Source organism: Nonomuraea sp. NPDC003709 (genome assembly GCF_040610775.1).
Taxonomy (GTDB): Bacteria; Actinomycetota; Actinomycetes; order Streptosporangiales; family Streptosporangiaceae; genus Nonomuraea; species Nonomuraea angiospora_A.
Genome location: NZ_JBEXMW010000018.1, coordinates 167192 through 222782, shown reverse-complemented (window position 1 = coordinate 222782; position 55591 = coordinate 167192). Strand labels below are relative to the sequence as shown.

Annotated in this window: 56 protein-coding genes and 2 tRNA genes (1 of these 58 only partly in view); 27 read left to right on the top strand and 31 right to left on the bottom strand. The window is 68.4% G+C overall.

Features of this window, described 5'->3' with window-relative positions:
• A protein-coding gene (locus tag ABZX61_RS43305; protein ID WP_355203123.1) for a hypothetical protein crosses the window boundary here: on the bottom strand, positions 1 to 2379 show its 5' portion. 429 nt of this gene lie to the left of the window's left edge; 2379 of the gene's 2808 nt are visible here — the first part of the coding sequence; it begins with the start codon at positions 2377 to 2379; its stop codon lies off the left edge, out of view.
• Positions 2380 to 2436: 57 nt separating this feature from the next.
• Here ABZX61_RS43305 and ABZX61_RS43300 point away from each other — a divergent pair, with 57 nt between their 5' ends.
• The 4 genes from ABZX61_RS43300 to serS all read left to right on the top strand — a co-directional run bounded on the left by ABZX61_RS43300 (position 2437) and on the right by serS (position 6492).
• Complete coding sequence (locus tag ABZX61_RS43300; protein ID WP_355203120.1) at positions 2437 to 3627, top strand: glycosyltransferase 87 family protein; 1191 nt, start codon at positions 2437 to 2439, stop codon at positions 3625 to 3627.
• Between the two features lie 22 nt (positions 3628 to 3649).
• A complete protein-coding gene (locus ABZX61_RS43295) occupies positions 3650 to 4069 on the top strand; it encodes a DUF4446 family protein (RefSeq protein WP_350732427.1) in 420 nt (139 codons plus the stop codon).
• A gap of 117 nt (positions 4070 to 4186) precedes the next feature.
• Positions 4187 to 5107, top strand: coding sequence for a prephenate dehydratase (pheA, locus tag ABZX61_RS43290; protein ID WP_355203117.1), 921 nt, complete (start codon positions 4187 to 4189; stop codon positions 5105 to 5107).
• A gap of 122 nt (positions 5108 to 5229) precedes the next feature.
• A complete protein-coding gene (gene serS, locus ABZX61_RS43285) occupies positions 5230 to 6492 on the top strand; it encodes a serine--tRNA ligase (protein WP_350732431.1) in 1263 nt (420 codons plus the stop codon).
• Here serS and ABZX61_RS43280 read toward each other — a convergent pair.
• Positions 6456 to 7808, bottom strand: coding sequence for a hypothetical protein (locus ABZX61_RS43280; RefSeq protein WP_355203114.1), 1353 nt, complete (start codon positions 7806 to 7808; stop codon positions 6456 to 6458). The genes serS and ABZX61_RS43280 overlap by 37 nt on opposite strands.
• A gap of 140 nt (positions 7809 to 7948) precedes the next feature.
• Complete coding sequence (locus ABZX61_RS43275) at positions 7949 to 8152, bottom strand: cold-shock protein (protein ID WP_093173019.1); 204 nt, start codon at positions 8150 to 8152, stop codon at positions 7949 to 7951.
• Positions 8153 to 8375: 223 nt separating this feature from the next.
• Between ABZX61_RS43275 and ABZX61_RS43270 the strand changes: the two genes are divergently transcribed.
• Complete coding sequence (locus tag ABZX61_RS43270) at positions 8376 to 9173, top strand: HAD family hydrolase (protein WP_350732433.1); 798 nt, start codon at positions 8376 to 8378, stop codon at positions 9171 to 9173.
• 33 nt (positions 9174 to 9206) lie between these two features.
• On the opposite strand, the gene ABZX61_RS43265 is transcribed toward ABZX61_RS43270, so the two are convergent.
• Positions 9207 to 9722, bottom strand: coding sequence for a bacterial proteasome activator family protein (locus ABZX61_RS43265; RefSeq protein WP_192789222.1), 516 nt, complete (start codon positions 9720 to 9722; stop codon positions 9207 to 9209).
• A 5-nt stretch (positions 9723 to 9727) separates the two neighbouring features.
• On the bottom strand, positions 9728 to 10684 hold the full coding sequence (locus tag ABZX61_RS43260) for an NAD(P)H-quinone oxidoreductase (RefSeq protein ID WP_355203109.1): 957 nt from the start codon (positions 10682 to 10684) through the stop codon (positions 9728 to 9730).
• 114 nt (positions 10685 to 10798) lie between these two features.
• Here ABZX61_RS43260 and ABZX61_RS43255 point away from each other — a divergent pair, with 114 nt between their 5' ends.
• The gene (locus tag ABZX61_RS43255; protein ID WP_355203106.1) at positions 10799 to 13000 is read left to right on the top strand and encodes an AAA family ATPase; all 2202 of its coding nucleotides are present in this window, start codon (positions 10799 to 10801) and stop codon (positions 12998 to 13000) included.
• 10 nt (positions 13001 to 13010) lie between these two features.
• Here the strand turns inward: ABZX61_RS43255 and ABZX61_RS43250 are convergent.
• A tRNA-Ser gene (locus tag ABZX61_RS43250) sits at positions 13011 to 13097 on the bottom strand.
• Between the two features lie 51 nt (positions 13098 to 13148).
• On the opposite strand from ABZX61_RS43250, the gene ABZX61_RS43245 reads away from it, so the two are divergent.
• Positions 13149 to 13475: an STAS domain-containing protein gene (locus ABZX61_RS43245; protein WP_350732439.1), complete on the top strand. Its 327-nt coding sequence runs from the start codon at positions 13149 to 13151 to the stop codon at positions 13473 to 13475.
• Between the two features lie 75 nt (positions 13476 to 13550).
• Here ABZX61_RS43245 and ABZX61_RS43240 read toward each other — a convergent pair whose 3' ends face one another.
• The 6 genes from ABZX61_RS43240 to ABZX61_RS43215 are packed head-to-tail and all read right to left on the bottom strand — an operon-like array spanning position 13551 to position 18114.
• Positions 13551 to 14396: an NUDIX domain-containing protein gene (locus ABZX61_RS43240; RefSeq protein ID WP_355203103.1), complete on the bottom strand. Its 846-nt coding sequence runs from the start codon at positions 14394 to 14396 to the stop codon at positions 13551 to 13553.
• A gap of 11 nt (positions 14397 to 14407) precedes the next feature.
• The gene (locus tag ABZX61_RS43235; RefSeq protein ID WP_355203101.1) at positions 14408 to 15148 is read right to left on the bottom strand and encodes a M15 family metallopeptidase; all 741 of its coding nucleotides are present in this window, start codon (positions 15146 to 15148) and stop codon (positions 14408 to 14410) included.
• 29 nt (positions 15149 to 15177) lie between these two features.
• Entirely contained in the window at positions 15178 to 15654 is a 477-nt protein-coding gene (locus tag ABZX61_RS43230; RefSeq protein WP_355203098.1) for a universal stress protein, read from the bottom strand.
• Between the two features lie 11 nt (positions 15655 to 15665).
• Complete coding sequence (locus ABZX61_RS43225) at positions 15666 to 15902, bottom strand: hypothetical protein (protein ID WP_355203095.1); 237 nt, start codon at positions 15900 to 15902, stop codon at positions 15666 to 15668.
• Positions 15899 to 16312 (bottom strand): hypothetical protein, encoded by a 414-nt coding sequence (locus ABZX61_RS43220; RefSeq protein ID WP_355203092.1) that lies wholly within the window; start codon positions 16310 to 16312, stop codon positions 15899 to 15901. Before ABZX61_RS43220 ends, ABZX61_RS43225 begins: the two co-directional genes overlap by 4 nt.
• Positions 16309 to 18114 carry an MDR family MFS transporter gene (locus ABZX61_RS43215; protein ID WP_355203090.1) on the bottom strand — a complete coding sequence of 602 codons (1806 nt, stop codon included), beginning with the start codon at positions 18112 to 18114 and terminating at the stop codon, positions 16309 to 16311. Before ABZX61_RS43215 ends, ABZX61_RS43220 begins: the two co-directional genes overlap by 4 nt.
• A gap of 101 nt (positions 18115 to 18215) precedes the next feature.
• Here ABZX61_RS43215 and ABZX61_RS43210 point away from each other — a divergent pair, with 101 nt between their 5' ends.
• The 3 genes from ABZX61_RS43210 (at position 18216) to ABZX61_RS43200 (ending at position 21341) form a co-directional block, all read left to right on the top strand.
• A complete protein-coding gene (locus ABZX61_RS43210) occupies positions 18216 to 18773 on the top strand; it encodes a TetR family transcriptional regulator (RefSeq protein ID WP_350732453.1) in 558 nt (185 codons plus the stop codon).
• A gap of 139 nt (positions 18774 to 18912) precedes the next feature.
• Positions 18913 to 20253, top strand: coding sequence for a glycoside hydrolase family 6 protein (locus ABZX61_RS43205; RefSeq protein WP_355203087.1), 1341 nt, complete (start codon positions 18913 to 18915; stop codon positions 20251 to 20253).
• Between the two features lie 107 nt (positions 20254 to 20360).
• Positions 20361 to 21341, top strand: coding sequence for an LLM class flavin-dependent oxidoreductase (locus tag ABZX61_RS43200; protein ID WP_355203084.1), 981 nt, complete (start codon positions 20361 to 20363; stop codon positions 21339 to 21341).
• Between the two features lie 110 nt (positions 21342 to 21451).
• Here ABZX61_RS43200 and ABZX61_RS43195 read toward each other — a convergent pair whose 3' ends face one another.
• Together ABZX61_RS43195 and ABZX61_RS43190 are read right to left on the bottom strand one after the other, a co-directional pair.
• Positions 21452 to 21853 carry a hypothetical protein gene (locus ABZX61_RS43195; RefSeq protein WP_350732458.1) on the bottom strand — a complete coding sequence of 134 codons (402 nt, stop codon included), beginning with the start codon at positions 21851 to 21853 and terminating at the stop codon, positions 21452 to 21454.
• 40 nt (positions 21854 to 21893) lie between these two features.
• Complete coding sequence (locus ABZX61_RS43190; protein ID WP_355203081.1) at positions 21894 to 22637, bottom strand: PAS domain S-box protein; 744 nt, start codon at positions 22635 to 22637, stop codon at positions 21894 to 21896.
• Positions 22638 to 22714: 77 nt separating this feature from the next.
• Between ABZX61_RS43190 and ABZX61_RS43185 the strand changes: the two genes are divergently transcribed.
• Positions 22715 to 22993 (top strand): hypothetical protein, encoded by a 279-nt coding sequence (locus ABZX61_RS43185; protein WP_350732462.1) that lies wholly within the window; start codon positions 22715 to 22717, stop codon positions 22991 to 22993.
• A 3-nt stretch (positions 22994 to 22996) separates the two neighbouring features.
• Here ABZX61_RS43185 and ABZX61_RS43180 read toward each other — a convergent pair whose 3' ends face one another.
• A complete protein-coding gene (locus tag ABZX61_RS43180) occupies positions 22997 to 25225 on the bottom strand; it encodes an alpha/beta fold hydrolase (RefSeq protein ID WP_355203078.1) in 2229 nt (742 codons plus the stop codon).
• Positions 25222 to 26127 (bottom strand): ATP-binding cassette domain-containing protein, encoded by a 906-nt coding sequence (locus ABZX61_RS43175; protein ID WP_350732466.1) that lies wholly within the window; start codon positions 26125 to 26127, stop codon positions 25222 to 25224. The genes ABZX61_RS43180 and ABZX61_RS43175 overlap by 4 nt, the downstream gene beginning before the upstream one ends.
• A gap of 134 nt (positions 26128 to 26261) precedes the next feature.
• Here ABZX61_RS43175 and ABZX61_RS43170 point away from each other — a divergent pair, with 134 nt between their 5' ends.
• From ABZX61_RS43170 to ABZX61_RS43155, 4 genes are all read left to right on the top strand, one after another.
• Complete coding sequence (locus ABZX61_RS43170) at positions 26262 to 27395, top strand: histidine kinase (protein WP_355203074.1); 1134 nt, start codon at positions 26262 to 26264, stop codon at positions 27393 to 27395.
• Positions 27380 to 28030 carry a response regulator transcription factor gene (locus ABZX61_RS43165; RefSeq protein WP_350732470.1) on the top strand — a complete coding sequence of 217 codons (651 nt, stop codon included), beginning with the start codon at positions 27380 to 27382 and terminating at the stop codon, positions 28028 to 28030. The genes ABZX61_RS43170 and ABZX61_RS43165 overlap by 16 nt, the downstream gene beginning before the upstream one ends.
• Positions 28031 to 28122: 92 nt before the next feature.
• Complete coding sequence (locus ABZX61_RS43160) at positions 28123 to 29154, top strand: aldo/keto reductase (protein ID WP_355203071.1); 1032 nt, start codon at positions 28123 to 28125, stop codon at positions 29152 to 29154.
• 51 nt (positions 29155 to 29205) lie between these two features.
• Positions 29206 to 29991 (top strand): MerR family transcriptional regulator, encoded by a 786-nt coding sequence (locus ABZX61_RS43155; protein WP_350732473.1) that lies wholly within the window; start codon positions 29206 to 29208, stop codon positions 29989 to 29991.
• A gap of 13 nt (positions 29992 to 30004) precedes the next feature.
• On the opposite strand, the gene ABZX61_RS43150 is transcribed toward ABZX61_RS43155, so the two are convergent.
• Entirely contained in the window at positions 30005 to 30676 is a 672-nt protein-coding gene (locus tag ABZX61_RS43150; RefSeq protein WP_355203068.1) for a macro domain-containing protein, read from the bottom strand.
• 206 nt (positions 30677 to 30882) lie between these two features.
• On the opposite strand from ABZX61_RS43150, the gene ABZX61_RS43145 reads away from it, so the two are divergent.
• On the top strand, positions 30883 to 32547 hold the full coding sequence (locus ABZX61_RS43145; RefSeq protein ID WP_355203065.1) for an ADP-ribosyltransferase domain-containing protein: 1665 nt from the start codon (positions 30883 to 30885) through the stop codon (positions 32545 to 32547).
• 113 nt (positions 32548 to 32660) lie between these two features.
• On the opposite strand, the gene ABZX61_RS43140 is transcribed toward ABZX61_RS43145, so the two are convergent.
• The 3 genes from ABZX61_RS43140 to ABZX61_RS43130 all read right to left on the bottom strand — a co-directional run bounded on the left by ABZX61_RS43140 (position 32661) and on the right by ABZX61_RS43130 (position 35572).
• On the bottom strand, positions 32661 to 33053 hold the full coding sequence (locus ABZX61_RS43140; RefSeq protein ID WP_355203063.1) for a hypothetical protein: 393 nt from the start codon (positions 33051 to 33053) through the stop codon (positions 32661 to 32663).
• Positions 33054 to 33204: 151 nt separating this feature from the next.
• Positions 33205 to 34389: a helix-turn-helix domain-containing protein gene (locus ABZX61_RS43135; protein WP_355203060.1), complete on the bottom strand. Its 1185-nt coding sequence runs from the start codon at positions 34387 to 34389 to the stop codon at positions 33205 to 33207.
• A 193-nt stretch (positions 34390 to 34582) separates the two neighbouring features.
• Entirely contained in the window at positions 34583 to 35572 is a 990-nt protein-coding gene (locus tag ABZX61_RS43130) for an aminoglycoside phosphotransferase family protein (RefSeq protein ID WP_355203057.1), read from the bottom strand.
• A 105-nt stretch (positions 35573 to 35677) separates the two neighbouring features.
• On the opposite strand from ABZX61_RS43130, the gene ABZX61_RS43125 reads away from it, so the two are divergent.
• Positions 35678 to 36097 (top strand): DUF6461 domain-containing protein, encoded by a 420-nt coding sequence (locus tag ABZX61_RS43125; RefSeq protein WP_355203054.1) that lies wholly within the window; start codon positions 35678 to 35680, stop codon positions 36095 to 36097.
• Positions 36098 to 36211: 114 nt separating this feature from the next.
• Here ABZX61_RS43125 and ABZX61_RS43120 read toward each other — a convergent pair whose 3' ends face one another.
• Both ABZX61_RS43120 and ABZX61_RS43115 read right to left on the bottom strand, forming a co-directional pair.
• Positions 36212 to 39352, bottom strand: a complete 3141-nt coding sequence (locus ABZX61_RS43120) for a BTAD domain-containing putative transcriptional regulator (protein ID WP_355203051.1) — start codon at positions 39350 to 39352, stop codon at positions 36212 to 36214.
• A gap of 238 nt (positions 39353 to 39590) precedes the next feature.
• Positions 39591 to 39755 carry a hypothetical protein gene (locus ABZX61_RS43115; protein ID WP_355203048.1) on the bottom strand — a complete coding sequence of 55 codons (165 nt, stop codon included), beginning with the start codon at positions 39753 to 39755 and terminating at the stop codon, positions 39591 to 39593.
• An 84-nt stretch (positions 39756 to 39839) separates the two neighbouring features.
• On the opposite strand from ABZX61_RS43115, the gene ABZX61_RS43110 reads away from it, so the two are divergent.
• Positions 39840 to 40856: a LysR family transcriptional regulator gene (locus tag ABZX61_RS43110; RefSeq protein ID WP_355203046.1), complete on the top strand. Its 1017-nt coding sequence runs from the start codon at positions 39840 to 39842 to the stop codon at positions 40854 to 40856.
• 376 nt (positions 40857 to 41232) lie between these two features.
• Here ABZX61_RS43110 and ABZX61_RS43105 read toward each other — a convergent pair whose 3' ends face one another.
• Together ABZX61_RS43105 and ABZX61_RS43100 are read right to left on the bottom strand one after the other, a co-directional pair.
• Positions 41233 to 41412 (bottom strand): Imm21 family immunity protein, encoded by a 180-nt coding sequence (locus ABZX61_RS43105; protein WP_355203289.1) that lies wholly within the window; start codon positions 41410 to 41412, stop codon positions 41233 to 41235.
• A 13-nt stretch (positions 41413 to 41425) separates the two neighbouring features.
• Positions 41426 to 41707: an Imm21 family immunity protein gene (locus ABZX61_RS43100; RefSeq protein ID WP_355203043.1), complete on the bottom strand. Its 282-nt coding sequence runs from the start codon at positions 41705 to 41707 to the stop codon at positions 41426 to 41428.
• Between the two features lie 39 nt (positions 41708 to 41746).
• Between ABZX61_RS43100 and ABZX61_RS43095 the strand changes: the two genes are divergently transcribed.
• Both ABZX61_RS43095 and ABZX61_RS43090 read left to right on the top strand, forming a co-directional pair.
• The gene (locus ABZX61_RS43095; protein WP_355203040.1) at positions 41747 to 42823 is read left to right on the top strand and encodes a hypothetical protein; all 1077 of its coding nucleotides are present in this window, start codon (positions 41747 to 41749) and stop codon (positions 42821 to 42823) included.
• A gap of 290 nt (positions 42824 to 43113) precedes the next feature.
• Entirely contained in the window at positions 43114 to 43359 is a 246-nt protein-coding gene (locus ABZX61_RS43090; protein WP_355203037.1) for a hypothetical protein, read from the top strand.
• 546 nt (positions 43360 to 43905) lie between these two features.
• Here ABZX61_RS43090 and ABZX61_RS43085 read toward each other — a convergent pair.
• On the bottom strand, positions 43906 to 44355 hold the full coding sequence (locus ABZX61_RS43085) for a hypothetical protein (protein ID WP_355203034.1): 450 nt from the start codon (positions 44353 to 44355) through the stop codon (positions 43906 to 43908).
• A gap of 775 nt (positions 44356 to 45130) precedes the next feature.
• Between ABZX61_RS43085 and ABZX61_RS43080 the strand changes: the two genes are divergently transcribed.
• From ABZX61_RS43080 to ABZX61_RS43070, 3 genes are all read left to right on the top strand, one after another.
• On the top strand, positions 45131 to 45670 hold the full coding sequence (locus ABZX61_RS43080) for an SMI1/KNR4 family protein (protein ID WP_355203031.1): 540 nt from the start codon (positions 45131 to 45133) through the stop codon (positions 45668 to 45670).
• A gap of 558 nt (positions 45671 to 46228) precedes the next feature.
• Positions 46229 to 46426, top strand: a complete 198-nt coding sequence (locus ABZX61_RS43075; RefSeq protein WP_355203028.1) for a hypothetical protein — start codon at positions 46229 to 46231, stop codon at positions 46424 to 46426.
• A gap of 155 nt (positions 46427 to 46581) precedes the next feature.
• Positions 46582 to 47103: a hypothetical protein gene (locus ABZX61_RS43070; protein ID WP_355203025.1), complete on the top strand. Its 522-nt coding sequence runs from the start codon at positions 46582 to 46584 to the stop codon at positions 47101 to 47103.
• A 435-nt stretch (positions 47104 to 47538) separates the two neighbouring features.
• On the opposite strand, the gene ABZX61_RS43065 is transcribed toward ABZX61_RS43070, so the two are convergent.
• The 5 genes from ABZX61_RS43065 to ABZX61_RS43045 all read right to left on the bottom strand — a co-directional run bounded on the left by ABZX61_RS43065 (position 47539) and on the right by ABZX61_RS43045 (position 51433).
• Positions 47539 to 48123, bottom strand: coding sequence for a hypothetical protein (locus ABZX61_RS43065; RefSeq protein ID WP_355203022.1), 585 nt, complete (start codon positions 48121 to 48123; stop codon positions 47539 to 47541).
• Positions 48124 to 48452: 329 nt separating this feature from the next.
• Positions 48453 to 48779: a hypothetical protein gene (locus tag ABZX61_RS43060; protein ID WP_355203019.1), complete on the bottom strand. Its 327-nt coding sequence runs from the start codon at positions 48777 to 48779 to the stop codon at positions 48453 to 48455.
• Positions 48772 to 50256 (bottom strand): ADP-ribosyltransferase, encoded by a 1485-nt coding sequence (locus ABZX61_RS43055; RefSeq protein ID WP_355203286.1) that lies wholly within the window; start codon positions 50254 to 50256, stop codon positions 48772 to 48774. The genes ABZX61_RS43060 and ABZX61_RS43055 overlap by 8 nt, the downstream gene beginning before the upstream one ends.
• Before the next feature lie 21 nt (positions 50257 to 50277).
• Entirely contained in the window at positions 50278 to 50517 is a 240-nt protein-coding gene (locus ABZX61_RS43050; protein WP_355203016.1) for a hypothetical protein, read from the bottom strand.
• A 382-nt stretch (positions 50518 to 50899) separates the two neighbouring features.
• A complete protein-coding gene (locus ABZX61_RS43045) occupies positions 50900 to 51433 on the bottom strand; it encodes a Shedu immune nuclease family protein (RefSeq protein ID WP_355203014.1) in 534 nt (177 codons plus the stop codon).
• Between the two features lie 417 nt (positions 51434 to 51850).
• Between ABZX61_RS43045 and ABZX61_RS43040 the strand changes: the two genes are divergently transcribed.
• Together ABZX61_RS43040 and ABZX61_RS43035 are read left to right on the top strand one after the other, a co-directional pair.
• Entirely contained in the window at positions 51851 to 52216 is a 366-nt protein-coding gene (locus ABZX61_RS43040; RefSeq protein ID WP_355203012.1) for a tyrosine-type recombinase/integrase, read from the top strand.
• Positions 52217 to 52510: 294 nt separating this feature from the next.
• Positions 52511 to 53200, top strand: a complete 690-nt coding sequence (locus ABZX61_RS43035; protein ID WP_355203009.1) for a hypothetical protein — start codon at positions 52511 to 52513, stop codon at positions 53198 to 53200.
• A gap of 136 nt (positions 53201 to 53336) precedes the next feature.
• Here the strand turns inward: ABZX61_RS43035 and ABZX61_RS43030 are convergent.
• Positions 53337 to 53409, bottom strand: a tRNA-Arg gene (locus ABZX61_RS43030).
• Positions 53410 to 53638: 229 nt separating this feature from the next.
• Between ABZX61_RS43030 and ABZX61_RS43025 the strand changes: the two genes are divergently transcribed.
• On the top strand, positions 53639 to 54802 hold the full coding sequence (locus ABZX61_RS43025; RefSeq protein ID WP_355203006.1) for a histidine kinase: 1164 nt from the start codon (positions 53639 to 53641) through the stop codon (positions 54800 to 54802).
• Positions 54799 to 55431: a response regulator transcription factor gene (locus tag ABZX61_RS43020; RefSeq protein WP_350732492.1), complete on the top strand. Its 633-nt coding sequence runs from the start codon at positions 54799 to 54801 to the stop codon at positions 55429 to 55431. Before ABZX61_RS43025 ends, ABZX61_RS43020 begins: the two co-directional genes overlap by 4 nt.
• Positions 55432 to 55591: the final 160 nt, after the last annotated feature.

Sequence of the window (55591 nt, the reverse complement as noted above, 5' to 3'; positions counted from 1 at the left end):
GGCCCCCACGAGGCCGACGAGCAGGAGTCTCAACAGCGATACGCGTTTGCCGGAAAGCAGAATGAGGAAGACCGCCAAGCCGATCACGAACGCCGGTACACCGCCGAAGTCAGCTCCCCACGAAGGCCATCCATCCGCGAAGACCGCAAGCCCCCCGTACAGGGCGCAAGCTGCCACGACCACGACCCTGGACACGCCTCTGCTGAGCAACCACTGCGCTACGCCTGCGAGTCCGAGGATGGTGCCTGTGGCGTAGACGGCGAAGGCGATGTTGCTGAAGCCGTAGAAGCGGCCTCCGGTCACGGGCTCGTAGCCGGTTACCGCGTTCACCTGGAGCTTGGAGCCGGTCATGACGTCGATGAGGAGCGCGAGGGAGGTGACGGCGGCGACCACGGTGAGCGGGCCCAGCACGTGCGCCCGCCACGGACCGGCGAAGGCCAGGGCGGTGATCAGTCCGGCGATGGCCACGATCGTCACGATCACCGACAGCATCGGTACGGGGAGGGTCCACCAGGGCACCAGTTGGGCCAGGAAGGTGGAGACGGGGATGGCTCCGCTGATCACCGCGACGATCTGGACGGATTTGAGGAGCTTGGAGCTGCTCGCGAAATCGCCGCCTGGGGTGCCGGGGGCTGAGGTGCCTTCCTGCGCAGTGGGCGAGGGCTCGCTGGATGGGTGTTCGGCGGACGAGGGCCCGGTGGGCGGGAGGTCGGTGGGCGGGAGGTTGGTGGCGGAGGGTGACGTGGATGGGTGTTCGGCGGCGGAGGGGGATTCCGCGGATGGAGGTTCGGTGGCTGAGGGGTCGGTGATTGAGGAGGCGCTGGGCGAGGGTTCGGTGGGTGGGGGGCTGGTGGATAGGGCTTCGGTGGGTGGGGGGCTGGTGGATAGGGCTTCGGTGGGTGGGGGGTTGGTGGAGGGGGGCCTGGTGCCGGGAGGGGTGGGGGAAGTGGTGTCTCGGCGGCGGCGGAGGGCCAGGGCGGCGAAGGCGTAGAAGAGGAGCTGGACCGTCACGAGGACGGCGAAGAACGGGCCGCGTACCTCCCGGAGCACCTGGCTCGCCAGGTCCCCGTCCGCCAGTTCCGCCACCGTTTCGGCCGGTGTGGCGGCGGTCGGGCCGTTGGGTTGCCAGGGGCGGCCGACCACTTGGCGTGGGGCGGGGAGGCCCAGGAGTTGGATGGCGGTGGCGGTGAGGTCGGTGATGGTGACCAGGGCGTCCTGGCGGGTGGAGGTGGCCGTGAGGTAGCCGTGGTCGTACGGTCGGCCGTTCGGCGACGGGCCCTTGGCGATCGCCACGTGGAGGTGGGCGATGGGGGACACGTCCGAGATGCCGGCCACGAGGGTGGTGGTGTTGGGGGGCAGTTTGGCGATCAGGGCGCCGATCTGCTGGTCCGCCTTGGTCGCGGCCGCCTGGCGGGCTGCGGACGGCAGCGGGGTGGGGACGCTGTACTCGTCCAATGGCTGCGCGGTCCAGGCGGTTGCCAGGTCGGCGGCTTCCATGATGATCAGGTTGTACGGGGTCAGGTCGCCGGCGGCGTCAAGGGTGGGGGCGTATTTGGCGATATTTCCGGACTTGTCGGCTCCGGCCAGTGCAGCGCCTGGGCCGATGGCGGCGACCTTGCCTCCGTTGTCCGTTACCAGCTGGCCCAGCGTGCCGAGTTGGGCGTCGAACCCGGTTTCGGACTGGTACGCGCTCAGGGCGGGCCAGTCCGGGATCTTGGCCGCTTCCCCGGTGAGCTGGGGGGTGGGGGGTTGGAGGCAGCCCTTGCCTGCCGTACCGGCTCGCTGGCCTGCTGAGATGGTCAGCCAGCCCGCTGTGGGGCAGGTGATGCCGCGGTCCGGGGGTGGTACGGCTCGCGTGGAGAGGGAGGCGGAGGCGCCCTGGCTGAGGAGGGACCACAGGTGGGGGGTCCGGGATGGGTTGAGGTCGCTCCATTCGAGGCCGGGCACGCCGATGAGGGCTACGTGGGCTTGATCGAGCCCTTGGGCGGACTGCTGGTGCTGCCGTGCAGCGGTGGTGGATGGGTTTGCGGACGTGCCGGGGGATGTCGCGGCGGAGGCCGGAAATGGGGCCAGCGAGAGGCAGGTTGCGGTGGCCAGGACGAGGGTGAGGACGAGGGTGCCGAGAGCGCGCCTGCTCGCACGGGTGCGCTTGGGTGCTCTTGCCTTGGAGGCGGGCTGGAGCACCGACCTGGCGGAGGCGTGCGCGGGCGTGGGCCTGGTAGCGGCGTGGGTGACCGGGGTTTGACGTGGTGCCGCGGTGGGGTGTTCTGATCTGGGCCGGGGGGCGGTGGCATCGGCTGTGCGCGTGGGCGTCAGTCCGGTGGTGCTTGGGGCGGGGGTGGGGTGGGCGCCGTCCCGGTTGGGCGTGGCGTGTGGCATGTACGGACCCCCATTGTTTGCCCTCGATCAACAACAGCCACGGTAACGTGCCACATCGTGACAAGTGGCGAGGTGCGAGTGGTACGGCGGCAGTGGTGGGCGTGGGCGGTCGTGGCGCTCGTGGTCGCGGCGGCCGTGGCGCCCCTGGTGGTCGTGTGGCTCACCAATCCGGATGACCAGCGGCTGGTCGACCTGGACGTTTACCGTACCGGGGGCCAGATGCTGCTCGAGGGCCGGCCGGTGTACGACTATGTCACACCCGCCCCGCAGCTGTTGCCGTTCACGTATCCGCCCGTCGCGGCGATGCTGGCGGTGGCGCTGGCCGAGATGTCGTGGGGGACGGCCCAGTGGGTCTGGACGGCCGGGATATTCGCGGCGCTGGCCGTGACCGTGTGGCTGTCGTTCAGGCAGGCGCTCAGGAAGTACGTGCCCTGGGTGTTCGCGCTGCTCATGGTGGCCTGCACGTACCTGATGCCGATCAGGGACCAGGTGCGGTTCGGGCAGGTGGACATTCTGCTGGTCGCGTTGTGCCTGGCCGACTGCGTGATCAAGCGGCCCTGGTGGCCGCGGGGGTTCCTGATCGGGCTGGCCACGGCCGTGAAGCTCACCCCGGGCGTCTTCCTGATCTACCTGCTGGTCACGCGGCAGTGGCGGACGTTCTTCATGGCGGCGTTCACGACGGCGGTGCTCACGCTGCTGCCGTTCGCGGTGATCCCGCGGGACGCGTCGCAGTTCTGGTTCTCGGCGCTGCTCGATCCCGGCCGCCTCGGCTCGAACGCGGGCACCACCAACCAGTCGATCCGCGGCATGCTGATCCGGCTCTACCTGCCCGAGACGGCGACGTACGCGATCTGGCTGGTGATCGTGGCCGTGGTCGGGTGGTACGGGTTCCGCGGCGCGCGGGCGGCGTACCGGGCGAATGACCAGCTCACCGCGGTCGCCCTCGTCGGGCTCATGGCCGTGCTGCTCTCGCCCGTCGCCTGGATCCACCACCTCGCGTGGGTGGTCGTGGTGCTCGGCGCGATCGTGGGCGACGGGCGCGATCCGGTCCGGCTGCGGGTGGCGGCGGGCGTGTGGCTCTATTACGTGCTGCCGATCCCCTGGTGGGGCGTCTCGTTGAAGGCGGCCGACATCCCGGGGGTCAGCCTGGTGCTGGGGAAGATCGTTCAGAACGGGTTCGGGCTGGGCGCGCTGGTCCTCGTGTGGTTGTTGGTGTCCTGGTTGCCGAAACGGCGCCAGATCGCATGACCGAGCCATTACCCTCTGTGCCGTGCTCGTTACCACATGGGTCATCGTGGGCGTCGTCGCCGGGGTCAGCGGCGTGTTCGTCGGTTATCTGTCGCTCCGGCAGGCCAGAGCGGCGGTGGAGGACTGCCAGCGGATGCTCGCCCGGCAGACCAGCGAGGGCATGGGCGATCTCAAGGCCATCAGGGATGTGGCCGTCTGCCGGTACGACGCGCTCTCCGAGATGACCGGGCGGTTGTCGTTCTCGGTGGCGATGATCAACGGGCTGGGCGACGGCATCGTGCTGACCTCGATCAACGGGCGCAGCGAGACCCGTACGTACGTGCGGCCCGTGGTCGGCGGGAAAGGGCGGGAGCCGCTGTCGCCCGAAGAGGAGGAGGCGGTGCGGGCGGCCAGGCTGGGGCTCGGGCCGATGATCCTGTCCCGGGCGTCGGGCCCGCTGTAGGCCGGTATGTCGCGGGCCGGGGGCATCGTGCTCGTTGAGCAGCCGGGCCGCTGTAGGCGGGCAGTTCCCTGGGCGAAAGAGGGGCGCGGCGCGTCCACCTGCGGATACTCTGGATGCATGCCCAGACTCGCCTATCTCGGACCGGAAGGCACCTTCACCGAAGAGGCCCTGCGGCTCCTCGACCCCACGGCCGAGCGCCTGCCCTGCGCCAACGTGCCCGCCGCGCTCAACGCCGCCCGCAGCGGCGAGGCCGACGGCGCCGTCGTGCCGCTGGAGAACTCCATCGAGGGCGCGATCACCACGACGCTCGACGAGTTCGCGTGGGGCGAGCCGTTGCTGATCACGGCCGAGCTGCTGCTGCCGGTGCAGTTCTCGCTGCTGGCCCGGCCCGGCACCGAGATTCCCCACATCAAGCGGGTCTACACGCATCCCGCGGCCATCACCCAGTGCCGCGCCTTCATCGCGCGCGAGCTGCCCGACGCCGTCGTGGTGGCCGCGCCGTCGACCGCGGCGGCGGCCCAGGAGGTCTCGCTGCCCGGCTCGCCGTACGACGCCGCCATCGCCGCCCGCATCGCCGGCGAGCACTACGGGCTGGTGGAGCTGGCCACGGACATCGGCGACAGGTCCGACACCGTGACCAGGTTCGTGCGGGTGGCCCGGCCCGGTCAGCTGACCGAGCCGACCGGCTCCGACCGCACCACGCTGGTCGTCTTCCTCGCCGACGACCACCCGGGCGCGCTGCTGGAGATGCTGACGGAGTTCTCCGTACGCGGGGTCAACCTGACGCGCATCGAGTCGCGGCCGACCGGTGACGGCATCGGACGCTACTTCTTCCACTTCGACTTCGAGGGACACGTGGCCGACGCCCGGGTCGGGGAGGCCCTCGCCGGGCTCCACCGCATCTGCGGCGAGGTGCGTTTCCTCGGCAGCTACCCGCGTGCCGACGGCATCGCGCCGCAGATCAAGCGCGGCACGTCGGATCCCGAGTTCGCCGAGGCGGGCGGCTGGCTCGCCCGGGTCCGCGCGGGTCAGGTCTGAGGCCACGGCGGGCCGAGTCGGCGTGTAGGCGCGGGTCAGGTCTGAGGCGACGACCGATCGAGTCCGCGTGTACGCGGTAATACTGGGGCGGGCTGCTGCCGCGCGCCGGTAGCCTTTGGCTTGTGATTGACCTGCGTACCCTTCGTGAGGATCCCGACCGGCTACGGGCGTCGCAGCGTGCCCGCGGTGAGGACGACTCCGTCGTCGACACGCTGCTCGACCTGGACGAGCGCCGCCGATCCGCGCTGACCTCGTTCGAGTCTCTGCGCGCCGAGCAGAAGAGCATGGGCAAGTCGGTCTCCAAGGCGCAGGGCGAGGAGAAGGCCGCGCTGCTCCAGCGGGCCAAGGACCTCGCGAGCCAGGTCAAGGCCGCCGAGGCCGAGGCGGAGAAGCTGACGGGCGAGCTCGACGAGCTCGTCCAGGCGGTGCCCAACATCGTCGAGGAGGGCGCGCCTGAGGGCGGCGAGGACGACTACGTGGTCCTCGAGACCCATGGCGAGCCGCGCCAGTTCGACTTCGAGCCCAAGGACCATCTGGAGCTCGGCGAGGCGCTCGGCGCCATCGACATGGAGCGGGGCGCCAAGGTGTCCGGCTCGCGGTTCTTCTTCCTCAAGGGCGTCGGCGCCCGCCTGCAGCTCGGCCTGCTCAACATGGCCATGCAGCAGGCCATCGAGGCCGGGTTCACCCCGATGATCACGCCGGTGCTCGTCAAGCCGGAGACCATGCAGGGCACCGGCTTCCACGTGGCCCACGACAAGGAGATCTACCGCCTCCCCGAGGACGACCTCTACCTGGTCGGCACCTCGGAGGTCGCGCTGGCCGGCTACCACGCCCAGGAGATCCTCGACGGCGGCGACCTGCCGCTGCGCTACGCGGGCTGGTCGTCGTGCTTCCGCCGCGAGGCCGGCTCGTACGGCAAGGACACCAGGGGCATCATCCGCGTCCACCAGTTCGACAAGGTCGAGATGTTCTCGTACGTGCGCCCTGAGGACGCCCACGAGGAGCACCTTCGCCTGCTCGCCTGGGAGAAGGAGATGATGGCCAAGATCGAGGTTCCGTACCGGATCATCGACACGGCGGCGGGGGACCTCGGCATGTCGGCGGCCCGCAAGTTCGACTGCGAGGCGTGGATCCCGACCCAGGGCCGCTACCGCGAGCTGACCTCGACCTCCAACTGCACGGAGTTCCAGGCCCGCCGGCTCGCCGTCCGCTACCGCGACAAGGACGGCAAGCCGCAGCACCTGGCCACGCTCAACGGCACGCTGGCCACGACCCGGTGGATCGTGGCCATCCTGGAGAACCACCAGCAGGCCGACGGCTCCGTGGTGGTTCCCGAGGCGCTGCGGCCCTACGTGGGCCTCGACGTGCTGGAGCCGTCCAAGTAAGCGCGGCGGGCGTCGTTCCTGATGAGGACGGCGCCCCCGAGCACGACCAGGCCGGTCAGCAGCACGGCCAGGGCGACGGCCACCCAGTACGGGCCCGGGGTGCCCTCCGACCAGCCGTAGAAGGGCGTGTAGACGGTCAGGTAGACGAGCGGGGCCGCCAGCACCCCTACGGCCGCGGGAGTGGGCCGGGCGCGGCCGGCGCCCGCCAGCACGAGGCACACCACCGGGCCCACCAGGATCGCGAGCACGCCGAACAGGGCCACAGCCGTGTCCATGCCCGTCTTGCCGACGGAGAGTGGTGCGGGGCCGCTGAGCACGGCGAAGAGACCGAGGCTGGCGGCCGCGGCGAATCCGATGTATGCGCGCTGGTAGCGCTGCAACCCCGCTGCGGCGCCGCCGAACAGCATGCACACCGCCAGGAAGATCGCCACGTTGCGCTCCGGCGACAGGTCGACCGCGGTGGGTTCCGGCGAGCCGGGCAAGCCGACGTGCCGCCACTCGCCGGACACGTCGCGGACCAGGATCCCGTCCAGGCCGTTCGCGACGACCACGACGTGCCCGCCCGGACGGGCCTGTACGGCCAGCGCCATCGAGTGCCGTTCGGCCCAGGACGGGTAGCGCCGGGCGAGCCGCTCGCGGTCGTCCGCGGTGAGCGCCCATGAGGGGCCCCAGGTCTTGCCGCCGTCGTCGGACTGCTCGACGGCCACCCGGTCGGGCACCACCCGGTAGCACCGGGTCGGCTGCCGGGGCACGCAGGCGGCGCTCTGCAGCGGCCTGCTCTCCCGCGCACCGCCGTACTCCTCCCAGGTGACCCCGCCGTCGTCGGAGACCTGGGTGAGGCCGTCCCGCACGTGGACGACGATCGAGTCCCCGTCCACATTGACAGAGCTGGCGCGGGGCAGGGGCGCGGCCGATGTGGCCGTCACCGCCAGTACGGCCAGCGGCATCGTGACGATCACGCGCCAGCGCGCGGAGTACGACTCCAGGCTGCGGCGGCGTACCCACCAGGCCAGGGCGAGCGCGGGCAGGGCGAGAAGGTCCGTGGGATCGGCCAGGACGCGCGATGGGCCCGCCACAAGGGTCCAGGCATGGGAAGCCAGCTCAGCGCCCGTCTCCGTGGTTTTCACGAGCGTGAAGAGCACCCCGGTCAGCACGGTGGCCGCCAGATCGGCCCGGCGCCAGAAGAGCAGGGCCACCAGCGCGGGGGCGACGACCAGCCCCGCCACGTCGCTGAGCTTGCCCGTGAGCGGCCCGGGCCAGGCTTGCTTGAGCAGGTGGTCGTTGATGAAGAGCACGAACACCCCGGCAACGGTCACGGGGTGACATAACCAGGCGTACCTCATGTAGGGGTGGATGGCCGCGAAGCCCAGAAGGTTCGCGGCCGTGACCAACCCGGAACAAGCAAAAGACCGAGGCCCGCTGGAAGCGAACCCCGGCCTGTCTCGCCGCTACAAGGTCAGATGGCGCGGACCTGGGAGGCCTGCGGCCCCTTCTGGCCCTGCGTGATCTCGAACTCGACCCGCTGACCGTCTTCAAGGCTGCGGTAGCCACTGCCTTGAATCTCGGAGAAGTGCACGAACACGTCCGGCGCACCGCCGTCCGGGGCGATGAAGCCGAAGCCCTTCTCGGCGTTGAACCACTTGACGGTTCCCTGAGCCATAAAAGCTCTCCCTCAGGATGTGAATCTATGGGACCCACACCTCGTGGGTCCCGGTGTGTCGTACAGCAAGCACCCGGGGTGGCTCAGACAAAGTCATGCTGGTTTTCACTACGGGATCAGCTAATACAACGCCATCACATCTAACACCATTCTGGCGCGTTGGTGTTCCCCTACCAACGAAGATTTCTGTCAGGCGGCATCACCCGGCAAACTGGAACCTGTTATGCAGAGCCTTCCCGCGCCCCGTCTTGTGGCCACCGACCTCGATGGCACCGCGTTGCGTACTGACGGAACCGTGTCTCCCCGCACAGTGGCAGCCTTCGGCAAAGTCGAGGAATCCGGTGCTGTGCTCGTGTTCGTGACGGGGCGTCCGCCCCGGTGGATGGGCGGGGTCGCGGGTGCCGTACGTCACCGTGGGCTCGCAATCTGTGCGAACGGGGCACTGATCTACGATCTCCATACCGAACAGATAGTGGAATCTCACCTGATCACGGTCGATGTACTCGAGGAAGTCGTGGATCAGCTAAGAGCGAACGTGTCCGATCTCGTATTTTCGGTCGAGTATGAAGCGGGTTTTGCGCATGAGTCAGAATTCCTCCTGGGTGGCCTGGACAGGGGGGCCCTAACGGCACGAGTCGACTCGGTAACGGCGCGTCCGTGCGCCAAGCTGCTGGCCCTGCACCCCGGAATGGACGCGGACGAGCTGCAGGCCACCGTGGAGGGGTTGGTGGGGCATCTGGTGACCGCGACCCACTCCAGCCGCAGGGGCCTGATCGAGATGAGCGCCCAGGGTGTGACGAAGGCCACGGCGCTGGCGGCGCTCGCCGGGCAGCACGAGATCAAGCCCTCGGAGGTGATCGCGTTCGGTGACATGCCGAACGACCTGCCCATGCTGGGCTGGGCAGGCACGTCGTACGCGGTCGCGAACGCACATCCGGACGTGCTCGCGGCCGTCGACCACGTGACCGCGGCCAACGACGACGACGGCGTCGCTCAGGTGATCGAGCGGCTCTACGGATAGCCGGCGGCGGCCCGGAGCAGGCGCTCGCGCCCGTTACAGGTAGGGGCCGGAGCCGCCGGGCGGGCGGTGCTGGTCGTCCCCCTGCGGCACGCCGGGCAGCGCCCTGCGCATCTGCTCCAGCTGGGCACGCGCGGCCATCTGCTGCGCGAACAGCGTGGTCTGGATGCCGTGGAACAACCCTTCGAGCCAGCCGACCAACTGGGCGTGCGCGATGCGCAGCTCCGCCTCGCTCGGCGGCGCGCCGTTCTCCTCCGTGAACGGAAGGGACAGCCGCTCCAACTCGTCGACCAGCTCAGGAGCCAGGCCGTCCTCGAGCTCCTTGATCGAGGACGCGTGGATGTCCTTCAGCCGCTTGCGGCTGGCCTCGTCGAGGGGCGCGGCCCGGACCTCGTCGAGGAGCTGCCGGATCATGCTGCCGATGCGCATCACCTTGGCGGGCTGCTCGACCAGGTTGGTGACCGATCGATCCTCTTCGCCACTATCGCCCTGACCTTGGAAGTCAGGGCCCACCACCACGATGTGAGGGGTGTTGTTGTCCTCAGCATTCATAACACTCACCGTACTAGCAGGATCTTGCCGACGTGCTCCCCCGAATCCAACAATCGGTGGGCTTCGGCGGCCTCGGACATCGGTAGTTTCGCGTGCACCACAGGACGCACGGCCCCGGCGCTGACCAGGGGCCAGACGTTGTCCACAACACTACGGACGATTGCCCCCTTCTCGTCCACCGGACGTGAGCGGAGCGCGGTCGCGTGCACGGAGGCGCGCTTGGCGAGCAGGGCCCCCAGGTCGATCTCACCCTTGAGGCCGCCTTGCAGCCCGATGATCACCAGTCGGCCGCCGGTGCGGAGCGCCCGGACGTTTCCGGCAAGGTATTTGGCGCCCATGATGTCGAGGATGACGTCCGCGCGTACTTTGTCGGCGAAGTCTTCCTCGCGGTAGTTGATGACCTCGTCCGCGCCCAGCTCCCTGACCCGCTCGCCCTTGGCCGCCGAGCCGACCGTCGCGACGACCTGCGAGCCGAGCGCCTTGGCGAGCTGCACGGCGAACGTGCCGATCCCGCTGGCCCCGCCGTGCACCAGCAGCGTCTCGCCCCTGCGCAGCCGCCCGACCATGAAGACGTTGGACCACACCGTGCACGCCACCTCCGGCAGCCCGGCGGCCTCCACCAGCGGCACGCCGTCCGGCACCGGCATGACCTGCTCCCACGGAACGGCTACGCGCTCAGCGTAACCGCCGCCCGCGAGCAGCGCGCACACCTGGTCACCAGGCTTGAACTGCTCGACGTCCGCGCCGACCTCGGCCACCACACCGGAGACCTCCAGCCCCGGGTACGGCGACGCGCCGGGCGGAGGTGCGTAGAACCCCTGCCGCTGCAGGACATCGGCCCGATTGACCGCCGAAGCGGTCACGTCGATGAGGACTTCTCCCCGCTCGACCCGGGGATCCGGCACCTCACGCCACTGAAGTACCTCTGGTCCGCCCGGCTCGGCGATCTCAATGGCTCGCATGCGAACTACGGTAGCCGGGCAAAGAAGTTGTGGGTTGCCGAGCTGTGTGGTTGCCCATGGCGTTAATCTGCAAGGTATTTGCTGCCCCTTTAGACCCACCCGAGGGGGAACACGGTGGCAAGACACGATCGAGAGGAATCGCTCGAGGAGCAGCTGGCGTGGCTCGACGCGATCAAGGAGACGGAGGAGGCCCCCGTCTCTGTGAGCGCCTCGACCGCGGCTGCCGACGAGTCGGTCGCCTCGCCGTACCCCCAGGACCCGTGGCGGATGGTCCCCACGCAGCCCGACACGCCGACGCCGCCGCTGTTCCGCGCGGCCGTCGACTCCGTGTACGGCGCCGCGGCGGCCGAGGACCTGCCCGACGGTGAGATGGAGGCCGCGGAGTGGCTCGGCACGGCCAGCGCGGCCACGAAGGAGCCCCCGGCCGCCCCACCGAGCGCCCCGCGCGAAGAGGATCCGTTCCACGCTCCGTTGAAGCCGCTGCCGCGGCCCGACGACACCGACACGTACGCGCTGTCGTTCACCCCGCCCGAGCCGTCGGGGCCGCCGGAGCCATCGGATCAGGAGACACAGGACACGTCCTGGTCGTCCGTGCCCGAGTGGGCCCGGGCGCCTGAGCCGCCCCGCGAGGAGCCGGAGAAGGAGAGCGCCCGAGCGGAAGCCGAGCCTGCCACGGAGAAGGACGACGAGTCCGTCTCCGAGGAAACCTCTCCGAAGACCGAGCGCCCGCAGTGGTCGGAGCCGTTCGACACCCTCCCGACGATCCAGCCGCCCAAGTGGGCGGAGCCGGCCGCCACGCAGGAAGCCGAGCCCCAGGAGCGGCCGGCGGACGAGCGCGCCGAGCCCGCGTGGCCGAAGGACGAGCCCGCGGAGCCGTCATGGCCCAAGGGCGAGCACACGGAGCCGCCGTGGGTGAAGAACGCGGAGCCGTCGTGGTCGACGGACGCCGAGCTGTCATGGCCGAAGGACGCGGAGCCGTCGTGGCCGAAGGCCGAGCCCGCGGAGCCTGAGGAGCGGCGTGAGGAGCGGCCTTCGTGGTCGGAGCCGACTCCGCAGGAGCGGTCCTCGTGGTCGGAGCCGGCCCAGCAGGAGCGGTCCTCGTGGTCCGAGCCGGCCCCGCAGGAACGGTCCTCGTGGTCGGAGCCGGCGTCGCAGGAGAGGTCCTCGTGGTCGGAGCCGGCCCAGCAGGAACGGTCCGAGCCGGCCCCGCAGGAGCGGCCCTCCTGGTCGGATCCGGCTCAGCAGGAGGAGCCCCCGCAGCGGACCGAGCAGCACGAGTGGCGTCCCGCGGAGCGCGAGATCCCTCCGCCCGCGGAGCGGCGGCGCCGCCCTGCCCCGATCCCCGTGTTCACCGCATCGCCCAGGCCGCCGATCACCGGCCGTCCGACCGCCGACAGCCTCGACCCGGAGTCCCTGCTACGCGGACGGCGTAACGCCCCCTCCAAGGGCTGGCGCCGCCTGGTCTACAAGGCGTCGGGAGGCTGGATCAAGCCGGGCGAACCCCCGGAGGTCCGCCGCCGCCGCCAGCTGGTGAGCAGGGCCCGCACCCCGGTCACCGCCGGCCACCACCGCGTGGCCGTGCTGAGCCTGAAGGGCGGCGTGGGCAAGACCACGACCACGGTCGGTCTCGGCGCCACCCTGGCCCAGGTCCGCGGCGACCGGGTCATCGCCGTGGACGCCAACCCCGACCGCGGCACCCTGTCCGACAAGCTCGTCCTGGAGACCTCGGCCACCGTGCGTGACCTGCTCAACGAGCGTGACCAGGTCAAGCGCTACGTGGACATCAGGGCGTTCACGTCGCAGGCGCCCTCACGGCTGGAGGTGCTCGCCTCCGACCGCGACCCGTCGGTGTCCGAGGCGTTCAGCGGCGCCGACTACCAGGCCGTCTCCCAGGTGCTGGAGAACTTCTACTCGATCTGCATCACCGACTGCGGCACCGGCCTGCTCCATTCCGCGATGGGCGGCGTGCTCGGGCTGGCCGACCAGATCGTGCTGGTCAGCTCCCCGTCCGTGGACGGCGCCAGGGCGGCCTCCGCGACGCTCGACTGGCTGGAGGCCCACCACTACGGCGACCTGGTGAAGAACGCGACCGTGGTGCTGTGCAGCGTGCGGCCACGCTCGAAGTCGGCGGTGGACATCAAGAAGCTGGAGGCCCACTTCGCCGCCAGGTGCCGCGCGGTGGTCCGGGTGCCGTACGACCCGCATCTGGAGGAGGGCGCGGAGATCGACCTCGACCGGCTGCAGGAGCCGACCAGGGACGCCTACCTGCAGCTCGCCGCCTGCGTGGGCGACGGGTTCGCGGGCATCCGCGAATGAGGGGAGTGAGCGGAGGGTGTGGGATTCGAACCCACGAGGCCATCGCTGACCTGGCCGCTTTCAAGGCGGCTGCACTCGTCCACTATGCGAACCCTCCTGTGCGGAAACCACGATAGCGGCTGCGGTGACAGGGGTGTACGTTCAGGAGGTGGCGGATCTCAACGTCGAGGTGGAGCGCGGCCGATCGGCAGCGCTCGTCCGCCTCGACGGAGATCTGGACAAGCTCACCGCGCCGCAGCTCAAGGAGTGTCTGGGCAAGCTCCTCGCCGAAGGGCTCGTGCGGGTCGACATCGACGCGAAGGCGCTGGAGTTCTGCGACTCCAGCGGCCTGTGGGTGCTCGTGGAGCACCAGCGCCGGGTTACCGCCCAAGCCGGTAGGTTACGCCTGGTCGGAGTCCACGGCGTGCTTCAGCGCGTGCTCGACGTGACGGGCCTGAAAGCGGCCTTCGACGCCGTGCTCGCCGCGGAACGCTGACGCCGTACTCGCCGTGGAACGCTGACGCCGTGCTCGCCGCGGAACGCTGTGAGCAGGTCAGCCGCTGAAGGCAGGTCAGTCGGCCAGCTGCGAGAGCAGCCACTTCGGGCCCACGGTCTCGGCGCCCAGCTCGTGCACGCGTTCCTTCAGCCCCCGGTCCGCGGTGACGACGAGCACTCGTTCCCACGGCTTGGCCAGGCGTACCACGTCGACGATCGCGTCGTCGCCGCTCCCGGTGGCCGCCACCACCTGAACCCCCGGCGGCTCCGGCGCGCTCCTGGCGGCGCCCTCCACGACCGCCACGACGCGCGGATACCACTGCGCCAGCACCGGATGCGTCAGTCTGAGCCGCGACACGGCCTCCAGCAGCCGGGTCGCCGCGCCGAGCCGGTCGCGCCACCAGCCGTGCTCGGCCCGCGCGCCCACGATGTTGGCCACGTCGAGCACGAGGGTCTCCGGCCTGATCTCCCCCTGGATCTCGTCCCAGGTGGCGGCGAAGCCGGGATGCAGCTTCCGGTCGGTCACCTTCGGCAGCGGGAGCCAGCGCATCTCGCTGCTCTCCGCGTTGGCGGGTGCGGCGACCAGCAGCTCGGACGACGCGGCGATCACCGTCTCGAACGCCCACCCGCCGTGATCGTCGCGGTAGACGCCCTGCACCCGCAGCCCGTCGCCGGCCAGCGCCGCCTCCTCGCGGGCCTCCCGCAGCGCGGAGGCGACGGCGTCCTCGTGGCTGTCGCGGGCCCCGCCCGGCAGCCCCCAGGTGCCGCCGTGGTGGCTCCACCAGGAGCGTTTCTGCATGAGCACGTACGGCGTGCCGAGCTCGTCATGGTGGACGACGAGCAGCCCCGAGGCGCCGTGCAGCCCCCAGTGCCTGTGGCCTTGCAAGCATTCGATCCAGCCGTCGCCGTCCTTAGCCGCCATGGGGGATTCTCTCAGCCTCCGCCCTTGCTGAAATGCTGCAGGTCCTTGGCTCCTGACCAGTAGCCGCCCCACTCCCAACCGACCTGGTCAAAGGCCTTAACTACCTTGTCGCCGGGATTTATTACGCCCTTTCCCTTCATGGGGCGTTTTGTGAACTTTTTGGATGCTTGGTGCGCTGTGCTACCACTTGCGGTGACATATGGGTTCTGGATGGGATTGACGTCTATCGCTTGCCCGTAGGCGTGCTTGGACCAATGAGTGGACCCGGTCGCTTGGCGGCAATTGAAGGCCGAGGTGTTGTTGGCCTCGATCGAGTCGAAGTCGTCACCCTTGTACGCGTCCACCAGCTTCATCCGCTCGATCGGCCAGCGCCAGCCGTACAGCTTCCTGAAGACCGCCACGATGTCGTCGGTGACCGCCTTGTTCACCACCAGCTGCCCGGTGTGCGGCTTGTCGTCGAAGCCCCAGAACGTCATCGTGACCAGCCGCAGGTCGCGGTAGTGGACCGGGCAGCCGGGCCGCCACGAGTACGGGAGCTGCTCGCGGGAGAGCCGCGAGATCTTGGCGCTGAAGGCCGGCGGGGCGGTCGAGCCGGGCGCGCCCGTGGTGGGCGACGGCGAGGGCGTGGGCGAGTCGAGGCTCTCGAAAGCGGGAGCGGTCTCCTGAGGGACGGAACCGGTGGCGGCAGGCTTGCTCGTCCCGCACGAAACGGACGCGAGCACCACGAACGCCATGGCGGCAGCACGTTTCATCTCGCCACCATATGCGACATCCCACCAGCTCAGGGCACTATCAGCACAGTACGGCGAGCCCGTTTCGCCAGCCCGACCGCCACCGAGCCGTGCCAGGAGGAACGCGAGCGCCCCACCACGATGGCGTCGGCCATGTATGAGCTGGCCAGCGTCTCCAGCTCGCGCGCCGCGTCACCGCGCATGCTGACGAACTGCCACGGAACGCCCGCGCCTCTCAGCTCGTCCCGCAGATCCTCGGTCAGGTCGGCCGCCGCGTCGGGAATGATCGGCGACCCGGCGAAGAACCACAGCGCGGCGCTGTTGAGGGATTCCACGAAGGCGATGAGCAGCGCCGCGTTGTCCCGCCGGGCGAGCCCGGCCGCGTACGCGAGCGCGTTGCGGCTCGGGCCCGATCCGTCGAAGCCCACCACGAGCAGGCCGGCACCGTCCTTGCCGATCTCGAACTGCCCGGCCGGGAGCCTGCCGGTCAGTGGCTCCCGTCCGGGGTCTGTGTCACCGCCGAACACGGCACGTCTCGTCAGCTGTCGGCGTGCTTGCCGCGGAGGGCCAGCTCGCGCAGGGCGTCGGCCGCGTAGATCGCCAGGGCCACGAACGAGACCGCGGCGATCGAACCCCCGAGCCACAGGTCGTTGACCGTCGCGTCGACGTAGGCCGCGCCCCTGCCCTGGTAGCCGACCGCGAACGGCGCGGTGACCAGCCACAGGCCACCGAGGAACAGCAGGACGAGGGCGGAGACGCCCAGCTTGGCCTTCATCGGTTGTCCTCCACTCCGACCAGGGAAGCCTTGCCGTTACGGCGGTGCTCACCCGAGTTGTTCATGTCCTCGCGCAGCGCCTCGACGAGGGGTGCCAGCAGGCTCGCCAGCTCGGCGGACGACGCCTGGGGCGCGACCGGCACGGGCTCCGGCTCCGGCTCGGGCTGCCGCTGCCGGACGGCCACGAGGCCTCGTACGACGAGCTCCTCGTGGATGGCCAGCACGAAGCAGATCGCGCCGATGAGCCCCACGACGGCCACGCCGAGGCCGGTGAAGAACTCCGACTGGGTGGTGTTCGTCCAGTCGGCGTCCTCCGGCTGGGAGCCCAGGGCGAAGGGGGCGATCATCAGCCACAGCCCGGCCAGGACGGCCAGGGTGGCCGCGACGGCGCCCACGAACTTGCGAATCACTGTGAGATTCCTCCTGATACGAGGTCTTTCTGCGGGGGTGCGGCCTGCGCGATGAGGGCTCGCGAGGTCGGCCGCAGCACGTTCTTGGCGACGGACCGGGCCCGCTCGCCTTCCGGGCGGTCGTCCGGTGGCGCCATCCTGGCGACCGCGGTGAGCAGGGCGGACGGTTGGCCGTTGGCCCGCTCGACGCGCTGGGCGATCAGCTCGAGCAGCAGCCCGGCCAGGACCAGGTCGTCCTTGCTCAGCGGCGTCGGCGCCGGGGCAGCCGGCGTCGAGGAGCCGCGCAGCGGCAGCTCCTTGAGGAAGATCGTCGCCACGAACCCGAGCAGCGCGATGGGCACGCCCACCATGAACACCGTCTCCAGGCCCCTGGTGAACGCCTCCAGCACGATGTTCTTGATCGGCGTGGGCAGCTGCTGGATGGCGCTCGGGCTGCCGAGCTTGACGTTCGAGCCGCCGGGCAGCGCGATGTGCGCGGCCCTGAGCATGTCGGCTATCTCGTCCTTCAGGCGGTTCGTCAGGATCGCGCCGAAGGCCGCCACACCGACGGCGCCGCCCAGCGAGCGGAAGAACGACACGCCGGACGTGGTGGAGGCCATGTCACGCAGTTCGGAGCCGTTCTGGGCGGCCAGGATGAGCATCTGCATGGACAGGCCGAGCCCGGTGCCCAGCACCGCCACGTCGAAGCCGATGAGCCATTCGCTGGAGTCCACGTGCAGCCGGGACAGCAGGAACAGCCCGACCGCCACGACCAGCAGGCCCAGGACCGGGAAGATCTTCCACCGGCCGGTCTGGGTGACGATCTTCCCGGAGATCACGCCGGCCAGGAACAGCGCCACCACCATGGGCAGCGTCATCAGGCCGGACTCGGTCGGGCTGAGGCCCTTGACGATCTGCAGGTACTGCGGCAGGTAGATCATCGCGCCGAACATCGCCATGCCGACGAACAGCGAGGCGAGGCCGGTGAGCACGAACGTACGGTTGCGGAACAGCCGCGGCGGCAGGATCGGGTTGCGCGCGGTCCGCTCCGACAGCACCGCCAGGGCCAGCATCAGCAGGCTGAGCGCCGCCAGGAAGTACGTCCACACCGAGTTCCACTCGAACTCGACGCCGCCCAGCGTCAGCAGCAGCATGAGCGCGCTCGCGCTGGCCGTGATCGTCGTCGCGCCCCAGATGTCGATCGAGGTGCTCCGCTTGATCTTCGGCAGTTTCAGGACCTTCTGGATCACAATGAAGGACACCAGGGCGAACGGCACCACGACGTAGAAGCACCAGCGCCAGCCGAGCCAGTCGGTGTCCACCAGGAACCCGCCGAGCAGCGGCCCCGCGACCGTGGAGATCCCGAAGACCGCCCCCATGTAGCCGGAGTAGCGGCCACGCTCGCGGGGGGACACGATGTCGCCCAGGATCACCTGCGCGAGTGCCGACAGACCACCCACACCAAGGCCCTGCACGGCCCGAGCCGCGATGAGCTGCCCCATGTTCTGCGACAGACCGGCCACCAGCGAGGCCGCGACGAACAGCCCGAGCGCGGTCTGGAAGAGCAGCTTCCGCCCGAACACGTCGGACAGCTTGCCCCACAACGGCGTGGACACCGTCATGGTCAGCATGGTCGCGGAGGCGACCCATGAGTACTGGTCCTGACCGCCCAGCTCACCCACGATCGTCGGCAGCGCCGTGCCCACCACCGAGGTCGAGATCATCGACGTGAGCATGGCGAGCATCAGCCCGGACATGACCTCGAGGATTTCGCGGTGGGTGTACTGCCGCCTCGCGGGGGCTGCGGCCTGAGCATGCGCCACCAAGGCTTCATCATCCCCTTACTACAGTTTTGCGAACTTGAGTATACGCCCGTTTACTAGCCGCGCGGCAAGTGGGGGGTGCGTTCAGTAGAGTTCGGGGTGTGGATGCTCAGCTGTCTGAGGCCAGGCCCCGCGACCGCGAGGCCACTCGCGAGCGGATCCTTCGTGCGGCCCGCACGCTCTTCGGCGAGCAGGGGTACGAACGCGTGACCGTTCGCATGATCGCCGCTGCCGCGGACGCCAACATCGCCCTGGTCGGCCGCTACTTCGGCTCCAAGGCCGGCCTCTTCGGCGCGGTCCTGGACGGGGAGCCGACCATAAGGGACCTGTTCGGCGGCGACCGCGGGAGCCTGCCGCGCCGCCTGGCGGAATATGCGGCCGAGCGCATGGAGCACCCGCCGGAGAGCCCGATCCTGCGCACCCTCGAACGCTCCGCCGGCGATCCGGATATCCAGGCCGTGGCCCGCGAGCGCCTGATCACGGCGCTGCTCGACCCGCTCGAGGAGCAGCTGGGCGGCCCGGACGCCCACGCCAGGGCCCGCATGGCCACGGCGGTCTTCCTCGGCATCGGCGCCATGCGCCGCCGCCTCGGCCCCGAGGCGCCCAGCCCGGCCGACGTCGACCGCCTGACCGCGGTCTTCGAGGCCTGTCTGCGCTGAAAGTTTCACCCCCTGTCAAGGGTCTGGCCTGGGAAGACGTTGATGGCAGCGATCGGATGTCTTTGAGCGGGCACTGACGGTTACCTACGATCCGGGTAGCTGGTGGGAGCGCTCCCACATGACGGACGGAGTGAATTTCATGTCTCGCACAAGGCCCGTCCTGGCGGTGCTCCTCTCGGCGGCCGCCATGGCCGCGGCGGGGGCGATCGTCCTGTCCTCGTCCACCGCCGAGGCCGCCGACTCCGCTTTCTACGTGGATCCGCAGACGAACGCGGCCAAATGGGTCGCCGCGAATCCCAACGACAGCCGCACCCAGGTGATCAGGGACCGGATCGCCGCCGTGCCCCAGGGCCGGTGGTTCGCCTCGTACAACCCCGCCACCGTGCGCAGCCAGGTCGACGCGTACGTCGGCGCCGCCGCCTCGGCGGGCAAGATCCCGATCATGGTCGTGTACGACATGCCGAACCGCGACTGCGGCGGCGCCAGCGCGGGCGGCGCGCCGGACCACGCGTCGTACCGGGCCTGGATCGACCAGATCGCGGCCGGTCTCGGCGGCCGGCGCGCCACGGTCGTGCTGGAGCCGGACGCGCTGGCGATCATGACGAACTGCATGAACGCCTCGCAGCAGGCCGAGGTCAAGGCGTCGATGGCGTACGCCGGGAAGAAGCTCAGAGGGACGTCGTCGCAGGTCAAGGTCTATTTCGACATCGGACACGACGCCTGGTTGGCCCCCTCGGAGGCCGCGTCCAGGCTGACCGGCGCGGACGTGGCCAACAGCGCCGACGGCATCGCCGTCAACACCTCCAACTACCGCGCCACCTCGGGCCTGGTGTCGTACGCGAAGAGCATCATCGCGGCGACCGGCGTGTCCAGGCTGAAGGCGGTCGTCGACACCAGCCGCAACGGCAACGGGCCGCAGGGCAGCGAGTGGTGCGACCCGGCGGGCCGCGCCACCGGCATCTGGAGCACCACGAACACGGGTGACTCGGCCGTCGACGCCTACCTCTGGGTCAAGCCGCCCGGCGAGTCGGACGGATGCATCGCGACCGCGGGACAGTTCGTGCCGCAGCGGGCCTACGACCTGGCCATCGCCGCCCCGCCGCCCACCGTCGGCCCGACCGTCACACCCACGGTCACTCCCACAGTGACGCCGACCGTGACGCCGACCACCGGCCCCGCGGGCTGCGCGGCGACGTACAAGGTGACGAGCCAGTGGCAGGGCAGCTTCCAGGGTGAGGTCACCGTGAAGAACACGGGCTCGGCCGCCATCGCCGGCTGGAAGGTCGGCTGGACGTTCCCGAACGGGCAGACGATCACGCAGCTCTGGAACGGCAACCTCTCGGGCAGCGGCACCGTCACCGTGACGAACCTCAACTGGAACGGCGCCCTCGGGGCCGGGGCGAGCGCCACGTTCGGCTTCGTCGCCAACTGGAACGGCCAGAACGGCGTCCCGACACCGGTGACCTGTACGGCCTCATGAGACTCGATGGGCCCCTGGGCCCGCCAGGGGCCCATCGGTGAAATAACGACGCCTTCGCGGCTGTTGTCCACAGCCAGGTCGAACCGGTCTGCGAAAGGCGCGTACTCATGACTCTGCCGCTGTCCATCCTTGATCTGGCGTTCATCGGCGAGGGCGAGACGGCGGCGGACAGCTTCGCCGCCAGCGTGGCCCTGGCCAAGCGGGCCGAGGATCTGGGCTACCGGCGGATCTGGTACGCCGAGCACCACAACATGGCCAGCATCGCCTCCTCGGCGACCAGCGTGCTCATCGCCCACGTCGCCGCCCACACCCGGACGATCCGCCTCGGGGCGGGCGGCGTCATGCTCCCGAACCACGCCCCGCTGACCATCGCCGAGCAGTTCGGCACCCTCGAAACCCTGCATCCGGGACGCATCGATCTGGGCCTCGGCCGGGCGCCCGGCAGCGACCAGCAGACCATGCGAGCCCTGCGCCGCACCCCGTCGGCCGCCGACACGTTCCCGCAGGACGTTCTGGAGCTGCAGGGCTACCTCTCGGGTGAGTCCCGGATCCCGGGCGTGGACGCCACGCCGGGCAAGGGCACGAACGTCCCGCTCTACGTCCTCGGGTCCTCGCTGTTCGGGGCCCAGCTCGCCGCCGCGCTGGGGCTCCCGTACGCCTTCGCCTCGCACTTCGCCCCGGCTGCCCTGGAGGAGGCAGTGGCGCTCTACCGGCGTGACTTCCAGCCGTCGGCGCAGCTCGACCGGCCCCATGTCATCGCCGCGCTCAACGTGATCGCGGCGGACACGTCGGAGGAGGCGCAGGAGGAGTTCCTGGCCTCGAAGCGGCTGAGGGTGAGCAGGTTCCTGGGGCGGGGGCGCACGTTCACAACCGAGGAGGCGGACATGATCCTCGAGTCGCCGGCCGGGCAGCAGATCGTGCAGATGGCCAAGTATTCGGCGGTCGGGGACGCGGCGGAGGTCAAGGAGTATGTCGACCGGTTCGCCAAGCTCGCCGACGCCGATGAGCTGATCGTCGCCTTCTCGGCCGCCGACAGGAAGGTCTGGCTGCGCTCGGCGGAACTGCTGGCCGAGGCACACGGGCTCTGATCAACAGGGGCGGCGGAGGAAGCGGTGCGGGCGTGGCGGTGGAAGCGGGCGGGGGGAGCCCGATCGTTCGGCCCTGAGATGGTCGGCGGTCAGCGCCGAGGGCCGGTCTTCTATCCTTCGCCGAGCAGGCGTCTGCGCAAGTAGGGGCCGGTGGCCTCGGACGTGGGCACGGGAGCCATCCCCGCGGCGATGAGCTGGGCGCGCAGGGCGACGACGGTGCGTTCGAGCGCGCGGATCTGGGCCTGGAGCTGGCCGATCTGGTCGCGCATCGCCGTGGTCGTGCTCTGCTCGCCGATCAGGTCGGTGCTGAGCTGGGAGGCTTGATTCTGCACCCTGCTCAGCTGTTTCTCCATCTGGCTGAGCGCGTCCTCGTAGATCGTCTTCGCTCTGAGGAAGGCCTCGGCGTCCACCTTGGAGCGTTCTAACTCGGCTTGGCGCTCGGCCTGGAGGATGGCGGTCTGCTGGGTCTTCTTGTTGGCGTCGGTGGCGGAGCGGAAGGCCAGATACGCCACGCCGAGCGGGACGATCCCGACGGCGACCTGGATGAGGATGTCAGTCAGCGTGGCCTCCTTCCACTGGGCGTATCACGCCGGTGTACGTGATCCCGTCGTCGCTGTGCCAGGCGTTGACGGTCAGCGCGATGGCGAACTCCGTGCCGTCGCGGCGCAGGCCGACCAGCGGAATGATCCGACCGGCCAGCTCGGAGTGGCCGTTGACGCGAACCTTGGTCAGCCCCATGTCGTGCCTGTCGCGGAAGCGCGCCGGCATGAGCATCGTCAACGGCCGCCCGACCGCCTCGTCGGTGCTCCAGCCGAACATGGTGGAGGCCTGTGGATTCCAGGACTGGATGATCCCGGCGGCGTTGGCGACGATCACCGCCGAGCCGGAGCCCGGGAGCCGGTCGAGCGTGACGGCCTCCGGCCAGGTCGCGATCAGCGTGATCCAGCCGCCGAACGCCAGCCACACCGCACCCCCGACCCAGCCTCGCGGATTGTCTCCGGTGAACGTCGAGGCCAGGAACACCAGGCCGTACAGGAGGACCAGCGCGGTGGCGGCGGCGAAGGCCATCCGGTCGGAGCGCAGGAACATCTGCACCAGGCACAGCATGCCGGTGGCGAGCCAGAGCAGCGCCCAGACGTCAAGCGGCGCGATGGAGGCCAGCACGGCATAGGAGAGGGTGGCACGCTGGCTCGCCGGCGCGAAGGCCAGCGAGGCGGCGATGGCCAGAGATAACAGGCCGACGAACGCCAGGGACGCGCCGCGCCGCCCGATCCGCCGAAGGACTCTGTTACTCACGGTGGCAAGACTAGTGCAGAGGGTTAATGTTTCGCGGGATTGTCAGCCCAGAGCCGAAGCGCAGGCACAATGAGGCCATGCCAGGCTTCGAGAGGCTCACTGTCGAGGAAGCACGCACCCTCACCCGCGCCGAGCTCCTGCCGCGGATCGAGGAGGAGCAGAAGTACTGGTACGAGCGCATTCACCGCTGCCAGATGAAGCCGGGCGACGACGAGGCGTTCAGGGCCTTCAACCGGATCCTGCACGTCACCGCCGACCTCGGCCGCACCCACGACGACACCGAAGCCCTCCTCCAGAGCAGGTCCCTCGACGAGGACTACTGGCGCAAACCCCTCGGCGAGCTGGGCCTGCTCTGAGGCTCACGCCGGAGGCCGGCAGACGGTGCCCCGCGCGGGCAGGCGCAGGCTGGTCAGATAGCGGTTGACGTGGGCGATGATGCAGGAATCGCCGCTGTTGTACAGGCCGTGGCCGTTCCCCTCATAGCGGACCGCGGCCGAGCCGGGCACCCGCCGTACGATGTCCGCGGCCCCGTCGAAGTCCGTCCAGGAGCCGACGCCGAGGTAGGGCGGCAGCCCCTTGGCAGGCAGCGGGACGGGCGGGTTGGTGACCGGGGCAGGCCAGCCGACGCAGGCGAGCGGGTGCCAGAGCTCGGTCCCGGCGAGGTTCGGCAGCAGGCGCTCACCCAAGCGGCGCTTCTTCCGGTACTCCTCGTAGTCGCGGAATCCCATGCCGTCGAGGCAGTGGGTCATGTTCACCCCGGTGTACGAGGGGACCTTCAGGCTTTTCGTGCTCTGCCGGACGTAGTCGGCGAACCCTGAGGCGTCACCGGCGGCGGCCCGCTTGATCGCTTCGGCGAGCTCCTTCCACCGGGAGTACTCGGGCTTCGGACCCGGTGAGATGACGCTGGGGGCGGCGGCCTCCTTGATGTCGAACCCGCTGTAGGCGGTCCGCTCTCCCCTGACCGGCACAGGGGAGCGGTCGGCCCGCGCCACCAGCGCCCGCCAGACCTCGCCGACGTCCTGGCCATGCAGCGCGCAGGCGGTGGTCGCCGTGCACCAGGCCGCGAAGCGGGCGAAGGATTCCTCATGGGGGAGCCTGCCCTGCGCGCGGTCCTCATAGGGGTTCGCCGGGCCGTCGAACACCATCGCGCGCACCCGGCCGGGGAACAGCCGGGAGTAGGCGATCGCGGGGACGCCGCCGTAGGAGTTGGCGATGAAGCTCAGCTGCTCCTCGCCCAGCGCGACGCGGATCGCCTCCATGTCCCGCGCAACGGAGGCCGAATCCATGTGGTCGAAGAACTCGGGATCGGCGGCGCGGCATCGCTCCGCCGCCGCCCGGTTGCGCCTGCCCAACTCGGCGTACTCGGCGCGGGTGTCGGGCAGGGCGATCCACGGACCGGAGACGAGGCAGTCGTACGGCAGCACGCCCTTGTCGATGGTGTTGCGGGGCTCGACGCTGACCACGTCGAAACGGTTCCGCAGCTCGGCGAAGCTGCCCGCGGCAGTGCTCAGGTCCTTGACGCCCGAGCCGCCGGGGCCGCCGGGGACCGCGAACACCGTGCCGATCCGGCGTTCGGCGCCGGTGGCGGGCAGCATGCCGACGGTCAGCCGGATCTTCCGCCCGGACGGCCTGGCCCAGTCCATGGGCACCTCGATCGAGGCACACCGCATGTCCTTGGAGGCGTCCTTACAGGCCGCCCAGGCCAGCGACGACGGGCCGGAGCCCGGCGAACCGGCCGCGGCGGCGGGAACCGCCGACACCAGGACGGCGGCGGCCGTTCCCACCGCCAGCACCTTGATCCTGTGCCCCTTCAACGCGATCGTCACCGCGCCCGCCGTCAGCGCGGTGACCACGTACGCGACCAGCAGTCCCGCCGCCGCGGCAGGCGGCAGGATCCCGCCGCCGACCCCCGCGATCTGGAGCGGCAGGTTCTCGATCATGAACGAGGCGGCCTGGGCGCGCAGCGGCATGGGCAGCGTCTTCGCCACCACCGGCAGCACCACGATGATCACGATCAGCGCGACCAGGGCGCCGGGGGTGGAGCGGACGGCGGCCCCGACGCCGAGCCCGATCAGGGCGACCGCCGCCATCGACAGCCCGGCGAGCACCACCGAGGCGAGCACGCCCGGATCCGACAGCGGCGTGCCCAGCGTCTGCCCGTCGCGGAGCAGCTGCCCGGCCCGGTCGCCGAGCACCATCATGGCCCCCGCGTGCATGCCGAACGCCAGGACCTGCCCCGCCACCAGCGCGACCGCGGCCAGCCCCGGGACCTTGGCCAGCAGCAGCGCCTGCCGGCGCGGCACGGCCACCAGACTCGTCTGGATCATCCCGGTGCTGTACTCCGAGGTGATCGCGAGGGCGCCCAGCGTCGCGAACACGAAGTAGGCGACCGCGATCCCGTTGCCGAGGCCGTCCCCATTGCCGGTGAAGGCCATCCGCTCATGGAGCGACAGGTTGTCGAACCCGCGCCCGATCATGAACGCCACCCCGGCGCAGGCCAGGACGGCCGCCACCGAGCAGGCCAGCAGGTAGAGGTTCGAGCGGAGGGACCGGAGCTTCTGCCACTCCGAGGCGATCACGTCGATCATCGGCCACCCGCCCTGTACTCGGCGCTGTCCTCGGTGAGCCGTACGAACGCCTCCTCCAGGGACGCGCCACGCGGCGACAGCTCGGCGAGCGCGATCCCCTCGGAGAGCGCGAGCACGCCGATCCGGGCCGCGTCCAGGTCGTGCACCGACAGGGCGCCGTCGTCCTCGAAGGTGACCGCCGCCCCGTGCGCGCGCAGGACGCCGGCGAGCCGCTCCGGGTGCGGCGTACGCACCAGCACGTCGCGCTGGAAGTGCCCGGCCAGGGCTTCCATGTCGGTGTCGGCGATCAGCCGGCCCCGCCCGATGACGACGACGTGGTCGGCGGTGAGCGCCATCTCGTTCATCAGATGGCTGGACAGCAGCACGGTGCGGCCCTCGGCCGCGAGGGAGCGCAGCAGGTCGCGGAGCCAGCGGATGCCCTCCGGGTCCAGCCCGTTCAGCGGCTCGTCGAGCATCAGCACCCCCGGGTCCCCGAGGAGCGCCGCGCCTATCCCCAGGCGCTGCCGCATGCCGAGCGAGAATCCGCTGATCCGCTTGCCGGCGACGGCGTTCAGGCCGACCTGGTCGAGGACGGCGCTCACCCGGGCGCGGCCGATGCCGTTGCTGCGGGCCAGACAGGCGAGGTGCGCGTACGCGCTGCGGCCCCCGTGCACCGCCCCGGCGTCGAGCAGCGCCCCCATCGAGCGCATGGGCCGGCGCAGCGACGCGTACGGGTGGCCGTTCACCAGCGCCTTGCCGGCGGTGGGGACCTCCAGGCCGAGGACGGCGCGCATGGTGGTGGACTTGCCCGCGCCGTTCGGGCCGAGGAAGCCGGTCACCAGCCCCGGTTTCACGGTGAACGTCAGGTCGTCGACGGCGACCTTGTCCCCGTATCTCATGGTCAGTCCGCTCACTTCGATCATGGTCTCCCCCCGGTCGTCCGGCTGACGGCCGCCAGCCTGCCGGTCCGGCGGGCGGATCTCGATGGGGGTGCGCCCACCACGGAGGTAGGTCCAGGCCTACCGCCCGCACGCCGCGCGTCGGGCAGACTGCAGGCGTGACCGGGATCCGCCGAGCGTTCGCCGCCGGTGGCGGGCTGTTGCTGAACGCCGCCACGGGCGTGGCCGCGCTGGCGCTGATCGGCATGCTGCTGGTGAGCGTCGTGCTGGTCCCGGTGGCCGGGCTCGGCGTGCCGCTGCTGCGCCGCGCGCTCGCGCTCGTCCGGTCCCTGGCCGGGGTGCAGCGGGCCTGGACGGGACGCGTGCTCGACCCGGGTCCGCGGCCCGCTCCGCACGAGGCCGGCACCTGGCGGGAGCTGTCCTGGCTGGCCGTGCACGCCGTCACGTGGCCGGTCCCCGCGCTCGTCGTCTGGGGGCTGCTGGCCGCCTTCGACTACATGTTCTTCCGGGTACGCGTGATCGAGACGAGCACGCTGAACACGTTCGCCCTCAGCGTCTCCATCGCGGCCATCGCGGCCGTCATCCTGATGGCCCTGCCCCTGCTCATAACCGGACAGGCGCGGCTGTCGGCGCTGCTGCTCCTCCCGGAGGCGACCCCGGCCGCGCGGATCAGGCAGCTGACCGAGTCGCGGGCCGTGGTGGTCGACGCGCAGGCGGCCGAGCTGCGCCGGATCGAACGCGACCTGCACGACGGCGCGCAGGCCAAGCTGATCGCGATCCGGATGAACCTGGGGCTGGCCCGCGACCTCCGCGATCCGGCCCAGGTCCGGATGATGATCGACGAGGCCCGGGAGGTCGCCGGCCAGGCCCTGACCGACCTGCGCGACCTGGTGCGCGGCGTCCACCCTCCGGTGCTGGCCGACCGCGGCCTGGCCGGCGCGGTCGAGGCCGCCGCGCTGCTGTGCCCGGTGCCGGTCGAGGTCGAGATCGACCTGCCGGGCCGCCTGGAGGCGCCGGTCGAGTCCGCGGTCTACTTCGCCACCGCCGAGGCGCTGACCAACGTGGCCAGGCACAGCTGCGCGTCCCGTGCGTGGCTGCGGGTCTCCCACACGGGCGGCCTGCTCCGCGTGGCGGTACGCGACGACGGGCGCGGCGGAGCCGACCGGGCCGCCGGCACCGGCCTGCGCGGCATCGACAGACGCCTGTCCGCCTTCGACGGCCGGCTCGTCCTGCGCAGCCCGTCCGGCGGCCCGACCGAACTCACCATGGAGCTCCCGTGCGCGTTGTCATAGCCGAAGACCTCGCCCTCCTCCGCGACGGCCTGATCCGCCTGCTGACGGCGAACGGCTTCGAGGTCGCCGCGGCGGTCGACAACGGCCCGATGCTGCTGGACGCGCTGACCCGCGGCCGCCCGGACGTGGCCGTGGTCGACGTACGGCTGCCGCCCGGCTACTCCGACGAGGGGCTGCGCACCGCGCTGGAGGCCCGCCGCCTGGTGCCGGGGCTGCCGGTGCTGATCCTCTCCCAGTACGTGGAGCAGCTGTACGCCCGCGAGCTGCTCTCCGACCGGTCCGGCGGCGTGGGCTACCTGCTCAAGGACCGGGTCGGCGACGTCGACCGGTTCGTGGACGCGGTACGCCAGGTCGCCGCGGGCGGCACCGTCATGGACCCCGAGGTGGTCTCGCAGCTGCTGACCCGCCGCAGCCGGGACGAGCCGCTGGGCGGGCTCACGCCACGGGAACGGGAGGTGCTGGCGCTGATGGCGGAGGGCCTGTCCAACCTCGCGATCGCCGCCCGTTTCCAGGTCACGGACAAGGCGGTCGGCAAGCACACGAACAACATCTTCGCCAAGCTGGGCCTCCCGCCGGACGACGACCACAACCGCCGGGTGATGGCGGTCCTCACCTACCTGCAGCATGTGACGTAATGGGGGCCCTGCCACACCCCGGAACAGCTCGCCCTCCCATGCGGCGTCCGGCGACGGCACAGTGAGTGTCGACGACCGGAAGGGAGCCATTCATGGAGTACCGACGTCTGGGACGCACCGGCGTCTCGGTCAGCAAGCTGTGCCTCGGGGCCATGATGTTCGGCGACTGGGGCACCAAGGATCACGACGAGAGCATCCGGATCATCCACCGTGCCCTGGATGCCGGGATCAACTTCATCGACACCGCCGACATCTACTCCGACGGCGAGTCCGAGATCATCGTGGGCAAGGCCCTCGCCGGCGGCCGGCGCGACGACGTCGTGCTCGCGAGCAAGGCCCACATGCCCATGGGGGAGGACCCCAACCAGCGCGGTAACTCCCGCCGCTGGATCGTCCGCGAGGTCGAGAACTCGCTGCGGCGGCTGGGCACCGACTGGATCGACCTGTACCAGATCCACCGGTACGACACCGAGACGGACATCGACGAGACCCTCGGCGCGCTCACCGACCTGGTCCGGGCCGGCAAGGTCCGCTACGTCGGCCACTCGACCTGGCCGGTCTCGGCGATCGTGGAGGCCCAGTGGACCGCACGCGAGCGCGGCCGTGAGCGGTTCGTGTGCGAGCAGCCGCCGTACTCGATCCTCACCCGTGGGATCGAGGCCGACACGCTGCCGACGCTCGCGCGCTACGGCATGGGCGTGCTTTCGTACAGCCCGCTGGCCGGCGGCTGGCTCACCGGCCGCTACCGCGCGGGCGCGGGCGCGGAGGCGCCGTTCTCCGCGGCTCGCCGGCGCCTGGCCAACCGGTTCGACCTGTCGCTGCCGGAGAACCAGCGCAAGCTGCAGGCCGCCGAACAACTCGCCGAGCTGGCCGACAAGGCGGGGATGACGCTGGTGGAGCTGGCGATCGCGTTCGTCCTGCGCCACCCCGCCATCACCTCGGCGATCATCGGCCCTCGGACGATGGAGCACCTCGAGTCCCAGCTGCCGGCCGCCGACATCGAGCTGCCCGACGACGTGCTGGACCGCATCGACGAGATCGTGGCACCCGGGGTGACCATCAACCCCGCCGACAACGGATGGGTCAGCCCGGCGCTCCTGCCCGCGGCGCGGCGCCGGCCCTGATCCGGTGCCGGCGCGCATCGAGGCCCAGGCGGGGTGAGCGATACTGAGCTGATGGCCATCCTCACCGTTGGCCGGGCGGCCGCGCTCGTCGGGGTCAGCGTGAAGACGCTGCACCACTGGGACACGATCGGCCTCGTACGCCCGAGTGGGCGCACCTGGGCCGGATACCGGGTTTACTCCGACGACGACGTCGCCCGGATCCACCGAGTCCTCGTCTACCGGGAGCTGGGGTTCCCGCTCGCCGAGATCGGCCGGGTCCTCGATGACCCGGACGTCGACGCGCGCGACCACCTGCGCCGGCAGCGGTCAGAGCTCGTGGAGCGCATCACCCGGCTGCAGAAGATGGTCAGCGCGGTCGACCGCATGTTGGAGGCGTCGAAGAAGGGGATCCGGTTGACCCCGGAGCAGCAGGTGGAGATCTTCGGCGACGACTGGCAGCCCGCCTGGGTCGAGGAGGCGGAGGACCGCTGGGGTGACACCGTGCAGTGGGCACAGTACGCCGAGCGGGCCGCCGCGATGACACCGGAGGACTGGAAGGGCATCGCGGCCACGACCGAAGCTCTGAACGCCGACCTCGCCGCCGCGATGCGCGCCGGCGTCGTGCCCGGCTCCGGCGACGCCGACGCCCTCGCCGAGCGCCACCGCGCGCTGATCTCGACGTACTTCGACTGCACGCACTCGATGCAGGCGTGCATAGGGCGGATGTACGCCGCCGATCCCGGGTTCGCGGCGCACTTCGAGGCGGTCGCACCGGGTCTGGCCGCCTGGCTGCGCGACGTGATCTTCGCGAACGCGAAGGCGCACGGCGTCGACCCGGAGTCCGCGGTCTGGGAGTGACCTCGCCGCAGCGTCAGCCGCGGGGGCTGTCGGTGGGCGGCTTGATCCGGACCCGCTCCTCAGGGTGGCTGTCGATGTCGTCGAGCTGCTCGCGGATCGTCCTGCGCAGGTTGTCGTAGTCCTCGAAGCGGTAGTCGTTGAACAGCGTGTAGCCGGTCCACATCAGGTTGGCGCACACCTTCGGCGGCACCTGGCCCGTCGCCGCGCCCATGCCGACCAGCGCGACCGACGTGATGCTGCCCGGCTCCTTCTCGTTCTGCATGTGGATGGCCTGGAACGCGGCGGCGCACGCCATGGCCACGTTCAGCGTCTCGCTCACGTCCTGCGCCGACTGCACCATCGTCGGCGTCGAGATCAGGAATTTCGGGTTGGTCGCCCCGGACGGCACGCACACGGCACTGCCCACCGGCAGCGACCCGTCGAACCGGTCGCGGATCGCCCGCTGGACGCGTAGCTGGATCCCAGCTCCGAGGTGCCGCTTGATGACCGCGTCGACCCCGCCGTCCATCCGCCCGCGGGAGTTGGTCGGGCTGACCCAGGCGTCGGCCTGCTCGGAGACGATCGAGCCCTTGTGGATCTCGACCTCAGGGGTGTCGGCGAACGCGGCCAGCCACTCTTGCACCACCTTCGCGTTGACGTCCACCAGGACCACCTTGAGCGGCGGCTGCACGGGATCGACGGTCATGGCTCACTCCAGGCGAGGGGGAGGGACGTTTCCAGCGGAAACGAACATACAGCTCCACAACGACAAAACTGGATCTTGCCTGGGTTGTGTGAATGATCTCCGCGTATGCGGAACGCATCACATTCGGGATCTTCACGCGGCACAATGCCTCCACCTCAGTCCCCTGTGCCGCCACCGGCACGCCTCGCCGACCCGGGAGCCCATCGATGCGCGACGCCAACACCCCCACCTCACCGTCACCCGACGACAGCCCCACGTCGCCCGATGGCGTCGCCGCTTCGCCCGGCCCGGATGACCCGCTGGCCTTGGCCGACCTCTTCAAGGGCGGCGACGAGCCGTGGCTACCGCTCCTGAAGCCGGTCATCGAGGCGCAACCGGCCGCCGCCACCTTCATCGGCCCGAACCGCAGTCCCCAGGTCGTACCCGTCCGCGAACTGACCTTCCAGGCGCTCAAGCCCAACCCGCCGCACAAGTGGAAGGTCGTCGTCTTCGGCCAGAACCCGTACCCGCGGGCCGAGAGCGCCACCGGCATCGCGATGTTCGACAACACCTTCCACGACTGGGCCGACAGCCAGTTCGGCAAGGTCATCACCATCCGCTGCATCATCAAGGCGGCGGCGATGTGGAAGCACGGGATCCCCAAGAAGACGCCGATCGCCGACATCCGCGCGCTGCTGAAGCAGCATGACACCGTGCAGCCGCCCGAGTGGTTCCAGGCGATGCTCACGCAGGGCGTGCTGCTGCTGAACGCGGCGCTCACCGCCAGCGGCGACGGGGCCATGGGGACCGACCAGCACACCGCGTTCTGGCGGCCGGTCGTCGAGAAGCTCGTCGAGGAGATCCTCAGGGCCAAGCAGAACGCCGACGAGGCGGACCGGGGCGTGGTGTTCGCGTGGTGGGGGGCGCACGCGCGCAGCCTGAAGGAGGTCGTACTCCGGCTCCAGAAGAAGTACCCCGAGGTCGAGGTCCGGCACATTGACCACCCCAATCCCGCGGCGCAGGGCGACATCTTCTGCGACGGGACCCACTTCGCCGACGTGAACGCGGCACTCGCGGCGCTCGGCGCCGACGAGATCGACTGGCTGCCCAGCAAGGGGTGGAACAAGCTCGCCGCGCAAGGGGGCGGGGCGGACGCGGACACCGCCGACCGGATGGGGGCGTTCATCGCGTCCACGATGGAGCTGCACAAGCTCTACCTGGAACGGCTCGCCAGCGTCAAGGACGAGGGCCTGGACCTGCCGGCGATCACCGGCGTGTTCGACACCCCGCTCATGGACTTCCGCGAGGCCGTCTCCCCGGTGGCCAAGCTGCTGTCAGGGCTGGACTGGCACACGGAGCAGTCGTACCGGTTCGGCGAGAAGCAGTCGGCCGGTGCTGTGGATGGCCTGTCCGCCGACGAGATCGCGGCCCTCTACCTCTACACCTGCGAGTCGGCGTTCTACCGGCAGATCAACGCCACCCTGCGCAATCCGGACCGCACCCGCATCGTTCCGTACCTCCCTTACCTGCGGCTCCTGTTCTCGGCCGTGTCGCGCCTCCCGGCCCGCAAGAAGCCGCTGTGGCGTGGGGTGTCGCTGGACCTGCGGGCGCAGTACCCGCTCGGCCGGACCGTGACGTGGTGGGGCGTGTCCTCGTGCACGTCGGAACTCGGCGTGGCCCAGGCGTTCCTCGGCCGCCGCGGCAAGCGCACCCTCTTCGAGGTGCACCCCGCCCGGGCCGTCGGCATTCGCAGCTTCTCCGCGTTCACCGGCGAGGAGGAGTTCATCCTGGCGCCGGGAACGCAGCTCAAGGTGACCGACGTCAAGGCGGAGCGCGGCGGCCTGTGCACCGTGACGCTCACCGAACTGGCCGAGCAGCACCTGGTGGCCTGAGCGACTCCGACCATCGAGCGCCCGGCACGCCGCGCCGCCTGCCGGGCCCTCAGCTTTTACGTATGAGAGAGCCACCCGGTGGTCCCGGGTGGCTCGGGGAGCGGATGGACCGGTCAGAACACCGTTTCGGCGTTGGCGGAGCGTACGGTCCACGGCGGCCCGCACGTGCCGCGCCCGGTGAACCGGTTCCCGGCGAAGATGATCGGGCTGGCGAACTGGTAACCGTCGGAGCAGGTCACCAGGATCCTGATCGCCCCGGTGAACACCGAGCAGTCGATGTCGATGTAGTACGCCGGGATCGGGACGCTCCGGGAACATGAGTAGGTGGCGGTCAGCGTGGCCCCGCCGTCCTTGCCCTGGGCGTCCTTGAGCGTCGTGGTCGACTGGTCGGTGAACCCGCGTTCGGGCGCCGCGGCGGCCGAGCCCGTGTGAAGCGCGACAGAGAACAGCAGCGCCGTGATCGCGGCCAGCACGCCGACGAGCATTCTTCTCGCATGTACTGCCATGTGATCGAACCTTTCGCTGGATTTCCCTTTCGGCCCGGCCGAGCCTTACCAGTGATACTTTCGCCAAGCCGGGAGCGCCGGTCATCGTCACTTCGGGAGAATCTCCGCCATGGCGCCGGGCAGGAGTTCATCACTAATGCCAAAATGGCGGTCAGACAAAGCCGTGCTCGTTCCACGCGCCGGCCAGCAGCCGGGTGACGGTGGTGCTCAGCACCCGGACGCCGTGCGTGGAGCCCGGCTCGATCCCCACCAGCTCCCGCACCCGCCGCAGCCGATAGTCGAGCGTGCGCGGGTGGATGTGCAGCGACTCGGCCGTACGCAGCCGGTTCATGTCGTTGCGGTAGTAGGCGTCCAGCGTGGGCACCAGGTCGGGCCCGTCGCCGAGCCGCCGCGCCGTCTCCCGCAACCACTGGTCCACCTGCGGCGTCTCCACCGCTCCCAGCTCCGCGAACACGTCGGCCACCCCGTACGGCCGGCGCGGCACCCGTTCGATCGGCGCCACCCGGCTGACCTTCCGCGCCAGCGCGGCCGCCTGGACCAGCGCTCGGCGGCGCCCGTGGGCGGTGCCGACCGAGCACGGCCGCCCCACGACCTCGGCGACCGCCCGCGCCAGCGCCAGCCCGGACCCCTCGGCCGCCGCCCGGTGCTCCGGCCGCGTCCCGTGGTAGGGCACCAGCGCCACGAACTCATCCGGTTCCTGCCACCCGAACGGCATCCGGTGCCGCTGCAACAGGGTGCCCATGACCTCCTCCCGGCACTGCTCCGGCGGCTCCGTGGCCACCCGTACCACCGTGACCAGATAGTGCTCGGTCATCGGCACTCCGAGGCTCCCGGCCAGCTCGCCGACCATCGGGTCGTCGTGCAGCACCATGGTGGCCAGCAGATGGACGCGTGAGGCCGTCGGCAGGAACCGCTCGTACCCCCGGAAGTAGCCGCGGGTGTAGACCGCCTGCGCCGCCGTGCCCTGCTCGGCCAGCCAGTCGATCATGCGCATCGTGTCGGTCAGATCGCCGGGCCCGGCCGCCTCGGAGATCTCGCGCAGCGTGAAGGCGGCATGCAGCGCGAGCGCGCCGCGCTGACAGCCCGGTGCCACGCCCTGTGCGCCGCGCTGCTCGCCGACCGACTCGATGAAGGCCAGGTCGCTTTCCAGCAGCGGCTCGCCGGAGGCGGCCAGCTCGGCCGTCCGACGCCGTACGACGACCGCGAACTCCATCATCGACGCCCGCGATCCGGACTCGATCGCCTGGAAACCGGCGATCTCGCCGGCGCAGGCGTCCACCACTCTCCTCGCGTTGTCGTCGGCCCTGCGTTTGAGCATGCCGAAGAGGTCCCCCATGTCGAATTCTCCCCGTGACGTCCGTCTCTTCTGGAACGCGCAGTGCGATATTCGTCGGCGGGGTTGTTTCGTATCAGTGGGCTTTTCCGGCGTTTTCGGTCACCCAGCAGAAACGGGGGGTGTGGTCAGGTATGAAAGGAGCATTCCTGGATTTCGGACCGCCGAGGGCCGGTGAAAGTTTCATGACGACGGACTATCCGGCAGTCCAGCGGGATCCGGAGCTCAGGATGCGGTCCAGAGTGCGTCGGCCCATCCGGCTCATGGGCGGGTTGGTCTCGAGGTAGTACCAGACGACGCCCATCGCCTGCTGGAAGGCCCACGCTTTGCCTCGCTCCCATTCCAGGTCGTCGCACCCGAGGTCCTGGCGGAGCACCTGCCGCGGCCCGGACTCAAGCAGATGCCAGGCACTCACAAGATCCAGAGCGGGGTCGGCCGGCCCGAAGCCGCCGACGTCGAGGACCCCGGCCAGCCGACCGGCGGATACGAGCACGTTGCCCGGAATGAGATCACTGTGGGTCATCACGTCGGCGTCCTTGCGCGGCAGACTCCGAAGGTCCTTCCACAGTCCGCGAAGCCGGGGGACGTCGAGGAGTTGTTCGCTCTGCTCGAAACAGGTCTCCATCCACCCGTCATGGGCTTGCAGGTCGCCTCCCCGGCCTTGGCCGGCGAACGTGCGGCCACGCGTGTCGATCGCGCGCAGGCCAGTGATGAGATCGGCCAGGTCGTGGGCGAACGCGACCGATTCGCCCGGGTCCTCATCGGTGGCCACGGCGCCGGGCAGCCAGGTCTGCACCGACCAGGGGAGGGGGTATCCCGCGCCGGGCTCACCGAGCGCGACGGGCTCGGGCGTGGGAAACCGCGTGCGACCTGCCAGCTCCCGGGCGGCTTCCGCTTCGGACTCCAGCCAACCGCGAATCGAGTCGACGTGCCCGGCCTGCAGAGGGAACCGAGCCGCGAAGCGGTCGCCGATGCGAAAGATGGCGTTGACCGTCCCGTGGGCCGCGATGCCGGTGATCGGCAGGCTCCGCCACTCGGGGAACTGTTCATCCACCAAGGCGCGTACTGTCTCCGGTGCCACCGTCAGCTGGTTGGCGTGCATATCCACGCCGGAAGCGTTCCGCGTCCCAGCCTTCTCCCGCAACGGCTTTTCGGCGAATACGTCGTACCTGAATGCGATGATCACGGCACCGTTCTCCGAGAAAGGCAGCAGATGAACTACTGGTTCGAGGGGGAAGCCGTGTCCGTCACCTACGTTCGTGATCTGTCCGCGGAGCAGGCTCTCCTCCGTATGGGCGCCACGATCAGCCCCGAAGCCGAGGCCGAAGGGGAGGAGGGTGAGATCGCCGCCTTCGAAGTCGATGGCGGAGTCGTTCTGGCCGAGCCGAACGGCTTCGCCGCGACCCTGGACGAGGTGATCGCCCGGCTGTCCAAAGACACCGTGGCGGCCACTGTGTTCTTCAACGTCAATCTGGATCAGCAGTTCGTGTATGCCGAGGGCGGCGTGGTCGTCACCGCGTTCCAGCCCGACCAGCCGGACAGCCGCGCCGGCAGTGACCCTGACCGCCTGCTCCCGCGCATGCGCGAACTGGGCATGGAGACGGAGAGCGACCTGGTCAAGGCCGCCGAGCTCGCCCAGATCGTCACCGGCCTGGAGCTGCCCGACGATGACGCCGATCCCACCTTGATCGGCATCATGCCGGACTACTGACGGGACCTCGCCGCTGACGGTCCCGGGAAGACCACGACGGCGAACGTGCTGACCACGCTGCTGACCCCCGACGCCGGCGTCCCGCTGATGATCCTTCCCTTCTTGAGCAGTCGTTCACGAAGCGAGCGTGATCTCGGCCAGCTCGCGCCAGTCCCTCCGCGCACCGTCATGGGTCGCCTCGGTGAACAGGGTTTCGCCGAGGCGATTCCGCGTGTCCGCGGCGATCCTGGAAGCGTCCGGCAGCGAACGATCCGGCGTGCCGCGCACGCTGTCGCTCGCCCCGAGCAGTCGCGCGGCCTGCTCGTACTGTCCCTGGCGCAGCGCGAGATCCGCGATCCCGATCAACAGCTCGGCGACCGCCGGTAGATACGCATGCTCCACAGTCGTGCGGAACGCCTCGGTCCGGTGCGCGCGGGCCGTCTCGAGATCCTCGGTGAGGTAGCCGTACAGGTCCATGGTCTTGGCAAAGATGGAGCCGACCCTGTCCGAGCCGCCCAGCACCGCTTGCACCGTGGCCAGGTGCTCGTGTGCCTGTTCCTGCTCGCCGCGCCAGCGCGCCAGCACCGCCTTCGACAGCGCCAGCTCGGCAAGCGCGTCCGGCCACGCGATCCCGCCCGCGCACCGCTGCGCTTCTGCCATGGCGGACGTGCTGGATCGCTCATCGCCGAGCAGCCAGTACAGCTGAGCCTGCCGCGCCCGCAGGCCGATCACGTCCTCGGTCGCGCCTATCTCGGTCAGCGCCACGGCCGCCTCTTCGTAGTGTTCACACGCGCGCGTGAACTCGCCGCGCATGGCGAGCCGTTCGGCCAGGAAGGTCAGCGCCAACGAGATCCCCCACCGGTCACCCAGCGTGCGGAACTCGGCAAGGGCGATCTTGGCGTCGACGTCCACGTCGGTCTCGTCGCCGCCGAGCGTGAGCCGGAACCGGCCACGAGTGAGCCTGGCCTGCGCGCGCACCCATGGATCATCGTCGGTGATGAGCGGCTCCAACGCGGGCAGGAAGTCCGTCGGACCCTCCAGAATCCGCTCCAGCAACCCGACGAACCCGAGCAGCGGGTGGTGATACCCGCTGCGCTGGGACAACCGGTACGCCTCCTGGATCCACTCCCGCGCCTGATACTGATCGCCGCCGACCCCGGAGCTCACGAAGATGGTCACGAGCAGGCACGCCAACGCCCGCACCTCATCGGGCACCTCACCGGGCAGCGAGACCGCCGCGATGCTCAACTCGGCGCCCTCGACCCGGTGCCTGCTGAAGTAGTACCAGCCCGCGGCCCCGACCAGCCGCGTCGCCTCCTCGGCCCATCCCTCGGCGATCGCCCCGCGCAGGGCCGCGCTGATGTTGTCGTGCTCGGGCTCGAGCGTGGACAGCCATTCCAGTTGCTCGGCCCGACGCAGGTGCGGATCGGCCGTCTCGGCCAGCTCGGTGAAGTACGCAAGGTGCGCCCGGCGCGCCTGCTCGGTCTCCCCGGCTTCGGCGAGCCGGTGCGCCGCGTACTCCCTGATGGTGTTGAGCATCCGGTAGCGCGGCGTGTCCTCGCCGTCGGCGAGCAGCAGCGACTTCTCCATCAACGCGGTGAGCACGTCGAACACCTGCTCCCCGGCGAACGCCTCGCCCCCGCACACCCGTTCGGCCGCCTCCAGGCCCGCCCCGCCGGAGAACACCGACAGCCGCCGCAGCACGCCACGTTCGGCCTCGGTCAACAGGTCCCAGCTGTAGTCCACGACCGCGCGCAGCGTCTTGTGCCGGGAAAGCGCCGTACGGCTGCCGCCGGTCAACAGACGGAAACGGTCATCGAGCCCGCGTGCCAGCTGATCGACGGACATGGTGCGCAGCCGTGCCGCGGCCAGCTCGATCGCCAGCGGCATCCCGTCGAGCGCCCGGCAGATCCGCGCCATGGTCGCCAAGGTGTGCGCGTCGGAGCCGATGTCCTTGCGCACCAGACCTGCGCGGTCCCGCAGCAGCCGCACCGCGGACGAGGACGCGACCTCGGAGGGGTCGGCTCCCTCGGCGGGCAGCGCGAGTGGCTCGACCCCCCACAGGACTTCCCCGAAGATACCGAGCGGTTCCCTGCTCGTGGCCAGGATCCGCAGCCTGCGGCACTCTCCCAGGAGCCGATCCGCGAAGGCCGCGGCCGCCTCGATCACGTGCTCGCAGTTGTCCAGGATCAGCAGGATCGTGCGCTCCCGGAGCGCGGTGATGAGCCGATCCATCGGGTCCCCGGCCCGAGCGCCACCGAGCAATGCCTGGTCACGCAGGCCGATCGCGGTGAGAACGGCCTGCGCCAGCTCACCGCCTGCCCCCACCGAGGCCAGTTCGACGAGCCACGCCCCATCCGGCAGCTCGGCGAGCATCGTTCGCGCGGTCTCCGTGGCCAGCCGGGTCTTGCCCGAGCCGCCCGCCCCCGTCAAGGTGACCAGCCGGTGCTTGACGGCCAGTTCGGCGACCGCGGAGACGTCGTCATCCTTGCCGACGAAACTCGTCAGCTCGGCGCGCAGGTTCGTCCTGTGGTTCTCCGTTCGCCGGCCCAGCTCGCCGCGGAGCAACGCGGTGTGCAGCGCGGAGAGCTCGGCCGACGGATCGGCGCCCAGCTCCTCGGCGAGCCGCTCGCGCGTCCGCTGGTACAGGGTCAACGCCTCGTTCTCACGCCCCGCCTCGGCGAGCGCTCGCATCAAGGCCGCCACGAACCCCTCCCGCAGCGGGTACGTGGCAACCAGGTCGGTCAGCTCGGAGACCAACTCCGAGCCGTGGCCGAGGCGGATGTCGGCATCCACCCGGTCCCCGAGCGCGGCGACGTAGAGCTCGTTCAGACGCGCGACCGCGGAGTCGAACGCGTCGCTGCCTTGCAGCGCGATGTCCGCCATGGCCGTACCACGCCACAACGCCAAGGCCGGGCGCAGCAGATCCGCCCGCGCCGCAGGCTCGGCGGCACGAGCCTGGCCGACCAGCTGCTCGAACCGGGACACGTCCACGGCATCAGCAGCCAGGGCCAGCCGGTACCCGCCGGAGTCCGCCTCGATCACACCGGCCGGCAACACTCTGCGCAGCCTGGACACCAGCGCCTGCAAGGCGTTCACTTCGTCCGCGGGCGGCTCTTCCCCCCAGATCCAGTCGACCAGCCTCGCACGCGTGACGATCCGGCCGGGTTCGAGGGCGAGCGCCGCCAGCAGTGCGCGCAGCCGAATCCCAGGAACCTCTACCACGGCCCCGTCATGGTTCCGGACCTCGAACGGTCCGAGCAATCCGACTCGCATATCGGTAATTGTGCCGAACCGCGGCGACGACTACCGCCACCGCATGCAATCCGAAGGCGTTGTCGCAGGTCAGGCGAACGTGTTGGGTCTTCAGCTCGGGTCTTCAGCGACCCCTGCGGCAGCGGCGGAAGCCCGCGGCCTGAGCCCCGCCGGCAGCCGGGACCGGCCCGTAGCCTCCCTGCTGGACTGGTCGGCCAACAGGTCGAACCTGGGCGCCTTGATCCCCGCTGCCGCGGCACTACGTCGTGCCGGTGCCGAACCTCCTGTGCTTCGGCCTCTTCGTGGGCCACCCGTTTGTGACGTTCTGAGCCGTCAACCCCGGCGGGTGGACCAGGCTCAGGAGGACGCCGATCTGGGCGGGCGAGAGCGGCATGCCGTTGAGCAGCTCTTTCATGGGGATCATGGGTCCACCCTGACGGAGATCACGACGCCGGGTCCAACACCGGAAAAGCCGGGATTAACGCGGATCTGTTGTTAATGTTGCCGCGTGGACCTGCATCCCCGGCTGCTCAGGGTGTTCGTGACCGTCGCCGAGGAGCTGCACTTCGGACGCGCCGCCGCCCGCCTGTACGTGGCCCAGCAGGCGCTCAGCCGCGACGTGCGGCGGCTGGAGGAGCAACTCGGGCAGGCGCTGTTCACCAGGACCACCCGGCGGGTGGAGCTGACCCCTGCGGGAGCGCGGCTGCTGGCCGGGGCCAGGCGGCTGCTCGCGCTGCATGACGAGCTGGTCGCGGAGGTCTCCAGCGCCCGGGGGCCGCTGCTCGTGGACGTCAACATGCAGGGGCACGAGCCGCCGCGGCCGCTGGTCAGGGCCAGGGAGCTGGCGCCGGGAGTGGAGATCCTCGCCCGCTTCCACGGCGGGCTGGCCTCCGGGGCCGCCGCCATGCGGGAGGGGCGTCTCGACGTGTCGTTCGGCCGGTTCGCCGGACTGCCCGCTTCCGTGCGCAAGGGGCTGGCCCAGGTGCCCGTACGGCTGGATCCGCTCGCCGTGCTGGTGTCCGAGGACCATCCGCTGGCCGCGCTGGAGGAGGTGCCGCTCGGCGTGCTGGCCGATTTCCCGCTGGACGCCATGGCGGGCAATCCCGCGACCACCGAGTGGACCGACCTGGGCGAGCGCCTGGCGGAGGAGTTCGGGCTCACCCTGGCCACGCCACACGCGCCACCGGTCGGATCCCACGAGATGGGCCTCTACCTGCAACGGCACCGAGAGCCCGTGCTGGCCACGGCGAAGGTCGGCGGAATCCCCGGCGCCGTGGTGCGGCCGCTGGTCGATCCCGTGCCGCTCGCCCTGGAGAACCTCGTCTTCCCTGAGGGCCTGCGGCATCCGGGTCTGGACGCGCTGCTCCAGGCCGTGACGGAGATCCGAAGCATGGAACGCCGGCTGCGCCGGCCGCCGCACTCCTGGCTGCCCGAGGCCGACGAGGCGCTGCTGAGGCGGTCGGGACGTGGTCACGGGGATGGCGTCTCGGAGGCGGGCCCAGGTTCGGGACGACGGCCGGCATGACCGAGGCGACCCGCAACGACGTGGACGGGCAGCGCGCCCGTCGACCACGTACCGCGTAGATCGTCCTGACAAGCACGAAGGCCCGCTCCAGGTTTTCCCTGGTGGCGGGCCTTTCGAGTGAGCGCGGCCGACAGGAGTCGAACCCGTAACCTTCTGATCCGTAGGGAGGGGCAGACGCTTCGTCAGTGCTCTTTCGCCCTGGTGAAATTGTGGATGTGTGTTGGTGTCGCGTGATCGCGTAAGACGGCGTTGCTGTACGCCACCTGCTCCAGGAAGTCTTCGCTCCCATCACATACTGCAGTTATGTGGCTCGACCCAGTCCGCTATGCGTAGTCGGCACGCGGCTGGACAACGCCGGATCCACCGGTGTGCGCTGTCATGCGTAGCCCTCGGCGGGAGCCGTCCCGGAGACCATGACGGTGAGCCATTTCATGTAGGTGGCTCGAACCCTGTACTCACCAGGTTTGAGATCGAGGATCAGTCGTTCGTCAGGCTCCAGCTCAGCGCCAGGAATCGCGGAGTCAAAGAGCACAGCCACCTCCCGTACCTCCCAGATCAGATCTTCGTCATCATCCCAAATCCGGTTGCCCTACGAGGGCTCGTCTGGCCGCCCCGACCAGTTCGGCTTCGGTGTCTGCGGCGGCCCAGCGCACAAAGAGGCGTTCGGTCGTCAGGTAGGTCGTCATGGCAGGCTCGTCACCGAGGACAAGGGCCTGCTGCGCACCAACAGTAATGAGGCCGATGTAGCCCTCGACGGCACAGGCGCGGCCGTGGTCACCCCACGTCTCTACGGGACCGTCGTTGTCATCCACACCCGCCCAAGCGGCCCTTCTCAGCCGATGGTCATCCACTACGCTGACTCCTATTGATCGTTTCCGGGAGAAGATGCCGTGATGCAGAATCCCGCGGCGTATGCGCCATCCCCGAAGGCGGCACTGCTGCGCTTCGGTGCGGTTGTGGCTGCGTCCGGACCGGTGATCCTGACCACCTTCGGGGTAGGTAGGCAGAGCGTCGGCTGGTTCTGTTTCTCGGCGGCTCCCGCTCCCTATCCGATGGAAGGTCTGTACGCGCTGGCGGGTCCGTACTCGCTGGCAGGTCCGTACGGGCTGGGTGTTTACGCGCCGGACGACCTGCCGGGTGAGCTGCTGTTCTGGGCCGTTCTTCTTCTGCCAATCACCGTGGCCGGCCTTGTATTGAACGGCTCACGCCGAGCCACGCTCACGGCCATCGTCGCGATCGCCACAGTGCTTGCGTACGGGCTCGTCGTCGCGTTTCTCCTGCCAGGCCCCGATCCATGCACCGGGCGGGAACATGCGGTCGCACCGCCCTGGCTCCTGATCATCTCGTATCCGATGGCCGCAGGAGCGCTGCTTCTGGCGGCCCGATCACCCCTGCCGCGCAGGAAGTACGGGATGATCTTTTGGGCAGGCGCCGCCGTCGCGGCAGCATGGGCGGCCATGTTCCACCGTCTTCCGGCCACATACGACATGTTCCTGAGCACCGTCTACATGGCCGAGGCGTCCTCCTGGGACGGCCTCGCGTGGTGGTCCAGTGACGCTGACACGATCGGCCTGCCGGTCGTCATCGTTGCACTGGCGGCGGCCGCGACAGCCACTGCTCCAACCTGGTGGAAACGCACAGTCGGCATCGCGGCAGCAGCGACTCTCTTACTCTTCGTACTGCTCGACATCGTGACGTACATCAGCCTGGAGAGTGACCCCTTCGGTCTGCTTTTCGCCGATTCGGTGCGCTGGCGCCTGCTTCTCGCAGCCGTTCTCGTCGCCTCGGCCGCTTGGCACCCCCAGGTACGGATCTCCTGGGTCGGCACCGTTCACCTGGCACGAAGCATAATCCGCGGACAGTTGAAAGGCCTGATCTCCAGGCGGACGAGGGATGCCGCCGTCGCAATCATGATCGTGCTCGGCGCCCTCTGGCTGATCGTCTCGTCCTTCACGCCGAGCCGGTAGGAGCACAACGACGCAGATCCTGCGGCCCGGAACGGCATTTACGCCCAGAGCGCTTCATTACGGTGAGAACAAGATTGTCCAGGATCATCCAGGGCTGTTGTTAGCGACCGCGTTAGCAAGCCCTGCTCCCTCGAGCCACAGTCTCCCACGTTCGATGCAACGAAAGCAGGGACGCTACCCGGTCGAGAAGGGGACGATGTCTCAATACCTCAGCGGCCGGGCACCGGACGCCTGGGGCCGCGCATACCCACTGTAAGGACATGCCGCATATCGCAGAGGGAGCCCCATCCGTGGATTACATCACCCCCATCCTTGCCGCCGTCGTCGCCGTAGTGGGGACGTTGAGCGCGTCGATCTACACTCAGCGATCCGCGCTTCAAGGGAAGCGGATGGACTTCGACCAAGCCCAGGCCCAGCGGAAAGAGGATCGGGAGATCATTGAGCGGAAGGCATGGCTGGAACAACGGCGCGCATGCTATGTGGCGTTGAACAGGCACGCCGCTCGTATATCGAACGGCACGCTGAAGCGCAGATGACTGCCTCCAGGGAAGTACTGAAGGCCGCCGGCGTAGTAAGAGGCCATCTCAGCAGCTGGTATGGGATGGTCCGGAGATTGGATCAAGGGATTGCCCGCGAGGGAGAAACCCTCGACGAGGCTCTTGCCTACAGCGAGCGGTTCTGGGAACGAATTGAGCGCATGCGTACGGCCATGCGAAGTGACCTCGGAATCGCAGATGCCTCCAATGAGCCATCCGAGCCCAAGCGGAACACGGGAAGCGAGTGACAGCACAGCGCCAAAGCCACCGCCTATTAGTGCCTGGTGCGGATGCGCGTCGAGAAGTCCCAGACATCAGGTATCGGCAACGGTTGGCGTAACGTCCAGAACGGCGCTCTTCTCCCGTTGGCCGGCCTGCGTAACTCGAGTGGGCCTCACCTTCTGATCCGTAGGTCTCCAAACGCTGTAGAGGAGCGTTCGAACCCGTTCACCGCGCTGCTCACCGGGGCTCCGGCCGTTCAGATCCGTCCGGCTCAGTTCACGATCGTCCGTCCGGGTGGCTCCCAGCTTGGCTCCTAGAGAGCGATCACTCGCGCCCCAGGACGGGGAACCGCTTCTCCGCCGCAACGAGCGCATCCACGAGTACGGGGATGTCTGTCTGATCCAAACCTTCGATCTCAAAGTGAAGAGTATTTCGCATCCCAGCATGGTCGGTCACGGCCCCAGCGATCGACAGGGAGCCTGTGGGCCGACACTCGACCGTGAGTTCTATCCAATGCTCCAGGGAGGAGAGGGTGGCGCTTCCCTTGACTTCCGCGTCGACGCGCTCCAAAGCCACTCGGAAGTCGCGCAACTCCTCAATCCGAAGCCCCGCATCCAGTTCGGCAGTGAACCCTCCAACCTGTGCATGGATCGGAGAGATCAGCCAGTTCCCGTCCCAGAAGTCGGTACAGCCGGGATGCATACGACCGAGGACCCGAATCAGCACATGATCGAAGCTTCTGCCCCGGCCAATGACGATCTCAGCATGCTCCATACGGTCATCCTCTATGAAGGGACATCCACCTGGCCCAAGTTCACCAGTGTGGAAGATCTCGGCCCACGGTCGCCTAAGCTGCTGTGCTGTTGGGCGGGCCGTTGGACGCTTGGGCCGTTACTCCTCGTAAGTCCTCCTTGATCGCCTTACTATCGGGCGCGTATCGGGGACGGTTACTCTGATGCAACTCTTGATCGGAACGGGGAGCAAGTGATCTTAAGGGCATGTAGTCGGGTGTTGATGGGAATCGGGCTGGTGGTCCTCGTTCCCAGCATCCTCGTGCAGTTGGGGGTGCAGGAAAAGTGGATGCGTGCGAGGGTGGTCGAGCCGTCGGAAGCAAATGCATCTTTCCTGACACCGCTCGTGATCTCATGGATTGGTATCGGTCTGGGGATCGCGTGGGTGCTGGCGGCCATAACCTGCTACCTCATACCGAGGTCCATGGCCTATCTGCAGCGACCACAGGGCCACCAAGGCGGTTCGGGGGCGGTCGTTTAACCTTCTCGCCGACTGAGACCATCCCGTCCGCCGTCGACCCGCCCGAAGAGGAAGCGGGTCAGGGCCACGGGGACAAGGTGAAGCCCTCAACTGGAGGAACGATCTTGTCCCCGTGGCCCTGGTCTGCGCGGCTTGTCCCGGGTCGATGGTGGGCGGGATGATCAGGCTTCCACCTCAACCATCTACGGTCCAGCTCTCAGCACGGCGATCATCCCGGAGCTGGAGCGCTCCCGCCGGAGGCATGGTTTTGACAGTGCACGTGGTTACAGTCCGTCCCGTGGCTTATGACCCGACAGCGCTCGATCGCCTCAGTTCCGTCGTCCCCCCGTCCGCCTCACCGATCTTTGGCACCCGTAGCTGGGATGAGGTCTTCCGAGTTCTCGATCTCCGGCTTCCGTCCGACTACATCGCCTTCATCGAGCGATACGGAGGCTGCGAGTTCGCCCGATGGCTCAGCGTTTTCGACTTTCGGACACTCACTGATGAGCAGCTCGCTCATATCCCCGAGTGGATGGACTACTACCGAGATCTCCGAGAGGACTCGCCCGAAGACTTCCGGCTCGCGATGTGGCCGGAGCCGGGTGGCTTCTTCCAGTGGGGCAGCACCATCGACGGTGACGCCATGGGCTGGATGACGGTAGGTAAGCCCGAGGAATGGCCAATTATGATCGTCGCTCGTCATCACGACGAGGATTCGCCGGTCCAGGAGACCATGACGGAGTGGCTGGTGGGCTGGGCCTCCGGGGCTCGGTTCGGTAGCTGGGCGTTCAGCGCCGGATCTGAAGAACATCCCCTGATCTGTGAGGCACGGGACTAGGCGGAATCTCCTTCTGCGCCGCTCTTGATCACCAAGGACGTCTATGGCCACCTGCTGGAGGGTGACAAGCGGGCGGCGACGGAGGCGATTTCCGGCGCTCTCCTGGGGAGCTTCGTCCGGCGGCTCCCAAAGTGGCTCCCGAAGAGGCCGAAGAAACCGGATGGTCTCCTCAATGACAAAGGCCCGCCTCAGTGTTTCCGCTGGTGACGGGCCTTTCGTGCTGTGCGCGGCCGAGAGGACTCGAACTCCTAACCTTCTGATCCGTAGGGAACGGCAGGTGCCGCGTTCGCAGCCTCCTGCCCTGTTGAAGCGGTGGATATGAGTCGATGCCATGTGATCGCGTGAGGCGACGTTGCTGTACGCGCTGCTGTACGGCGCTCCTTGGCGCAGGCCCACGCGTGCGGGGTACGGTCCGGGACGCAAGTTGTGGATGGACAGCTAGTCAAGAGCTGTGCGTACTCGCCGGCGGGACAGTGTCTTGTCTTCGATCAAACGTCTGGCCCTCATGGGCTGAGCAGCTTACAGTGACGGCGTCCGGCTGTCCCGAGAGGAGAGTTCGTGGAGCCGTTCGCAAGAAACGAGTATGAGACCGAAGCCCGGAAGGCTCTGCAGAAGGGGGACGCCGAGGCTGCCCTCGTCTGGGCCACTCTTGCGCAGGCAGAGGCCATGAAGCAGACCGGGGGGCAGCTGAAAGAGATCAGGCACCTGTTAGGAAAGATCCAGCTCAACCTGGAGAGCAGCGCGGCCAAGCGGTAAACCTGGTGCGACCGAGCGTTGACACAGACCAGGTCATCGCGCGTTTGCCCTGCCGGATAGAGGCAAGGAGCAACAGCCCGAGCCAGGCATGACGGATGAAACGAGATAACGCGATTCATCAGCCATGCGATTAGTCGTTGCGCTACGTTTTGCCCATGTCGATCCAGCTTGTGTCTGCGCTCATCGGACTGGGTGGTGCTCTCATCGGTGCAACGGCAGCCATGGCAGTCGCTCTCATCAACCACCGCCTGAAGACGCGGCAAGAACTACGTGAGCAACTAATCGATGGCTTCATCGAGTCCCTAAAAGGGGACACCGTAGCTGCATTGGCAGGTACGAAGCTGCAAGCCGCACGCATTGGTGACCGCGAGTTGCTGCGCAAGTACTACGAAGCGGACAATGTCTACGAGGTAGTGGAGGCAATGCACTCGATCTTGCTGAAGGCCATGAATGCAGAGCGATCCGCTCAGAATCTTCAGCCACTCGAACTGCGTGACATTGACCATCTGGTTCTATCGCCTGAGTCGGCAGCGCAGCAGCAGGCGTGGAGAAAATCCCCTTCTACTTTTGTGGTTGACCCTTCGTTGAGAATTAGGGCTGATCGAGCCAAGGGCCAAGGTGAACCGCGCGGTCGGGGTCCGAAGACAACCGCAAAGCGTGGAACAACGCAATCTTGACCCCATCCAAGTTTGAAGCCGGCTCGAACTGGTGTATGCCCCATCAGTATGAGTGAGGACGTGGCTATGCACGGACGTACACAAGGTTCCCGCTCACCTGCTCCGGTCTTGGAAAGAGTGATCGTCGGCTCACGGCCGTGGTTGCCCTAGCTGCCGTCGGTGAGTAGCGAAGTGCTCACGGCCTCGGCTAACGACTTCGGGTCTTTCGCCGGTGTCATAGGAGCGCCTGCTTGCAAACGGGAGCCGGTCACGACGTAGAGCCTTCCGCTCCCTGCTCAAGCGGTAGTTGGAGACTGGTGGCATTTGATTGGGTGAGGCAGCGTTGCTGTATCCGACTGCTGTACGGCACCGCGCGCGAACGTCAGCACCGTCTGACGATGCGCCGGCCGAAACCCGCCCCCTCAACCGCACGGTTCGGTCTCTCGCCGCTTCGAGCTACCTCAAACCCGATGCCACCTCGATGTGCCGAACGACGAGCAGGAGATCCGCCGAGTGCAGACGTTGCTCAATCTCGCTTAATCGGACGCCGAGGAGGTCGCGCTGCGCTTCCGTGAAAACGGCGCCGAAGTCCAGGCACTCGCTGACGCATATGGTGATCTCCAGGAGAACGGGGTCCGAGGAGGGCAGCAGACGAGGGAAGCGTTGGCGGCGCCAAAACCGCAATGCGAGCAACGCGGCCTTCCGGGGGTTGCCGTACCAGTACCAGCGAACCTGAAGGTTGGGATTTGGTTCCTCTGCACGCGGAGATCGCCGGCCTTGCATTTTGGCCTCCCGACGCCTTGTCGCGTAGGCGTGGAGTTCGGCATGCCAGGCAGCGCGGCTGGCCTCGATAGCGTCCAGCGCCTGAAGCAGTGCCGCCTCATCGTGTTGAAACCTCCCGGCCTGGAACTCGAGGAAACTCAGCGTCGCCTCGAATCCGAGTGGCCGATACAACTGCACGCAGGACCGGAACGCTGACAGCCGCCATCGGTAGGGCAAGTCAGGGTCACGTACCCTACGGGCGAAGTTGGCGAAGCTCACCGAAAAAGGCTAGCCAATTGGACGCGGGGAGGCACCAACGCGGCAACGGCGCTGCGGGGATATTACTAGTGGTCTGTCCCAACCACTCACTTCGGGACCTGACCGTCCGCTTTCAGGTGTAGCAATCACCCTGCTCCCTAGCTGCTACCAGGAGTCAGCCAGCAGTCCGTGGTGCCCTTCATGTGAGCTTGGTGGCCGACGTTGCCGTCAGCGTTGCCGTCACTCCCCCGGATCAGTATCAGGGCATGTCCCTCGTAGATTTGGGTGATCTCCGACCTGCGAACTGGTCGCCAGGGAGGGGTGGGTTGCTTGCCGTCGTGCACATCGCATCACGAGGCAACGCGCAACTCGAAGTCCGGTGCGTACAAGGCGGGGTCGAGAACCTTGCTGGCGGGGATTCCCGCCTTGTAGGCATCGGTGAGAATCCGATCCATGCGTCCCGCCACATAGCCCATGTCTGGTTCAGGGTCGTCGATAAGGGTGAAACCCGCGGCCTGACGATCGTCGGTCCACACGTCTCCCAGCAACCGTCCTCGCTGGTCGTATACCGCGGCCCGCCGTTTCGGGCCGGTGGCCTTGAAATCGTAGGAGTCGTTCTCAGAGACGGTGATCGGGGTGACGTAATCATAGAAACGAGGATTCGGCGTGTCAGTCATCGTCAGGTCCTTTCCAGCCGAGATCAGCATCCATGGATGGTTGGGCGTTCCAGTCGGGCGGCTTGGTCCAGCCATCCGGTACGACGTCCGCTTCCATGTACCAATGGCCGTCCTTACGGTACACACCGCGCACAATGTACGACGTGCCGCGGCGTAAGAGGATCTCCCGTTCGCTGATCAGCTTGGTGATGGGGAACATGTTGAGCGCTTCGTGTCCCTTGGGGACCCGTAACATCACGCGAAGGTCCCCGTCGAACCCGCCTCGTCGGCCCACGCTCGTGCTCAAGTATCCCGGTTCGGTGATGACGCGGCCGCGCAGCCGCATCATTTCGTCGGGTGACTTGATGTCGACCCCCATCGCGTCCAAGAACGCTTTGCCCACGCCTCTGTGCAGGACCACGTCGGATGGCAGATGAGACTTGGCGATCGCCTGGTCTATGGCGGCGATCTTGTCGGCGACCTCGGGAGACCAGTCAACACCGGGATCAGCGGCCTTCGCTCGAAGGGCCGGGTTGATTTTCAGATAGCCGGGGCCGCCGTAGAACTCTAGTGCGCTCCTTTCCTCATCGGTCAGGTCCGGTAGCGGCATGTTGTCCCGTGCCCATGCGCGTCCTTCGGCGTTGCTGGGGTGCCGTACGGCATCGTCAACGAGATTTGTGCCCGCCACTGTTGGCTTGCTCTTCGGGGCTGCGATTGGGCCGTTTCCGTTGGGGAGGTGGTCTTCGATGCTCCGTCCGAGGTTGTGGGGCGTGAGGGATTCCGAAGGCTTGGGGCGGATCACGTTTTTGGCAGCCTTGCCCAGTGCTCCCATGGCTCGGGTGGTGGCTGAGGTTCCGCCGCTGGAGCCGGCCGTTGTGACGGCTGCCACGATGTCCGGCAGGAGGCGGCCGAACGCCCGCTCAGGATTCGATGCCCAGGTATCCCAGTCCAGCGCCGACTTGGCGAACTCGGCTGGGTTCTTGATGCCGTAGGCCAGGGCTTGGGACAGGTCGTTGACGTTGCGTTGCCAGCCCATGTGGTCGACGAGCATTCGGACGGGGGAGTAGTCGATCGCCAGTTTCCCCAGGCCGGCCAGGCTCTCTACGGTGCCCTTGGCTGTTTCCGTCATCGAGTTGCCGGAGGTCAGGTTCGGGTCGAAGGTGTCCTGGATCTGCTGGCCGATGCGGTCCCAGAAGCCGCCTGCGGTGGGCAGAACTGCTCCGGGGGCGAAGAGAGAGTCGTCGACCGAGATCGGCGGCTTGCCGGCGCCGAACAGCTCCGGCTTATCAAGCTCCATGCGTTCCAGAAGCAGCAACCGCTTATTGATCTCCGGGCCCTGGGTTCCAGCCCACGCCGCTATTCTACGGATCGTGTCGGCCGAGGCAGGCGACAGCAAAGCTCCGCGCAGCAAGGTCCATAACTCCTCGCCGATGGAGTCCAGCGACGATTCGGCTTGGCGCAGCGCGTCCTTCAGGCTGCGGACTCCCTCGGGGACCATGCCTTCCAACTGACCCATGGCCTAGCCAGGGCTGTCCGCCGGGGTACGGGCTAATAACGCCCGGAGTTCTTCTACAGCACCGGCGCACGCCCCGATGAGGGCTTGGCGCTGAGCGGTCAGTTCGTCGGCGAAGCGCTGTGCTGCCGGGCCGGTCCAGACGTTCTGCGCCATGAGCGCGATCGAGCGATCGAGACCAGGTCCAGCTTGATCGGTGAGTTGCTCGGCTCGACGTAAGGCCTGTTCCACTTGCTCCCGGGTCATACGCGACTCCTTCGGGTGCGACGGTCAAGCTTGGGATCAAGGCGTGGGGCCATTGGACTGCGCTCCACCTACCGCAGCAACCGAATCGCCGGGATTGGTCTGAAGTGTCAGACGATGCGACGCCAGCCCGCGGCTGCATAGGAATGTTTTTGAATCGCCCCGGCAATCTTCGAACCTGTCGCAGCCCGCATTAGGAGAGAGTGGGCGGGGAGGGTCACTCACATGTTCCGACCTGCTGAAACACAGTGACGGTCTCGCACGGCACGCTTGATCATCCCGCGCATAGCCCGCTGGCCACGGTCACCACGTGATCCGATGGCAAGCCGACCCGGAGCGCAGGGCCGCCAAGGCCCGAGCACCGGAAGCGGCGCGGCAGCTATGCCTACTCGACCGCCGTGCCCATTTGGATGGCCCATTCGGCACGGGCGAGAAGCTCGTCGAAGGTGACGATCTCGGGCGCGTCCAGATGTCGACGGTAGGGTTCGAAGGACCGGATCTTTGCAGCATGATCTCCTCCGGCTTCGCCCTTCAGCTTACCGAGATGGCCAATGACCAGGAAGGATCTTGGCCGGATGAGGTAAGTGAACCTGCCAGGAATCTCGGCGCCGTCGAGATCGATCTCGGCGAGCTGGTCACTAATCGTGGTGGCCGCGAGATGGACTGTGCCCTGAACCTGGCTCACTCCTCCCGCAAGTTCATCCGATGGTGCGAAGCACCCACTTCGATACTCCTTGCCCAGCAGCGCGGTTCGGTGGGTCTTGAACTCGGCGAACACCAAGGAGCGTACAACTCCGGACGTATGGAGGAGGGCATCCACCCGTTTGCCTGGGAAGGCGATCGATGCGCCGACGACTGTTCGTTCTAGCTTCTTCTTGTCCCAAGCAGTGAAGAGCTGGCCCGGAGTTACAGCTCCCAAGATCCACGGGTTTTGCTCGAAGAAGTTCTGCCAGACGGCCTCCTTCCCGTTGAGTCGAATGGCCTCGCTGTCGAAGAACTGTGCCCGTCAGGGGTGCGCTGTAGCCAGAGGTCCTTGACGTGTCCGTTCTCGCCAGAAACCAGCAGCTTGAGCTGGTACCGGTGCCCGCTGACTTGCGTTGGTCCAATCAGCCACTCACTACCATCGGACTTGGCAAGATGACGTTCTGTGGTGATATCAAATGTTTTGTTGACAAAACGCGCTGGCCGTCCGGATTCGGTTCTGAATGATTTGGATCAATAGTCCCGATCGGGCCGTCGTCGCCTGGCGTAGTCGGCATCCTCATCATCGTTTGAGGAAGACCCCCAAAGCGTTGGCCAAGGGTGAGGGCCGCCCCATTCGTCCTCGCTCATTCCGATGCTCCCGTCCGCGGCACAGCGCGTCCAGGAGGAGGCACGCAAAGCTGCCGGGGACGGGTGGAAGATCTCGGACCTGACGTTCACGACTCGGACTGGAACGCCCATCGAGCCTCGCAACTTCAACCGGGCTTTCGAGAGCCACTGCCGACGAGCAGGCGTTCCACGCATCCGGGTCCATGACACCCGGCACACCTGTGCCTCGTTCCTGGCCGCCCTCGACGTCCACCCGCGCGCGGCCATGCGCATCCTGCGCCACTCGCAGATCTCGATGACCATGGACGTCTACACCCAGATTCCCAGTCCCGAAACTCGAAAGGCGCTTGGCCGGCTCAATCAGAGCCTCGACCGTTCAAGCGAGGCATAACTAATCTCTCGGTACTATCACATAGGTCCTTGGGGGTATCCCAGAGGACCTATGTGTGTGCACAGGATCTTGTCATAACCGAAGGGATATGCCGGACTGGCTACGGTGGTCATTTCGCTTCTCGTTGCTTGTGGTTCAAAGGAATGGGGCTTCCAGTGAGGCGCCAGTTCACTTCCTGCCAGACGTAGCGGAGGGCGAATGACGCACCCTGTGATCTGCGAGCGGGCCAAGGGGCATTACTGTGGATGTTCCGCCTGTGGAGGGGCGCAGCATGGCTGGACCAACAGTCTCTTGTTGGCCCGAGACCCCTCTCTCGTTGCTCGTCAGAAGGCGAGAGATGACAGTGACCTCGCCTGGGCCAGAACTCGGCCTCCCGTAGGGCGACGCAAGCCATCCAAGGACAGACAGGCAGCAGCCACCGATAGCGCCACAGTCGACCTCGTTGACTGGCTATCCGAAAACCCGGACACCATCGACCGCATCCAGGAAATCGGAGACGTCCTTGCTGGCCCCGTAATCAAGGAGATCGATAAGAGGTTCGGCGGGAGCAAGCCGCGAGATTCCAGAAGGCAACTTACCAATCACTTCTGGTGCGATCTTCTCGTCGCCGTGGCCGAGGCCATCGAAAAATTCTCGAAAGCCATGGACCGGATCCCGGAGTACGTGACGACGGTCATCCTGCAGTCCCGGAAGGCCGAGGGTCGTAGCGTTCTCCTCGAGGCGCTGGTGGGTCTTGCGGTACGGACGGCGTGGGAGCCCATCAAGAGCATGATCCACACGACGGGGATCGAGGAGCTTCAACGAACGTGCCGGATCCTTGCCGTTCTGATCTGCTCGGCACCCGAGGATCACAAGGCCGTCCAGGACAGTGCCCTTCTCCCCCTGGCGAAGGAGGGGATGTTGGAGACCAGCAGGGAGCGGCTTGAGCAGGTCTTCCCGGCGGATTGGGTCCGCCGCCTACGAGAGGGCCTCGGCGAGGCGTGAGTGGCGTGGCCGGCGTCCCGTCGGCATGAGTTGCACGCGTGGGATCGGCTGTGCCGGGCTGCGTTGCTGTACGACGTTGCTGTACGGGCACGAAAAAGGCCCTTCGGACTGATGCCGAAGGGCCTTTGAGCTGGAGCGCGGCCGACAGGAGTCGAACCCGTAACCTTCTGATCCGTAGTCAGATGCTCTATCCATTGAGCTACGGCCGCTCGCTGCGTAAGCAAGCATAGCGGGTTCTGCGGAGTACCTCGAACCAGATATGGCAACCGTGTGGCCCGCTCCCTCCATCTTGCCCGTGATCTCGCTGGTTGGCCGGGGGTGGCGGTACATCGAAGGGTGTATCCACAGGCGGGTCCCGCGCAGGAGGGAACAGGGCGTGTGGGGTGGTGAGATGGGGACATGAAACGGGAGGCGTTGGGGGCCGGGGTGGCCTTTGCGATGGGGGTGGTTCTCATCGCGGGTGGGGCCGCGCTCCAGCGTGGCGTGCCCGTCTGGCTGCTGTGCGTGCCCCTGGCGATCACCTGTGCCGGGGTGCTGGTGCGGCAGCGGGCGCCCCTCGCCTCGCTGGGGCTGGGGGTCGTCGCGATCACGATCGACGCGTTCGTGGGGCCTTCGCTGGGGACGGTGCTGATTTTCACTGACAACCTCTATGCCGCGGCGCTTTACGGGCCGGCTCGGTTCGCTCGGTGGCTGCTCGGGATCACCGCCGTGCTGGCGGTCGCGGCCGGGGCCGTGGCCGGGTTCCTGGCCGCGGACTGGTGGCTGCTCGCTGTCATGGGGGTGCAGGCGGGGCTGGTGCTGGTGACGCCCGTCACCACGGCGCTGGTGCTGCGGGAGCATCGGGATCGGGCGGCGGCGGAGCGGGAGCGGGCCGAGCAGGTGGCTCATCTGGCCGAGCTCGACCGGCAGGCGGCCGTCGCGGCGGAGCGTACGCGGATGGCTCGCGAGCTGCACGACATGATCGCGAACCATTTCAGCGCCATCGCCATCCAGTCCACCGCCGCGCTTTCGCGCAAGGATCTCGATCGGGCGACCGTCCGGAGGGTCATGGAGTCCGTACGGGAGAACAGCGTGAAGGGGCTGGCCGAGATGCGGACGATGATCGGGCTGCTGCGGCAGGAGGGTGACGATCCCGCTGAGGCCATGCGGCCCCGGCTGGCCGATGCGGAGACGTTGGTGGAGCGGGTCACGCGGGCCGGACTGGTCGCCGAGCTGCGGGTCGAAGGGGAGCCGCGGGAGCTGCCCGCATCGGTTGATCTCGCCGGATACCGGATCCTGCAGGAGGCGCTCACCAACGCGCTCAAGCATGGGGACTCGTCGGTCCGGGTCGTCATCGCGTACGAGGCGGGGCGGGTTCTGATGAGTGTCGAGAACGCGGTCGGCGGGCGTGGGGCGCGGCTGCCCGGTGCTGGGGCAGGGCTGATCGGGATGCGGGAGCGGGTCTTGCTGGTCGGTGGTTCTTTCGAAGCCGGGGCCTCGGGGGACGGTGATCTGTGGCGGGTGTCGGCTGAGTTGCCCACCGGTGATGAGCAGGCGGTGCCGTACGCGGCCGTCCTGGGCCTTGGTTCGCGGGAAAGGGAGTCGGGGGTCGAGGCGCGGTGACGATCAAGGTGCTGGTGGCCGACGATCACGCGGCGGTCCGGGCGGGGATCGTGCTGATTCTGGACGGGGCCGAGGATATCGAGGTCGTCGGCGAGGCGGCGGACGGGGAGCAGGCCGTGGCCATGGCCCGGGAGGTGCGCCCGGACGTGGTGCTGATGGACGTGCGGATGCCGCGGCTCGACGGCATCTCGGCTACGCGGGAGCTGGCGGGGGTCAGCGATGTGCTGATCCTGACCACGTTCGATCTTGACGAGTACGTGTTCGGGGCGCTGCGGGCGGGGGCCGCCGGGTTCCTGCTGAAGAACACCGATGCCGAATCGCTGGTCGAGGCCGTTCGGTTGGTGGCGCGCGGGGATGGGCTGATCTCGCCGGGGGTCACGCGGAAGCTGATCGCGGCGTTCGCCGGGCAGGCGCCGCGGAGGGAGCCGGCGGCCGATCCGGGGAGTTTGACGCCTCGGGAGCGGGAGGTGCTGGCCTGCATCGGGCGGGGGCTGTCGAACGCCGAAATCGCCAGAGAGCTGGACATGGCGGAAGCCACGACGAAGACGCATGTCAGCCGGGTGCTGAACAAGCTGGGGTTGAAGAGCCGGGTGCAGGCGGCGATTTACTACTCGGGAGAAGGGGCGTAGAGGCTTAATCTGGGCGTTGTGAGCACGCCGCCGCCCCCGCCCCCGGAGCAGCCCGGAGAGCCCACCCCGCCTCCGGGGGAAGGGTCATCCGAGGGGCAGGCGGGTTGGGTGCCCCCGTCGTCGTCCGCGTCTCCGGGGGGCGGATCCGGGCAGCCGCCGA

Excerpts from the sequence above, each read along its gene's own strand:
- ABZX61_RS43160 (WP_355203071.1), top strand. The coding sequence starts at position 28,123 with ATGGAGTACCGACGTCTGGGACGCACCGGCGTCTCGGTCAGCAAGCTG.
- ABZX61_RS43275 (WP_093173019.1), bottom strand. The coding sequence starts at position 8,152 with ATGGCTCAGGGAACCGTCAAGTGGTTCAACGCCGAGAAGGGCTTCGGC.
- ABZX61_RS43115 (WP_355203048.1), bottom strand. The coding sequence starts at position 39,755 with ATGATCCCCATGAAAGAGCTGCTCAACGGCATGCCGCTCTCGCCCGCC.
- ABZX61_RS43175 (WP_350732466.1), bottom strand. The coding sequence starts at position 26,127 with ATGATCGAAGTGAGCGGACTGACCATGAGATACGGGGACAAGGTCGCC.
- ABZX61_RS43055 (WP_355203286.1), bottom strand. The coding sequence starts at position 50,256 with ATGGTCCCCGAGGGAGTCCGCAGCCTGAAGGACGCGCTGCGCCAAGCC.
- ABZX61_RS43240 (WP_355203103.1), bottom strand. The coding sequence starts at position 14,396 with ATGGCGGCTAAGGACGGCGACGGCTGGATCGAATGCTTGCAAGGCCAC.
- ABZX61_RS43150 (WP_355203068.1), bottom strand. The coding sequence starts at position 30,676 with ATGACCGTCGATCCCGTGCAGCCGCCGCTCAAGGTGGTCCTGGTGGAC.
- ABZX61_RS43185 (WP_350732462.1), top strand. The coding sequence starts at position 22,715 with ATGCCAGGCTTCGAGAGGCTCACTGTCGAGGAAGCACGCACCCTCACC.
- ABZX61_RS43135 (WP_355203060.1), bottom strand. The coding sequence starts at position 34,389 with ATGGGGGACCTCTTCGGCATGCTCAAACGCAGGGCCGACGACAACGCG.
- ABZX61_RS43205 (WP_355203087.1), top strand. The coding sequence starts at position 18,913 with ATGTCTCGCACAAGGCCCGTCCTGGCGGTGCTCCTCTCGGCGGCCGCC.
- ABZX61_RS43040 (WP_355203012.1), top strand. The coding sequence starts at position 51,851 with ATGCTCCCGTCCGCGGCACAGCGCGTCCAGGAGGAGGCACGCAAAGCT.
- ABZX61_RS43200 (WP_355203084.1), top strand. The coding sequence starts at position 20,361 with ATGACTCTGCCGCTGTCCATCCTTGATCTGGCGTTCATCGGCGAGGGC.
- ABZX61_RS43145 (WP_355203065.1), top strand. The coding sequence starts at position 30,883 with ATGCGCGACGCCAACACCCCCACCTCACCGTCACCCGACGACAGCCCC.
- ABZX61_RS43140 (WP_355203063.1), bottom strand. The coding sequence starts at position 33,053 with ATGGCAGTACATGCGAGAAGAATGCTCGTCGGCGTGCTGGCCGCGATC.
- ABZX61_RS43085 (WP_355203034.1), bottom strand. The coding sequence starts at position 44,355 with ATGGAGCATGCTGAGATCGTCATTGGCCGGGGCAGAAGCTTCGATCAT.
- ABZX61_RS43265 (WP_192789222.1), bottom strand. The coding sequence starts at position 9,722 with ATGAATGCTGAGGACAACAACACCCCTCACATCGTGGTGGTGGGCCCT.
- ABZX61_RS43225 (WP_355203095.1), bottom strand. The coding sequence starts at position 15,902 with ATGAAGGCCAAGCTGGGCGTCTCCGCCCTCGTCCTGCTGTTCCTCGGT.
- pheA (WP_355203117.1), top strand. The coding sequence starts at position 4,187 with ATGCCCAGACTCGCCTATCTCGGACCGGAAGGCACCTTCACCGAAGAG.
- ABZX61_RS43050 (WP_355203016.1), bottom strand. The coding sequence starts at position 50,517 with ATGACCCGGGAGCAAGTGGAACAGGCCTTACGTCGAGCCGAGCAACTC.
- ABZX61_RS43155 (WP_350732473.1), top strand. The coding sequence starts at position 29,206 with ATGGCCATCCTCACCGTTGGCCGGGCGGCCGCGCTCGTCGGGGTCAGC.
- ABZX61_RS43235 (WP_355203101.1), bottom strand. The coding sequence starts at position 15,148 with ATGAAACGTGCTGCCGCCATGGCGTTCGTGGTGCTCGCGTCCGTTTCG.
- ABZX61_RS43180 (WP_355203078.1), bottom strand. The coding sequence starts at position 25,225 with ATGATCGACGTGATCGCCTCGGAGTGGCAGAAGCTCCGGTCCCTCCGC.
- ABZX61_RS43120 (WP_355203051.1), bottom strand. The coding sequence starts at position 39,352 with ATGCGAGTCGGATTGCTCGGACCGTTCGAGGTCCGGAACCATGACGGG.
- ABZX61_RS43025 (WP_355203006.1), top strand. The coding sequence starts at position 53,639 with ATGGGGGTGGTTCTCATCGCGGGTGGGGCCGCGCTCCAGCGTGGCGTG.
- ABZX61_RS43125 (WP_355203054.1), top strand. The coding sequence starts at position 35,678 with ATGGGCGCCACGATCAGCCCCGAAGCCGAGGCCGAAGGGGAGGAGGGT.
- ABZX61_RS43060 (WP_355203019.1), bottom strand. The coding sequence starts at position 48,779 with ATGACTGACACGCCGAATCCTCGTTTCTATGATTACGTCACCCCGATC.
- ABZX61_RS43070 (WP_355203025.1), top strand. The coding sequence starts at position 46,582 with ATGTCGATCCAGCTTGTGTCTGCGCTCATCGGACTGGGTGGTGCTCTC.
- ABZX61_RS43270 (WP_350732433.1), top strand. The coding sequence starts at position 8,376 with ATGCAGAGCCTTCCCGCGCCCCGTCTTGTGGCCACCGACCTCGATGGC.
- ABZX61_RS43260 (WP_355203109.1), bottom strand. The coding sequence starts at position 10,684 with ATGCGAGCCATTGAGATCGCCGAGCCGGGCGGACCAGAGGTACTTCAG.